Source organism: Salidesulfovibrio brasiliensis JCM 12178 (assembly GCF_001311825.1).
GTDB lineage: Bacteria > Desulfobacterota > Desulfovibrionia > Desulfovibrionales > Desulfovibrionaceae > Pseudodesulfovibrio > Pseudodesulfovibrio brasiliensis.
Map to the genome: position 1 here is coordinate 112,346 of NZ_BBCB01000002.1, position 57,211 is coordinate 169,556.

Annotated in this window: 50 protein-coding genes, 7 pseudogenes and 1 riboswitch (2 of these 58 cut by a window edge); of the genes and pseudogenes, 41 read left to right on the plus strand and 16 right to left on the minus strand. The window is 58.4% G+C overall.

Annotation, left to right across the window (positions count from 1 at the left end; genetic code table 11):
- The 7 genes and pseudogenes from fusA to JCM12178_RS01750 form a co-directional block, all read left to right on the plus strand.
- A protein-coding gene (fusA, locus tag JCM12178_RS01730) for an elongation factor G (protein ID WP_054648241.1) crosses the window boundary here: on the plus strand, nt 1–349 show its final stretch. It extends 1,700 nt beyond the left edge of the window; only the last 349 of its 2,049 coding nucleotides appear in the window; its start codon lies off the left edge, out of view; the stop codon is at nt 347–349.
- A 9-nt stretch (nt 350–358) separates the two neighbouring features.
- The gene (locus JCM12178_RS01735; protein ID WP_054648242.1) at nt 359–880 is read left to right on the plus strand and encodes a DUF2062 domain-containing protein; all 522 of its coding nucleotides are present in this window, start codon (nt 359–361) and stop codon (nt 878–880) included.
- A gap of 545 nt (nt 881–1,425) precedes the next feature.
- A pseudogene (locus JCM12178_RS21195) lies at nt 1,426–1,719 on the plus strand (PAS domain-containing protein); the annotation flags it as partial.
- Nucleotides 1,720–1,773: 54 nt separating this feature from the next.
- Nucleotides 1,774–2,457, plus strand: a pseudogene (locus tag JCM12178_RS21200) (methyl-accepting chemotaxis protein); the annotation flags it as partial.
- 216 nt (nt 2,458–2,673) lie between these two features.
- Nucleotides 2,674–3,177: pseudogene (locus JCM12178_RS21205) on the plus strand (heme NO-binding domain-containing protein); the annotation flags it as partial.
- Nucleotides 3,178–3,269: 92 nt separating this feature from the next.
- On the plus strand, nt 3,270–5,522 hold the full coding sequence (locus tag JCM12178_RS01745; protein WP_054648243.1) for a chemotaxis protein CheA: 2,253 nt from the start codon (nt 3,270–3,272) through the stop codon (nt 5,520–5,522).
- A 15-nt stretch (nt 5,523–5,537) separates the two neighbouring features.
- Complete coding sequence (locus JCM12178_RS01750) at nt 5,538–6,611, plus strand: protein-glutamate methylesterase/protein-glutamine glutaminase (RefSeq protein ID WP_054648244.1); 1,074 nt, start codon at nt 5,538–5,540, stop codon at nt 6,609–6,611.
- Here the strand turns inward: JCM12178_RS01750 and JCM12178_RS01755 are convergent.
- Nucleotides 6,608–6,946 (minus strand): DUF190 domain-containing protein, encoded by a 339-nt coding sequence (locus tag JCM12178_RS01755; RefSeq protein WP_054648245.1) that lies wholly within the window; start codon nt 6,944–6,946, stop codon nt 6,608–6,610. The two genes, JCM12178_RS01750 and JCM12178_RS01755, sit on opposite strands and share 4 nt — an antisense overlap.
- A 45-nt stretch (nt 6,947–6,991) precedes the next feature.
- Nucleotides 6,992–7,366, minus strand: coding sequence for a fluoride efflux transporter CrcB (crcB, locus tag JCM12178_RS01760; protein WP_054648334.1), 375 nt, complete (start codon nt 7,364–7,366; stop codon nt 6,992–6,994).
- Between the two features lie 39 nt (nt 7,367–7,405).
- On the opposite strand from crcB, the gene JCM12178_RS20175 reads away from it, so the two are divergent.
- The 6 genes from JCM12178_RS20175 (at nt 7,406) to aat (ending at nt 11,758) form a co-directional block, all read left to right on the plus strand.
- A complete protein-coding gene (locus JCM12178_RS20175; RefSeq protein WP_250635927.1) occupies nt 7,406–7,639 on the plus strand; it encodes a CYTH domain-containing protein in 234 nt (77 codons plus the stop codon).
- Nucleotides 7,624–8,001 carry a class IV adenylate cyclase gene (locus JCM12178_RS01765; protein WP_250635928.1) on the plus strand — a complete coding sequence of 126 codons (378 nt, stop codon included), beginning with the start codon at nt 7,624–7,626 and terminating at the stop codon, nt 7,999–8,001. Before JCM12178_RS20175 ends, JCM12178_RS01765 begins: the two co-directional genes overlap by 16 nt.
- Before the next feature lie 70 nt (nt 8,002–8,071).
- Nucleotides 8,072–8,386, plus strand: coding sequence for an ATP-dependent Clp protease adapter ClpS (gene clpS / locus JCM12178_RS01770; protein WP_054648246.1), 315 nt, complete (start codon nt 8,072–8,074; stop codon nt 8,384–8,386).
- An 8-nt stretch (nt 8,387–8,394) separates the two neighbouring features.
- The gene (clpA, locus tag JCM12178_RS01775; protein ID WP_083465684.1) at nt 8,395–10,647 is read left to right on the plus strand and encodes an ATP-dependent Clp protease ATP-binding subunit ClpA; all 2,253 of its coding nucleotides are present in this window, start codon (nt 8,395–8,397) and stop codon (nt 10,645–10,647) included.
- Between the two features lie 9 nt (nt 10,648–10,656).
- Nucleotides 10,657–11,043 carry an acyl-CoA thioesterase gene (locus JCM12178_RS01780; RefSeq protein WP_054648248.1) on the plus strand — a complete coding sequence of 129 codons (387 nt, stop codon included), beginning with the start codon at nt 10,657–10,659 and terminating at the stop codon, nt 11,041–11,043.
- A 1-nt stretch (nt 11,044) separates the two neighbouring features.
- Nucleotides 11,045–11,758: a leucyl/phenylalanyl-tRNA--protein transferase gene (gene aat, locus JCM12178_RS01785; RefSeq protein WP_054648249.1), complete on the plus strand. Its 714-nt coding sequence runs from the start codon at nt 11,045–11,047 to the stop codon at nt 11,756–11,758.
- 60 nt (nt 11,759–11,818) lie between these two features.
- On the opposite strand, the pseudogene proX reads toward aat, so the two are convergent.
- The 4 genes and pseudogenes from proX to JCM12178_RS01805 form a co-directional block, all read right to left on the minus strand.
- Nucleotides 11,819–12,846, minus strand: a pseudogene (proX, locus tag JCM12178_RS20575) (glycine betaine/L-proline ABC transporter substrate-binding protein ProX).
- A gap of 14 nt (nt 12,847–12,860) precedes the next feature.
- A complete protein-coding gene (locus JCM12178_RS01795) occupies nt 12,861–13,694 on the minus strand; it encodes an ABC transporter permease (RefSeq protein WP_054648250.1) in 834 nt (277 codons plus the stop codon).
- A 23-nt stretch (nt 13,695–13,717) separates the two neighbouring features.
- Entirely contained in the window at nt 13,718–14,920 is a 1,203-nt protein-coding gene (gene proV, locus JCM12178_RS01800; RefSeq protein WP_054648251.1) for a glycine betaine/L-proline ABC transporter ATP-binding protein ProV, read from the minus strand.
- Between the two features lie 685 nt (nt 14,921–15,605).
- Entirely contained in the window at nt 15,606–17,570 is a 1,965-nt protein-coding gene (locus JCM12178_RS01805; RefSeq protein WP_083465679.1) for a molybdopterin-dependent oxidoreductase, read from the minus strand.
- A 117-nt stretch (nt 17,571–17,687) separates the two neighbouring features.
- On the opposite strand from JCM12178_RS01805, the gene JCM12178_RS01810 reads away from it, so the two are divergent.
- Entirely contained in the window at nt 17,688–18,299 is a 612-nt protein-coding gene (locus JCM12178_RS01810) for a hypothetical protein (protein WP_054648252.1), read from the plus strand.
- Nucleotides 18,300–18,304: 5 nt separating this feature from the next.
- Here JCM12178_RS01810 and JCM12178_RS01815 read toward each other — a convergent pair whose 3' ends face one another.
- The 3 genes from JCM12178_RS01815 to JCM12178_RS01825 all read right to left on the minus strand — a co-directional run bounded on the left by JCM12178_RS01815 (nt 18,305) and on the right by JCM12178_RS01825 (nt 22,500).
- Nucleotides 18,305–19,042 carry a metallophosphoesterase family protein gene (locus JCM12178_RS01815; protein WP_054648253.1) on the minus strand — a complete coding sequence of 246 codons (738 nt, stop codon included), beginning with the start codon at nt 19,040–19,042 and terminating at the stop codon, nt 18,305–18,307.
- 47 nt (nt 19,043–19,089) lie between these two features.
- Nucleotides 19,090–21,360, minus strand: a complete 2,271-nt coding sequence (gene metE, locus JCM12178_RS01820) for a 5-methyltetrahydropteroyltriglutamate--homocysteine S-methyltransferase (protein WP_054648254.1) — start codon at nt 21,358–21,360, stop codon at nt 19,090–19,092.
- Between the two features lie 94 nt (nt 21,361–21,454).
- Nucleotides 21,455–21,636: riboswitch (cobalamin riboswitch) on the minus strand.
- Nucleotides 21,634–22,500, minus strand: a complete 867-nt coding sequence (locus tag JCM12178_RS01825) for a methylenetetrahydrofolate reductase (protein WP_054648255.1) — start codon at nt 22,498–22,500, stop codon at nt 21,634–21,636. It overlaps the preceding riboswitch by 3 nt.
- A gap of 177 nt (nt 22,501–22,677) precedes the next feature.
- Here JCM12178_RS01825 and JCM12178_RS01830 point away from each other — a divergent pair, with 177 nt between their 5' ends.
- On the plus strand, nt 22,678–23,547 hold the full coding sequence (locus tag JCM12178_RS01830) for a LytR/AlgR family response regulator transcription factor (protein WP_054648256.1): 870 nt from the start codon (nt 22,678–22,680) through the stop codon (nt 23,545–23,547).
- Nucleotides 23,548–23,658: 111 nt separating this feature from the next.
- Nucleotides 23,659–25,576, plus strand: a pseudogene (acs, locus tag JCM12178_RS01835) (acetate--CoA ligase).
- Between the two features lie 236 nt (nt 25,577–25,812).
- Here acs and JCM12178_RS01840 read toward each other — a convergent pair.
- Nucleotides 25,813–27,150 carry a UDP-glucose dehydrogenase family protein gene (locus JCM12178_RS01840; RefSeq protein WP_054648257.1) on the minus strand — a complete coding sequence of 446 codons (1,338 nt, stop codon included), beginning with the start codon at nt 27,148–27,150 and terminating at the stop codon, nt 25,813–25,815.
- Between the two features lie 165 nt (nt 27,151–27,315).
- On the opposite strand from JCM12178_RS01840, the gene JCM12178_RS01845 reads away from it, so the two are divergent.
- The 10 genes from JCM12178_RS01845 (at nt 27,316) to JCM12178_RS01890 (ending at nt 37,235) form a co-directional block, all read left to right on the plus strand.
- Complete coding sequence (locus JCM12178_RS01845) at nt 27,316–28,041, plus strand: pyridoxine 5'-phosphate synthase (protein ID WP_054648258.1); 726 nt, start codon at nt 27,316–27,318, stop codon at nt 28,039–28,041.
- A 3-nt stretch (nt 28,042–28,044) separates the two neighbouring features.
- Nucleotides 28,045–28,416: a holo-[acyl-carrier-protein] synthase gene (locus tag JCM12178_RS01850; RefSeq protein ID WP_054648259.1), complete on the plus strand. Its 372-nt coding sequence runs from the start codon at nt 28,045–28,047 to the stop codon at nt 28,414–28,416.
- Nucleotides 28,417–28,486: 70 nt separating this feature from the next.
- Nucleotides 28,487–30,025, plus strand: a complete 1,539-nt coding sequence (locus JCM12178_RS01855) for a bifunctional ADP-dependent NAD(P)H-hydrate dehydratase/NAD(P)H-hydrate epimerase (protein WP_054648260.1) — start codon at nt 28,487–28,489, stop codon at nt 30,023–30,025.
- Complete coding sequence (locus JCM12178_RS01860) at nt 30,019–30,471, plus strand: CBS domain-containing protein (protein WP_054648261.1); 453 nt, start codon at nt 30,019–30,021, stop codon at nt 30,469–30,471. Before JCM12178_RS01855 ends, JCM12178_RS01860 begins: the two co-directional genes overlap by 7 nt.
- Before the next feature lie 9 nt (nt 30,472–30,480).
- The gene (tsaE, locus tag JCM12178_RS01865; protein WP_054648262.1) at nt 30,481–30,987 is read left to right on the plus strand and encodes a tRNA (adenosine(37)-N6)-threonylcarbamoyltransferase complex ATPase subunit type 1 TsaE; all 507 of its coding nucleotides are present in this window, start codon (nt 30,481–30,483) and stop codon (nt 30,985–30,987) included.
- Nucleotides 30,984–32,228 (plus strand): aspartate kinase, encoded by a 1,245-nt coding sequence (locus JCM12178_RS01870; RefSeq protein WP_054648263.1) that lies wholly within the window; start codon nt 30,984–30,986, stop codon nt 32,226–32,228. Before tsaE ends, JCM12178_RS01870 begins: the two co-directional genes overlap by 4 nt.
- Nucleotides 32,216–33,817, plus strand: a complete 1,602-nt coding sequence (gene cimA, locus JCM12178_RS01875; RefSeq protein ID WP_054648264.1) for a citramalate synthase — start codon at nt 32,216–32,218, stop codon at nt 33,815–33,817. The genes JCM12178_RS01870 and cimA overlap by 13 nt, the downstream gene beginning before the upstream one ends.
- Nucleotide 33,818: 1 nt before the next feature.
- Nucleotides 33,819–34,619, plus strand: coding sequence for an MBL fold metallo-hydrolase (locus tag JCM12178_RS01880; RefSeq protein WP_054648265.1), 801 nt, complete (start codon nt 33,819–33,821; stop codon nt 34,617–34,619).
- Between the two features lie 152 nt (nt 34,620–34,771).
- Nucleotides 34,772–36,451, plus strand: coding sequence for an energy-dependent translational throttle protein EttA (gene ettA, locus JCM12178_RS01885; protein WP_054648266.1), 1,680 nt, complete (start codon nt 34,772–34,774; stop codon nt 36,449–36,451).
- A gap of 103 nt (nt 36,452–36,554) precedes the next feature.
- On the plus strand, nt 36,555–37,235 hold the full coding sequence (locus JCM12178_RS01890; protein ID WP_439646684.1) for a DUF6901 family protein: 681 nt from the start codon (nt 36,555–36,557) through the stop codon (nt 37,233–37,235).
- A 55-nt stretch (nt 37,236–37,290) separates the two neighbouring features.
- On the opposite strand, the gene JCM12178_RS18555 is transcribed toward JCM12178_RS01890, so the two are convergent.
- The 3 genes from JCM12178_RS18555 to JCM12178_RS01900 form a co-directional block, all read right to left on the minus strand.
- The gene (locus JCM12178_RS18555; protein WP_172677055.1) at nt 37,291–37,446 is read right to left on the minus strand and encodes a hypothetical protein; all 156 of its coding nucleotides are present in this window, start codon (nt 37,444–37,446) and stop codon (nt 37,291–37,293) included.
- Nucleotides 37,447–37,557: 111 nt separating this feature from the next.
- Nucleotides 37,558–37,821: an RNA recognition motif domain-containing protein gene (locus JCM12178_RS01895; protein ID WP_054648268.1), complete on the minus strand. Its 264-nt coding sequence runs from the start codon at nt 37,819–37,821 to the stop codon at nt 37,558–37,560.
- Nucleotides 37,822–38,083: 262 nt separating this feature from the next.
- The gene (locus JCM12178_RS01900) at nt 38,084–38,299 is read right to left on the minus strand and encodes a hypothetical protein (RefSeq protein ID WP_054648269.1); all 216 of its coding nucleotides are present in this window, start codon (nt 38,297–38,299) and stop codon (nt 38,084–38,086) included.
- 243 nt (nt 38,300–38,542) lie between these two features.
- On the opposite strand from JCM12178_RS01900, the gene JCM12178_RS01905 reads away from it, so the two are divergent.
- From JCM12178_RS01905 to rpsT, 9 genes and pseudogenes are all read left to right on the plus strand, one after another.
- Complete coding sequence (locus JCM12178_RS01905; RefSeq protein WP_439646682.1) at nt 38,543–39,028, plus strand: chemotaxis protein CheW; 486 nt, start codon at nt 38,543–38,545, stop codon at nt 39,026–39,028.
- A gap of 90 nt (nt 39,029–39,118) precedes the next feature.
- Nucleotides 39,119–42,576: pseudogene (mfd, locus tag JCM12178_RS01910) on the plus strand (transcription-repair coupling factor).
- A gap of 18 nt (nt 42,577–42,594) precedes the next feature.
- Nucleotides 42,595–43,554, plus strand: a complete 960-nt coding sequence (locus JCM12178_RS01915) for a SurA N-terminal domain-containing protein (RefSeq protein ID WP_054648270.1) — start codon at nt 42,595–42,597, stop codon at nt 43,552–43,554.
- Between the two features lie 90 nt (nt 43,555–43,644).
- Nucleotides 43,645–44,580 carry a SurA N-terminal domain-containing protein gene (locus JCM12178_RS01920; protein ID WP_054648271.1) on the plus strand — a complete coding sequence of 312 codons (936 nt, stop codon included), beginning with the start codon at nt 43,645–43,647 and terminating at the stop codon, nt 44,578–44,580.
- A 20-nt stretch (nt 44,581–44,600) separates the two neighbouring features.
- Entirely contained in the window at nt 44,601–45,632 is a 1,032-nt protein-coding gene (locus JCM12178_RS01925) for a helix-turn-helix domain-containing protein (protein ID WP_054648272.1), read from the plus strand.
- A 12-nt stretch (nt 45,633–45,644) separates the two neighbouring features.
- Nucleotides 45,645–46,403 (plus strand): DNA repair protein RecO, encoded by a 759-nt coding sequence (gene recO, locus JCM12178_RS01930; protein ID WP_054648273.1) that lies wholly within the window; start codon nt 45,645–45,647, stop codon nt 46,401–46,403.
- A gap of 15 nt (nt 46,404–46,418) precedes the next feature.
- Nucleotides 46,419–47,288 (plus strand): glycine--tRNA ligase subunit alpha, encoded by an 870-nt coding sequence (gene glyQ, locus JCM12178_RS01935; RefSeq protein ID WP_054648274.1) that lies wholly within the window; start codon nt 46,419–46,421, stop codon nt 47,286–47,288.
- 35 nt (nt 47,289–47,323) lie between these two features.
- Nucleotides 47,324–49,435, plus strand: a complete 2,112-nt coding sequence (gene glyS / locus JCM12178_RS01940) for a glycine--tRNA ligase subunit beta (protein WP_054648275.1) — start codon at nt 47,324–47,326, stop codon at nt 49,433–49,435.
- Nucleotides 49,436–49,546: 111 nt separating this feature from the next.
- Nucleotides 49,547–49,810 carry a 30S ribosomal protein S20 gene (gene rpsT / locus JCM12178_RS01945; RefSeq protein WP_054648276.1) on the plus strand — a complete coding sequence of 88 codons (264 nt, stop codon included), beginning with the start codon at nt 49,547–49,549 and terminating at the stop codon, nt 49,808–49,810.
- Nucleotides 49,811–49,893: 83 nt separating this feature from the next.
- On the opposite strand, the gene JCM12178_RS20580 is transcribed toward rpsT, so the two are convergent.
- Complete coding sequence (locus JCM12178_RS20580; RefSeq protein WP_369404443.1) at nt 49,894–50,229, minus strand: Crp/Fnr family transcriptional regulator; 336 nt, start codon at nt 50,227–50,229, stop codon at nt 49,894–49,896.
- A gap of 45 nt (nt 50,230–50,274) precedes the next feature.
- A pseudogene (locus JCM12178_RS20585) lies at nt 50,275–50,601 on the minus strand (hypothetical protein); the annotation flags it as partial.
- 60 nt (nt 50,602–50,661) lie between these two features.
- Between JCM12178_RS20585 and JCM12178_RS01955 the strand changes: the two are divergent.
- The 6 genes from JCM12178_RS01955 (at nt 50,662) to JCM12178_RS01980 (ending at nt 55,085) form a co-directional block, all read left to right on the plus strand.
- Nucleotides 50,662–51,975, plus strand: coding sequence for a 4Fe-4S binding protein (locus tag JCM12178_RS01955; RefSeq protein WP_054648277.1), 1,314 nt, complete (start codon nt 50,662–50,664; stop codon nt 51,973–51,975).
- Between the two features lie 30 nt (nt 51,976–52,005).
- Nucleotides 52,006–52,776, plus strand: a complete 771-nt coding sequence (locus JCM12178_RS01960) for an ATP-binding protein (protein WP_054648278.1) — start codon at nt 52,006–52,008, stop codon at nt 52,774–52,776.
- A 15-nt stretch (nt 52,777–52,791) separates the two neighbouring features.
- Nucleotides 52,792–53,109: a cupin domain-containing protein gene (locus tag JCM12178_RS01965; RefSeq protein WP_054648279.1), complete on the plus strand. Its 318-nt coding sequence runs from the start codon at nt 52,792–52,794 to the stop codon at nt 53,107–53,109.
- A gap of 2 nt (nt 53,110–53,111) precedes the next feature.
- Nucleotides 53,112–53,774, plus strand: coding sequence for a ferredoxin-like domain-containing protein (locus tag JCM12178_RS01970; RefSeq protein ID WP_054648280.1), 663 nt, complete (start codon nt 53,112–53,114; stop codon nt 53,772–53,774).
- 11 nt (nt 53,775–53,785) lie between these two features.
- Nucleotides 53,786–54,442 (plus strand): ferredoxin-like domain-containing protein, encoded by a 657-nt coding sequence (locus JCM12178_RS01975; protein WP_054648281.1) that lies wholly within the window; start codon nt 53,786–53,788, stop codon nt 54,440–54,442.
- 190 nt (nt 54,443–54,632) lie between these two features.
- Complete coding sequence (locus JCM12178_RS01980; protein WP_054648282.1) at nt 54,633–55,085, plus strand: Hsp20/alpha crystallin family protein; 453 nt, start codon at nt 54,633–54,635, stop codon at nt 55,083–55,085.
- A 76-nt stretch (nt 55,086–55,161) separates the two neighbouring features.
- Here the strand turns inward: JCM12178_RS01980 and JCM12178_RS01985 are convergent, their stop codons facing one another.
- Nucleotides 55,162–57,211, minus strand: the 3' portion of a protein-coding gene (locus JCM12178_RS01985; RefSeq protein WP_054648283.1) for a M16 family metallopeptidase. Its footprint extends 614 nt past the window's final position; the window shows 2,050 of its 2,664 coding nt (coding positions 615–2,664); its start codon lies beyond the right edge, outside the window — the gene reads right to left on this strand; its stop codon occupies nt 55,162–55,164.

Genomic DNA, 57,211 nt, shown 5'->3' on the forward strand with positions numbered 1-57,211 from the left:
TCGCGTGCTGGATATGCTGCGAAGGGAAGGGGAGTCTTCCCCGGCAGGATACCGCATGGCTGCGGCCATGGCTCTTCGGAGTGCTCTTTCGGACGCTTCTCCCAAGTTGCTGGAACCCATCATGGCCGTTGAAATCACTGTGCCGGAAGAGTTCGTGGGCGATGTGGTAGGCCTCATGGGCGCCAAGGGGGCGCGCGTTGGCAACATGATCGACCGGGGCGACCGAAAGCTCGTTACCGGCAACGCACCGCTGGCTTCGCTCTTCGGTTTTTCCACCGATCTTCGCTCGGCGACTCAGGGTCGTGCGGCCTTCATCATGAAGTTCGACCGGTTCGACATACTGGATTAATGGCGGAAAATGCGTAACAATTCCGGTTATGAATCAGGAAGATTCGCACGGTTTTGGAATAACCTGAAACGTGCGACCCGTTATTGGTACCTGCGCGTCATGCGCCAGAAGTCGTCCCCGCGAAATCTTGCTGGGGCCATGGCGCTTGGCGTGTTGGTGGGCGCTCTTCCGATCATGCCGTTTCAGAGTGTGGCCGTCATCGCCGTGGCCTTTCTTTTTCGGGTCAACAAGCTCGTAGCATGGCTTGCCACCTGTTACTCCAACATCTTCACCATGGTCCCGTTTTATTACTTCCTTTTTCATGTCGGGAAGACCTTGCTGCCGTTTGAAAACGTGACCTTCGATCCAAACCGGCTGGAAATGGAGCAGCTCCTTGAAGCCGGATGGGGCATGTTCAGCGTGATGCTCAGTGGCGGGCTCATCGTCGGTATCCCGGCAGCACTTCTCACGTATTTCCTCACTTTGTACTTCGTCCGCGCGTACCGTCGTCGCAGGGCGCTCTACCTGCTCAAAAAACGTACTCGTCCATAGCCAACCGTTATCGAACGGTTTTTTCGGCCTCTCGATTTTTGTTGTTGACGCATCCGCGTGTCAACGCGTTATTTTCCTCTATTTTTTCACCTTCCTGCGTTGCAATTCACAAGGAATGGACGTACAAAATTGAATAATTGCCCCGTTTGTTGAGGGTGTTCATGTTCAGTCGACTTGTGTTTGCTTTTCTGGAGGAGTGGTACATGGCGTTGAATGTCAAAAGCGTGTTCTGCGGTCGAATTGCCCTGATTCTGATAGTGCTCTCTCTGGCCGTCGCGGCCTTCGGGGTATTCACGGGGTCTGCCCTTGTTGCATACATAGCGGTGGCCGTTGGGGGGGCGCTTTCCCTTTCCGCTCTGCTGTGCGGCGGCTCTTCGTCGGCTGCGCTGCTTTCCATTCTGTCGGAGATGAAGAAGACCGACGATTATGGGAGGCTCGTAGAAACCGCCAAGGACACCGATCTTGGAGAGCTCGTTGCCCGTCTCGCCGAAAAGCGCGATGAACTGATCGAAGAGCAACATTTCTATTTCACCGCTCTGAACGTGATGGGCAATCCTGTGCTGGTCTGCGATGAAAAGGGCCGTATTACTGTCGCCACCAAGTCACTGTATGAAATTCTTGAGAAACCCAGGACTCAGGTTATCGGGTTCACTGTCGGCAAAGCCTTTTACAACAAAGAGGGTCAGTCTCTCACCGACAAGGTTTTGAACTCAGGAAAACCCCTCGAGACGGTCTCCGACATTACACTTTGGAACGGGAAACAGTATTCACTCAAGGTCTTTGCCGAGCCTATCAAAAATCGAAACGGCGATGTGACCGGTGCAGTAGTCTCTTTCGTGGATTTGAAGGAGATCGTGGAAGGGCAGAAGCAGATGGAAGAGCAGCAGCAACGCATGCTGACCATCGGCAAGGATGTTCGCGGTCTCGCGGAGCGGGTGGCCTCGGCGTCCGAGGAACTCAGCGCATCTGCGGACGAACAGGCACGCGGTGCCCAAAAGCAGAGCGGGCAGACCGATACCGTGGCCACGGCCATGGAAGAGATGACCGCAACGGTTCTGGAGGTGGCCCAGAATGCCTCGGCGACCTCGCAGGCTGCCGAGGAGGCTCGTGTTGCGGCCGGGGACGGGGTCTCCATGGTCAATCAGGCCGTCAGCTCCATCAACAACGTTGCTGAATCGTCCGGGAGGCTCTCTCAGGTTATAGGGCAGCTCGACTCGCAGGCTGAGGAGATCGGACGTATTATCAGCGTCATCAACGATATTGCCGACCAGACCAACCTGCTTGCGCTCAACGCGGCAATCGAGGCCGCCAGAGCGGGCGAGGCAGGCCGGGGTTTCGCAGTTGTCGCCGACGAGGTCCGCAAACTCGCTGAAAAGACCATGACAGCCACCAAGGAAGTGGAAGAGGCCATCGGGACTATTCAGGAACGCTCTGCCCATGCCATGACCAGCATGACCCAGACCGAGAAGGAAGTGGAAGAGAGCACCGAGCTTTCCAACAAGGCGGGCGAATCCCTGCAGCAGATCATGTCTCGCATTGAAGACATGGTCGGCCGGGTTTCCCAGATCGCTACGGCTGCCGAAGAGCAGTCTGCGGCGGCAGAGGAGATTAGCCAGAGCATCGAGGACATCGCCCTTGTTGCCCGCGAGGCCGACGAAGGAGCGGGGCAGGCTGCCGCAGCCACGCGCGATCTCGCCGAACTCGCACAGGAGCTGTTGACCGTGTCCATGGACTTCAGCGGTGCGGGCGAAAGCAAGCTGCGCGCTTCAGATGGTCAGATGAAAGGGGTGCTGCCCAAGTTGACGCAGAAGTTTGTTCAGGAACAGTTTGGCAATGAAGTGTACCGACACATGCAGGAAGAAATGGGCGATCCCACGTTCCTGCCCACGCAAAGCTATCCTGACAGCGTGTTGCACCAGATGGCCGAACTCGTTTCCGACAAGGCACGCATTTCTCAGCGCGATTTCTTTCTGAAACTCGGCAGATTCACCGTTGGCGAGTTCCACAGGTTGTACAAGCGTCACTTCAAGAAAGAGTCGCTCAAGGAATTCTACATGCGCATGAACGACCTGCACGCCCAGCTTACCAAGGATCTGCCCGGCATCAAGCCGCCGAGCTTCACCTACGAGGACAAGGGTGACCGGCTGTTCATGAATTATCGTTCCAAGCGCGGGTTGTTCGATTACTTTGAAGGCATCCTGCTTGGAGCGGCTGACTTCAAGGGTGAAAAGATCAAGGTCAACATCACGCCGTTCGACAAGGAAACTGCCCGTGCGGAGATTCATTTCCTCAAATAAAGTTATAACGTGCTGGCGACATCCCATACAACGCCGTAAAGAAATATAGAGCGGCATAAATCCGCGCCTGAACACTTCAAGGAGCCTTTTTGATGTCCGACGATCTGAATCGGCAGATATTCAAGGAAGAAGCCTACGACCTACTCGGTGAGCTGGAAGGCGCCCTGCTTGAACTGGATGAGACGCCTGAAGACATGGATTTGGTTAACAGGGTCTTTCGCGCCCTGCACACCATCAAGGGGTCCGGGTCCATGTTCGGCTTCGAGGACATCGCCGAGTTCACCCACGAGGTGGAAACGGTGCTTGACCTTGTGCGTGGCGAGGAAATGGCCGTCAGCAAGGATTTGGTCAATCTGGTTTTCCGTGCGCGGGACCAGATTCAGAAGATGCTCGACAATGCGGATGCCGGTGAGATTGTCGATCCGCAGGAAATGGAGTCCATCCTTTCCGGGCTTCAGGCGCTTGTTGCCGGAGAGCCGGTTCCCGGTGCTGAATCAGAGCCTGCCGAACCTGATGCCTCCGGTGAGATGGCTGCCGTCGAGGATGCCGCTTCCGAATCATCTGTAGAGGAAACCGTTCCGGTTGAAGCAGAGGGAGCAGAGCAGGAACCCAATCATTTTCTCATTCAGGTTGGTTGCCGCGATCCCGAGGCGTGTGATGAAGAGGCGCTGGGTGCGGTGTATGAAGAGTTGGCCAAGCTCGGTGAAATGGTCATTCAGACCCGTCCGGGCGATGTCCCGGGTGTACACGGCTGGGAAATCCGGCTGGACACGGACAAGGGCGAAGACCACATTCAGGACATTTTTCTTTTTGCCGACTCTGAGATCGACCTACAAGTAACCCGTTACGATACAGTCGACGACATGCCGTCCGGCCCTGCCCCCGCAACTGGCCTTTCTGCCGAAGAAGAGCCGGAAGATGCGGTGCAGAAAGAGGCCGCTCAGGAAGATGCGGATGACGACGATGGAGAAGAATACGAAGATGCTCCCAAGCTAGGGGAGATTCTTGTGGGCGAGGGTGCCGTGAAAGCCGAAGACGTGGAACAGGCTCTTGCCAGCCAGAAGCCGCTCGGTGCATTGCTGAAGGAGGCCGGAAAGGTCTCTGACGAGCAGGTTAGCAAGGCAGTCAAGCGTCAGGAAAAGGTCCGGGAGAGCGCAGCTACCAAGAAGCGTCAGGAGGCGCTTTCCAGTATTCGCGTCACTGCGGAGAAGCTAGATTATCTGGTAGACCTTGTGGGTGAACTGGTCATCGTGCAGGCGCAGATAGCGCAGGTGGTCAGCGAACGGTCCGACACCCAGCTTCAGACGCTTTCCGAGGAATTGGAGCGGCTTTCCGACGAACTCAGGGACTCCACGCTCGGCATCAGGATGCTGCCCATAGGGACAACTTTCAGCAAGTTCCGCAGACTGGTCCGGGACCTGTCCAGCGAACTCGGCAAGGAGATCACCCTGTCCACCAACGGGGCCGAGACCGAGCTGGACAAGACGGTCATCGAGCGGCTCAACGATCCGCTCGTCCACCTGCTGAGAAACAGCATCGACCACGGAATCGAGCAGCCGAGCGATCGCGAAGCCGTAGGCAAGCCCAAGGGCGGCATGATCCTCCTCTCTGCCGAACACTCCGGTGGCGAGGTCCTTATTCGCATCACGGACGATGGCCGGGGCATGGACCCCGACACGATCAAGGCCAAGGCCGTGGAAAAGGAACTCATCACGGCCGATGCCGACCTCACGCGCAAGGAAATATTCAAGCTCATTTTCGAGCCCGGCTTTTCAACGGCCAAGCAGGTTACCAACGTCTCCGGGCGCGGTGTGGGCATGGATGTGGTCAAACGGGCCATCGACAGCCTGCGCGGAACCATCGACATCGACAGCCAGAAGGGCAAGGGCACGACCATCACCATCCGTCTGCCACTGACGCTCGCCATCATTGACGGCCTGCAGGTCAGGGTAGAGGACGAGTACTACGTCATTCCGCTTTCGCTGGTCGAAGAATGTGTGGAGCTTTCCAATGTGGACCGGGACGATGACGAATCCGGCCAACGCATCATGCATCTTCGTGGCGAGATCGTCCCGTATGTTTACCTGCGTGACTTTTTCGAGGTCGAGGGCACCAATCCGCCCATTGAGCAGATCGTCATCACAGGCGTGGAAGGGAGCCGTATAGGCATCGTGGTGGATACGGTCATCGGCGAGCACCAAACCGTCATCAAAAGCCTCAGTCGCGTATACAAGGATGTTGAAGGTATTTCCGGGGCCACCATCAAGGGTGACGGCTCCATCGCATTGATTCTCGATATTCCCAGGCTTGTGCGCCGCATCGTCGCGGACACCAGCCTCAACTAGCCCGGTGGACACATTATGAACAAGAAGATTCGCGTTCTTATTGTTGATGATTCAGCGGTAGTGCGTCAGACCCTCCAGAACATTCTCGAATCCGACCCGGCCATCGAGGTCATGGGTACGGCCGTGGACCCATTTGTGGCGGCCGAGAAAATCCGCAAGCAGGTCCCGGACGTCATCACGCTGGATATTGAGATGCCGCGCATGGACGGGCTGACCTTCCTGCGAAAGATCATGAGTCAGCATCCCATTCCGGTGGTCATCTGTTCGTCCATGGCCACTGCGGGCGGCGAGAACGCGCTCAAGGCGCTTGAATACGGGGCTGTGGAGATCATTTCCAAGCCCAAGGTGGGCACGAAGAAATTTCTTGAGGAATCCCGTATCCGCTTTGTGGACGCCGTCAAGGCCGCAGCCCTGACCAAGGGCAAGAAGGTCAAGCCGCCCGCACCGCCGCTTAAGCCCCAGCCCAAGCTTGGCGCAGACGCGGTCATTCCGATGGGCAAGCCTGCAACATCTTTACAGACTACTGAAAAAATAGCGCTTATCGGCGCATCGACCGGTGGCACGGAAGCTCTCAAGATTTTTCTGGAAGCGCTCCCCGTCAACTGCCCGCCTGTGGCGATCGTTCAGCACATGCCTGAGCACTTCACCGCTGCGTTTGCCAACAGGTTGAACGGGCTTTGCGCCATCACCGTCAAGGAAGCCGAAGACGGCGACAGCATGCTCCGGGGGCAGGCGCTCATTGCTCCGGGCAACAGGCACATGCTGCTGAAGCGCAGTGGCGCCAAGTATTACGTGGAAGTCAAGGAAGGGCCGTTGGTCTCACGCCACCGTCCTTCCGTTGACGTGCTCTTCAGGTCCGGTGCCAGATATGCCGGAAAGAACGTTGTAGCCGCCATCATGACAGGCATGGGTGATGACGGGGCCAAAGGCATTAAGGAGCTTTTTGAGAGTGGAGCCTACACCATCGCACAGGACGAGGCCTCCTGCGTGGTTTTCGGGATGCCGCAGGAAGCAATCAAGACAGGCGGCGTGCATACCATCCTGCCGCTGAACAAGATTGCCGGAGAAGTGGTCAAACGCTGCGTCTAGCCGCCTGAATGGCGGTAGAAGATGACTTGAACGGGCTCTCTCGTCACCAATCCTTCGGTGATGAGAGAGTCGATTATTTTGAGGAACGAGTCGATTTTATCCGTGGAGTCCACGATCTCGATGACCAGCGGCATGTCTTCCGAAAGCCTGAGAATCTTGCTGGTATGCACGCGGCTGTTTGCGCCGTACCCCATTATGCCTCGATAGGCGGTGGCTCCTGCCAGTCCTTCGCTTCGTGCCTTTTCCACCAGTACTTCCGAGAGTAGGCGACCTTCATGGCGGTCACTTTCGCCGATGAATATTCTGATGCGTTCGGCTTCGTTGGGAAGTTGCATCGTATCCTCCTGTGCCGTGCGGCTTGAGCGCTGCGCGAGAATTATCTACAAGAGACGGCCAAGGGCCATCCCGCCAAGTACGAGGACAAGTCCGGCAGCGACCTGACCGCCCGCGTTCAGCGCGGCCATGACGATCTGGCCGCCCTTGACCAATTGGGCCGTCTCGAACATGTAGGTGGAAAAGGTGGTGAAGGCTCCCATGAACCCGGTGAGGAGCAACAGCCGCAACTCGCCGCCAAGGCCGATGCGGTTTTCGAAGAATCCCCAGACCGCCCCGAACAGCAGGCAGCCCAGCATGTTCACTGCAAAGGTCCCGGCCGGAAAACCGGCTCCCGCAAGACGCTGGGCAAACCCGGAAACATAGTAGCGGCAGAGCGTCCCGGCCGCGCCCCCGAGGGCGATGAGCAGAATTTTCTTCACCATGCGGGCGTTTGTATCACCCTAGAGGGAGAAAGCAAAGTGGCACTGGAAGTGGAAGTGAAATATACAGGCGCGGACCACGATGCGGTACGTAAGGCTCTCTCGGCCTGCGGTGCCGAAATGGTCGGGGTCTGGTTTGAGTCCAACGCGGTCTTCGATAATCCCGACAGGTCGCTGAAGGGTGCCGGAAAGCTCTTGCGTCTGCGCCGCCGTGCCGATGCAAGCGTTTTGACCGTGAAGGTCCCGCCCGAAGGGAGGTGCCGGAAGGGCTGAAAGTCTTTGACGAGCATGAAACGCTCGTGGCCGATCATGACGCCATGGCCGATTGCCTGAAGGCTTTGGGGTACGCCGTGGTCTTCGCCTATGAAAAAGTTAGGGAAAAATGGCGGTTGAATGACTGCGCCGTGTGCCTCGACACGCTGCCGTTCGGCATGTATGTCGAGATCGAAGGGACACGGGACGGCATCGCTGCCTGTGTGAAAGAGCTCGGACTGGCTGAAGAAAACGCCTGCACCGAGACGTATCACTCTCTCAATCTGTGTTATAGGACAGAGCGCGGCCTGCCCGAGGACGAGAACTTCGTTTTTGAGGAAGCCGAGAGGGAGCGCATCCTGAAAGAATTGCAATCGTGTTGAATATGCCTCTCGACATGTGGGGCGGCCGTATTTATATTGAAACTGAAAAAGTCTTTATGGAGCGTTGATCATGGGCAAACCGTTCACCGGAGATGAATTTGAATCCGATGTGCTTGAACGGCACGAGGTCAAGGAACCCTCCCGGTACAAGGTGCTCCTGCACAACGATGATTACACCACGATGGAATTTGTCGTGGAAATTCTGATGAAGGTGTTTCACAGAAGCGAGGCCGAGGCCACACGGATCATGCTGGCCGTGCACCATGAAGGTGTGGGAGTCTGTGGCGTGTTTTCCGCTGAAGTGGCCGAGACCAAGGTGGACCTTGTCCACCGGCTCGCCCGTGGTGCGGGTTTCCCGCTAAAATGCACCATGGAGAAGGAATAACGATGACCATGCTGAGCAAGGCGCTAGAAAACGCACTGACGAAAGCCGTCAACGAAGTCAAGGAGCGGAATCACGAGTTCCTCACCCTTGAGCATCTGCTGTACGCCATTACCGGTGAAGAAAAGGGCGTGGAAATACTCGTGTCCTGCGGTGCCGAGGTCTCGGAGCTTCAGGAGCAGCTCGGGCGATTCTTTGAACAGAACATGGAGCCGCTGCCCACGGACGTCGAGACCGAGGTCATCCAGACCCTCGGTGTGCGGCGCGTGCTGCAGCGTGCCGTCTGGCAGAAGAAGGCCGCAGGGAAGGACGTGGTCGATGTAGGCGACGTGCTGGCAGCCATGTTCGACGAAGAGGACTCATACGCTGTCTATTTCCTGCGGACGCAGGACATCTCCCGTCTCGACGTGCTGGACTACATTTCCCACGGTGTGGACGAGGACGTGCAGCCGTGGTTCCCGGAGCGTGTCGGTGAAAACCGGCCTGATCCCGGTCCCGGCGAAGCCGAGGACAAGAAGGGCGCGCTGGAAGAGTTTGCCGTCAATCTCACCGAGCGCGCGGCAAGCGGACGCATCGATCCGCTGATCGGCCGAACCGCCGAGCTCGAACGTACTGTTCAGGTACTCTCCCGTCGACGCAAGAACAACCCGATTTACGTGGGCGACCCCGGCGTGGGCAAGACCGCCATGGCCGAAGGGCTGGCTCTGCACGTTGTGGAAGGGAACGTGCCCAAGGAGTTCATCAACGCCGAAATCTGGGCGCTGGACCTCGGGGCTCTGCTGGCCGGGACCAAGTATCGCGGCGACTTCGAGAAGCGCCTCAAGGCCGTGCTCGCAGAGCTCAAGCCGAGGGAGGACGCCATACTCTTCGTGGACGAAATTCATACTATCGTCGGGGCCGGTTCGGTCAGTGGCGGCAGCATGGATGCGTCCAACATCCTCAAGCCATTCCTGGCATCCGGAGAAATCCGCTGCATCGGCTCCACCACCTATGAGGAGTACAAGAACCATTTTGAAAAGGACCGTGCCCTTTCGCGCAGGTTCCAGAAGATCGAGCTTGCCGAGCCCACAGTTGAAGAGACCGTGGAAATCCTCAAGGGTCTCAAGTCCCGCTATGAGGAATATCACGGCGTCTCCTACAGCCTGCCATGTCTCAAGGCTGCGGCGGAGCTTTCGGCGCGGCATATTACGGAGCGCCATCTGCCTGACAAGGCTATTGACGTCATGGACGAGGCTGGAGCGCTCTACAAGCTCGGCAAGCGCAAGCGCAAGGCCGACAACATTACGGTTTCAGACATCGAGCGGGTCATTGCCCGCATGGCCCGTATTCCGGAACGCCGCCTGAGCGTCAATGATCGTGCCCGATTGCAGCATCTTGATGAAGAACTCAAGGGTGTGGTGTTTGGTCAGGACAGCGCGGTTGCCCAGCTTTCCAAGTCCATCAAGCGCGCCCGGGCGGGCATGAAGCAGCCCGGCAGGCCCGTAGGCAGCTTTTTGCTTACCGGACCGACAGGTGTGGGCAAGACTGAACTGGCCCGCCAGCTGGCCGAAAAGCTTGATGTGGGCTTCATGCGTTTCGATATGTCGGAGTACATGGAAAAGCACGCTGTGGCCCGGCTCATCGGTGCCCCTCCGGGATACGTCGGCTTCGATCAGGGCGGGCTGCTTACTGAAGGCATCCGCAAGCAGCCGCACTGCGTTGTCCTCTTTGACGAGATAGAAAAAGCGCATCCGGACGTATTCAACATCCTGCTTCAGGTCATGGACTACGCTACCCTCACGGACAACAACGGCCGCAAGGCTGATTTCCGGCATGTCATTCTGCTGATGACCTCCAACGCCGGGGCTCGTGAAATGGCCAAGGGTGCCATCGGCTTCACCCGAAACGATCGCGACGACCGCAAGACCGGGGCGCTCAAGGCCGTGGAAAAGCTCTTTACGCCGGAGTTCCGCAACAGGCTGGACGCCATTGTGCAGTTCGACGCCCTCAGCACCGAGGTCATGGAGCTGATTGTAGACAAGTTCATTGCTGAGCTGAACGGCCAGCTTGCCGAGCGGCGCGTTTCGGTGGAACTGACACCCGCAGCACGGCTTGAACTCGCCAAGCTCGGGCATGATCCCTCCTTTGGCGCGCGTCCCATGGGCCGTACCATCCAGAAGGAGATCAAGGACCCGCTGGCGGACGAGCTGCTCTTCGGCAAGCTCGTCAAGGGCGGCAAGGTTCTCGTGGACCACGGCGACGACGGCTTCAGCTTCGACTTCTAGGGAGGGCTCGTGGACAATTACAGAGTGGTGCGCCCGGAGCACCTCAATCACCACGGGTACCTCTTTGGCGGCATCGTTCTCAAATGGGTGGACGAGTTCGCGTGGCTGTTCTGTTCCCTTGATTATCGGGGCTGCACCATGGTCACCGTTGCCATGGACGAAGTGGAGTTTCGGCAGCGGATAAGCTGCGGCGCGATCCTGCGATTCAACGTGGAACGCGAACGTCAGGGCAGGACATCCGTGACCTACCGTGTGCAAGTCTATGGCGACGAACCCGGCGCAACGCAGGAACGCTTCATTTTCAGTACGAAGGTTGTATTCGTGCGTCTGGACGAGAACGGCAACAAGGCTCCGCTTCCCGATCCCGTGGAGGACGAAAGGAAACTCGGAGGCTAGGGTGGCTATATTCCGCCTGTTCGAAGAGCCGGTCTTCCCCGATCCGGAGCAGGCCGATCCGGACGGTCTGCTTGCCATTGGGGGCGACCTTTCCGTCACCCGGATTCTAACCGCGTATGCCAACGGGATATTCCCGTGGTATGCGGACGATTCGCCTATCCTGTGGTGGTCAACCGATCCAAGGCTCATCCTGCCGCCATCTGAGCTCCATGTTCCGAAAAGCCTTCGGCGCACCTTGAACAGGCAGTGCTTTACCTTCACTTTGGACCGTGATTTCCGGGCCGTCATCAATGCATGTGCTGAATCCCGGCGACCCGATCAGGAGGGCACGTGGCTTGTGCCTGAAATGATAGAGGCGTACACGCTTTTGCATGACATGGGCTATGCCCATTCCGTGGAGGCATGGTGCGACGGGCAGCTCGCAGGCGGGTTGTACGGCATTTCCCTTGGAAGGGCTTTTTTCGGCGAATCAATGTTTTTCCGCGTTTCAGACGCGTCCAAGGCCGCTTTCGTCACGCTGACACGTCAGCTTGCGCGGTGGGATTTTCATTTGGTGGATTGCCAGCAAACCACCGACCATCTCCTGCGGTTCGGAGCCAGAGAGGTTGCACGTTTCCGCTTCCGGGAGATGCTTGAAGTGGCCCTTGAGTACCCCACAAGGGAAGGGCGGTGGCGGTTCGACAAGGACCTCTCCTGCGGTTGTCCAATTACCTGAGAAACGAAAAAGGCCCCGGCATCAAGAATGCCGGGGCCTTTTATCTTGTCGGATTCCGGACTACTTGGCTGCCTTGCGGGCGGCTTCGAGCCAGCTATTCCACTTGTCCTTGTTCTTGGCGATCCATTCATCCACATGCTTGGCGATGTCACGTTCGGACTTTTCGCCCTGATTCATGCGGGTGTTCTGCTCGTTGATGTCAATCAGCGGCAGATTGAATTCTTCCATGAACTTCTTGGCGGCGGGGTTTTCGGCCAGGAACTTCTTGTTGGCAACGATCTGGATGTCGGAGACGACGAAGCCAAGCTTGATCGGGTCGCTCACGGCACCTTCAATGCCGGACATGGTCATGCGGTCCTTACCGGGAGCCTGTGCTTCGGTGGGCATGATTTCCGGGACGTTGATCCACATGACGTCCTTGCCGGGCTTCAGCTTGAAGATGGTCCAGTTGGGAGCCAAGTGTAAAAGAAGACCGGGCCGCCGCTCTTGTAGGTACCGAGCGCGGAAGCCATGCCCGCTTCATAGGAGGCCTTGACCGGGTTGATGTGGTCGGCCAGATCGTAGACCTTCATGTGGTGGGTGATGATGTTCTCACAACCCCAGCCCGGAGGGCATGCGGTCAGGTCGGCCTTGCCGTCGCCGTTGATGTCAAAGGCTTCCTTGACCTCGGGGCGCTTGAAGTCCTCAAGGGACTTGATGTTGTATTTTTCAACTTCCCTTTTGGAGACGAGGTAGCCCTGCAGGCCACCGGCCTTGGCAACATAGCCCACCTTGGCGGCATCTTCATAGAAGCCCGGGGGCGTCTGGCTGTCATGGTTGGGGAACCAGCCGTTGGTCCAGTAGTCCACGTCGCCGAGGGCAACGGACTTGTAGAAGATGGGGTTCTGGAGGTCCTTCGGGGTCTGCACGTCGTAGCCGAGTTCCTCAAGGCCGCGGCGGACAAGGGCTTCCTGGAAGAAGCCGGTGTTCCAGGTGGCGCGGGCCGGTTTGACGGTAACGCCTTCGCCGGGCTTCATGTCCGAAGCCATGGCGGCTGTGGCCATGACGGCCACGCAGGTAACGGCAAGCAGTAAGTGTTTGAGTCGCATGAATCCTCCTTGTTTTACGATTTCTTCTGAGCCATCGACTGCGTGATTCTGTCCAGTACGATGGCCATCAAGACAATTGCGACGCCACCGATCACGGCGCGTCCGATATCCAGTGTATTAAGCCCCAGAATAACCGGGGAGCCGAGTCCGCCTGCGCCGATGAGCGCGGCGATGACAACCATGGAGAGCGCCATCATGATGGTCTGGTTGAGACCAGCCAGAATGGTGGGGAGGGCAAGCGGGATCTGCACCTTGATGAGAACTTGGCTTTTGGTGGCGCCGAACGCCTGTGCCGCTTCCACCAGTTCGGGGTGTACGCCGCGAATGCCGAGGCTGGTAAGCCTGATGAGCGGCGGCAGTGCAAAGATGATGGTCGCGAGGACGCCTGCGACGTTCCCGACCGAGAAGAGCATCACGATGGGAACGAGGTAGACGAACGCGGGTGTGGTCTGCATGGCATCGAGCACCGGGCGTATGCCGGCCTCGAAGCGGTCGCTGCGGCCAGCGGCAATGCCGAGGGGAACGCCCGCCACAGTACAGAACAACACGGACGAGAGCACCATAGCAAGTGTGGTCATAGCCTCGCGCCAAAGGCCGAGCAGGCCGACGAAGACCAGCGTGACGGCGGAAAATACCGCCAGTTTGATGCCGGAAAATCGCCATGCTGCGAGACAGACCAGTGCGATGATGATGAGCGGGTGCAGTGCGTTAAGACCTGCGTCAAAGCCGTTCAGAGTCTGTTCGACCGGCCACTTGATGCTCTGGAAGATATCTCGGTGGTTGTTGACCAGCCAGTCCACAAACTGGGAAACCCAACTGTCCAACGGGATGACTTGTTCTTTAAACATTCTATTGTATCCTTTTCAGTCGGTTAAGCGTCCAGCTTTTCTTCAGTGCGGTGCAGGGTTTTCAGGAATCTGTTTCTGGTGACGACGCCCTTGTAGGTGTTGTCGTCGTCCACAACCGGAACCGGCCATGATTTCGAGGCGAGCATGGGCAGGATTTCCTGCATGGATTCGTTGACGTTCGCGGCTTTGACCTCCGTGAGAAAAGCCTCTCGAATCCCCTTTTTCTGCTCTTCAAGCGCCTCTCTGACCGAGTCGGACGAGACAAGGCCGAGGAAATGTTTACGCGTGTCGAGAATGCAACAGAAATCACGGTCGCTACCGCTGAGGATTTCGTGCGTGGTGCGCAAGCTGCCTTCCTTGGTCATGACGATGGTGGGGAAGGTGTCGCGCGCAATGTCTCCTGCTGAAATGACGTTGGTGGGGTCCACGCCTCGGAAGAAGGAACGGACGTAATCATTGGCCGGGTTCTGGAGGATGTCCTCGGGCGTACCCACCTGCACCACTTGGCCGCCTTCCATGATGGCGATGCGGTCGCCGATGCGCAGGGCTTCGTCGAGGTCGTGCGAGATGAAGACGATGGTGCGCTGGTGTTCTTCCTGAAGCTTGAGCAGTTCATCCTGCATTTCCGTGCGGATGAGTGGGTCGAGTGCAGAGAAGGCCTCGTCCATCAGCAGGATGTCCGGATCCACGGCGAGTCCACGCGCCAGTCCAACTCGCTGCTGCATGCCGCCACTGAGCTGGGCGGGGTAAGATTCCTCCCATCCGGACAGGCCGACCTGTGCGAGTGCTTCGCGGGCGCGTTCACGACGTTTGTTCTTGTCGATCTTGGCCAGCTCCATGCCGAAGGCTGCGTTGTCGAGAACCGTCTGGTGGGGCATGAGCGCAAAGGACTGGAACACCATGCTCATGTTGTGAAGGCGAAACTTGACAAGTTCGTCATCACCCATGGCGGTGACGTCCTGCCCGTCCACGATGACTGTTCCCGCGGTAGGTTCAATGAGCCGGTTGAGCATGCGCACGATGGTAGATTTGCCCGAACCGGACAATCCCATGATGACGAAAATCTCGCCTTGTTTGACGCCGAAAGTCGCATTGTCGACGCCGACGGTCATGCCTGTCTGCTCAAGGATTTCATCCTTGGTGAGCCCCTTTTCCAGCAACTTCAGTGCTTTCTTCGGATGGGCCCCGAAGATCTTGGAAAGGTTCTCCACGCGAATTTTGTCCATGACAACTCCTGATCGAAATATAAATGAGTAGTTGTTCGTCGATTGAAAACTAAGCCCTGACCTAACCGAAATTGTTAAAATTGCTTAAAATTCACATCTGCTTGGCCCATGGTTTTCTGCTGATGATAACAAATGTTTCCCTCTAGAAAAGTGTTACAATCGTGTTGCAACTTTTAATTTAACGGATTTCCTGCAATGTAATTTTAAGTAGTAAAGAATTTTGTAATGTAAAAAACTTATTTTTGCTATGCATTAGTAGTACGCTAATGTTTTGCAATGGTTTTATTACAGTCCTTTCAGTGTAAGGTGATATCTGGATCGGATTTAATCGATAGAATCTTATCTGTCGATTTTTCTTGTATAATAAAGAGATTCCTTTTTGTCAAATGCAGTGCGAAATGGTGAAATTACCTGATAGGTGGTCATGTCTGAGTGGTCGCTGCATCTGGTATGTGTTTATGTCAGTAAAAATGCTTCTAATTGTATACAATGACTAGGGTTATTGGCCGACGGGTGAGCATGTGTTCATGTGCAGTCTCCGAGTGATCAAACAGGTTGACCTGCTTGAATATCGAATTGCCGGTATGCGGTGGCGGCAATGATGAGTGCTCGATCAAGAGGAGGGTTTACAGTGTTACATCAATAGCAAAAGCAGCACATAACAGGATATGATTTTTGCAGCTTGTCAGAAAGCGCGAGCGATCGGCCGCCCGCGTTCGGGGCAGGAGGAAGAGAGGGGGTGAGTGGTGGCGTTATTTGAGAGTGAGCAGACTGCAGCGCTGGCTGTAATAGCTGCGCCGCCGCCCATGTCGGTGACGTGCTGTTCGATGACGGCGTTGGGGTTCCGTCCATGTTTCAGCCAGCCGCCCCGACGCATGATGACAGCTTCCGGGTGGATGCCGTCTTCAACTTCCAGCCTGACGACCATCCGGCCAGCGGGCGTGACGAGCAGAGCCCGGTTGCCCGGAGTGAGTGTCTTCAGGACAGAACAGTCCGGCGCAACACGAGCGACGGGGAGTTCCTTTTGGTCCTTTTCGGGAATCTGGGAGTGGATCGCTTCTCTGCGGACAAGTGACATAAGCATAAGAGGCCAGTTGGCGTTCATGTCCTCAGGAGCAGCGAGCTGCTCCGGCAGTCTGTACAGTCCGTCAGGGTGATCGAAACGCATACCTTCGAACGCTACCTGCGGCCAGTTGCCCCGGGCAAAGCCATGCTGTCGCAACTGCTCAATGTCAAAAGGAGCTTCGGCAAAGGCCGTTTTGAAGCAAGTCTCCCGGTCAGGGATAATCACAGGGGCGGAAAGTCGTGCTCCGAGGTCTTTGAGAATGTCGAAGTCCTGCCTGCATGATCCGCGCGGCTCCACCAGTTTGGAGGAGTGGTTGACGTAGTTATGCAGCGCAGAGCCGAGGACGTCTTCATACTCCAGCGTCAGCGTTGGAGGAAGAATCAGGTCGGCGCGCATGGCGGTGTCGGTCATGAAGGCATCCACCACCACGGTGAAGGGAATGCTCTTGATGGCTCTGGCCGCAGCCATGGCATCCGGGACCTGATTGGCGGGGTTGAAACCGTCTACCCAGCAGAACTCAATCGGCGGATCGGCCTGTTCCAGTTCCTGGGCTAGCCGTGGCACAAGAAAGGTTCGCGTTGGTCCGTCATGCGATCCTTTGGCCTGCCATTTTGCGTAGTTGCGACCGGATGATATGTTGTAATATGCGCAGCGGCCCGGTGCTCCCACGTTTTCGCTGAGCATGGAGAGCGCGTTGATAAAGCGCACCGCCTCCCCGCCATGAAGGTGCCGTTGCACGCCCCAGCCGATGATCGCCGAGAGTGGGTCGCCGCTTCCGTACCACTCGGCAAGCAGTTCCACGTCTTCACGGTTTGCGTCACAGGCCGATAGCAGTTCGGCCATGGAAACGCTGTTGAGGACACCCTTGAACGCCTCAGCGTTTTGTGTGCGGTCAAGCGCTTTCCTGTTGATGCTTTTCGACGCGAAAAGCTGTTTTGCCACGGCTGCGGCCAGAAAGCGGTCGGTGCCGGGACGGATGCGGATGACGTGGTCGGAAAGCGAGGATGTTCGGTCGCCGCCGATGGAGATGCTTAACACACTCGCGCCGTTCTTTCGCGCCTTGCGGACGAGGGCGGCCATGTGGATGGAGCTTCTGTGGAAGTCCTTGCCCCAGTTGACGATTCTGCGGGCGTTCAGGATGTCTTCCGGGTCGTTGTGGTTGAGCGAGCCGAAGTCCCTGATGCAGGCCTCGATGCCGGTGTCGTCGCACAGCGCGCCTTCGGTCCGGGTGGCTCCGATGGCCTTGAAAAAGGCGATGCTCGCATGGCCGAGGACGCCGCGATAGCCGAACCCGCGAAGGTGGAGAATGCGCTCCGGTGACGTCTGCAAGGCATTGAGTTTTTCCGCGCACAGGTCAAGGGCTGTATCCCAGTCGATGGGGCGAAAGGTGCTGCCTTCGCGAAGCAGTGGCTCGGTAATCCTGTCTTCGGCGTTCAGCCGCTTGAACATTTTTGCCCCTTTGGGGCAGCAGAAGCCTTTAGTGAACGGGTGTTCAGGGTTGCCGACGATGGACTGTGCGGTCTCGTCCACCAGCCATGAGCAGCTGTCCGGGCAATCGAAGGTGCAGGCGCTGTGTCGTTTCATTGGGTCAAGGTGTTGAATTTTACGGCTCCGGTCAAGTGGCGCTTGGCGGGAAGGCAGATTCGGCACGTCCGTTGCTTGAAGGGGAGGCATATTCACGCTCGAAACTCCGGAGGAATCATGCGTATCATTTTCAACCTGCTGGCTCTGGCGTCTCTGCTCACGATCCTGTGGGGTTGTGTGGGGCTGTACCCGCTCGGGATGTCCGAAGCCGAATGGAACCGGCTTAGTGCTCAGCAACAGTTGGAGGCACGAGAGCGTCAGGCCGAGATCGATGAGCGGCGCAGGCGGGAAAGAATTGCGCAGCAGGAGCGCAAGGAGCGCGAAGAAAAGGAACGGCGTCAGGCCATTCTTGATGATCCGGAACTGCTCGGATTCAGAGAGAATTTCTGCTTTGGCGGCGAGAAGTGCCCGGACGGTAATCGGGAGCGTCGCTCGACTCTGTATCTCGGCGGGCTGTCATTTGTTGATACTGTCGTATTCGAGGCTGACGACAACATCGGCAGCCGCACCGGAGGAAAGGTGAGGGTTTACGCCGATGATGTTGTGGTGGCCGAGGGGGTGGACATTCTTCGTCGGGGATCGCGTATCAAGGTCAGGGTGGGGCGAATGTGCAGGACGATCACGCTGGAAGCAGAAACTGATGATGAGGTGCGGGTGCACTGGATCGCCGTGCGTGGCGACAGGGATGGAACCGGAAATGGCTCCCCGGTGATAATCATTTATAGGTGAGGGTCTTACAGAAGCCGGTCTGCAAAGGCGCGGTTAAAACCGAGCCTGCGTATTTTTTCGGCGGTCTTCAAGTTGTCGTAGGGGATGAAGCGGACTTCGATGGTGGCGGCAACTGTGTCGAAGATGAGATACTTTGCGTCGGGTCCGTTGCCTCTGGGCTGCCCTACGGCCCCGGCATTGATGATATGCCGCTGGCCTGTGTCGAGCCGGAAGGTACCGCCGGTGAGGTGTTCGGCTGTAGCTTTGTTTGTGTTGCCGTGAACATGCCGCAACTCGTGGGTGTGTCCCACGAAGCAGTAGCGCTCGATGAATGCGGCAAAGAGCGGCTCGTAGTTGCCCGCATGTTTCCAGAGGTATTCGGAGACGAGGTCAGGCGGGCAGCCGTGCACGAAGCGGCAGTCGCCGATGGTGAGCGCCTTTGGTCGTGTAATAAGCCACTGGACGGTTTCCTCGTCCAGCATTTCGCGGGTCATGAGCAGCATGTCGCGCGCGGTGGGGTTGAAGCGCGCGAGGTAGATGTTGTTGATGAGCCCCTGTTCATGGTTGCCCATGATCGTTTTGATGCCGCTGGCGCGGACGAGATCGGCACAGGCCTGCGGGTCCGGGCCGTAGCCGATGACGTCGCCGAGGCTGACGGTCATTTCCACGTCACGGGACTCGATGTCGCCGAGCACGGCCCGGAAGGCTTCGAGATTGCCATGAATATCGGAGAGTACCGCTATGCGCGAACAGGTTTCCGTCATGGAGCCACGATAGCCTTTCCGGGCCGTGCGGGCAATAAGGAGGAGCGTTATGTTAGTAGTTCATTGCGAACGATTTTCGCGGCTTTGACGAGGTTTTCCAGCGAGGCAAGTGTTTCCGGCCACGCGCGGGTTTTCAGGCCGCAGTCAGGGTTGGCCCATATTCGTGCTGCCGGTATGTCCCGGGTCGCCTTGCGCAGGTTCTGCGCCATTTCTTCAGCGGAGGGCACACGGGCGCTGTGGATGTCCCATACGCCCGGGCCGATGTCGTTGGGGTATCTGAAGTCGGCAAACGCTTCCAACAGCTCCATTGCGCTCCGACTGGCCTCGATGCTGATGACGTCTGCGTCCATCGCTGCAATGTGTTCAATGACGTCATTGAAATCAGCATAGCACATGTGGGTGTGAATCTGGGTTTCGTCGCGAACGCAGCATGAGGCTATGCGGAAGCTCTCTACGGCATCGGCCAGATACTTTTTCCGTTTTCCTTTCTGCAAGGGAAGACCTTCCCTGAACGCCGGTTCGTCGATCTGGATGACGCCGATTCCCGCAGCTTCGAGGTCAGCCACTTCGTCGCGGATGGCAAGTGCTATCTGGCGGCAGACGTCCATGCGTTCCATGTCGTCGCGCACAAAGCTCCAGCAGAGAATGGTGACTGGGCCGGTAAGCATGCCTTTGAGCGGTTTGTCCGTGAGGGACGCTGCATACGTTGTCCATTCCACGGTCATCGGGGCTGGGCGGGAGATGTCGCCGTAGATGATGGGCGGCTTGACGCAGCGGGAGCCGTAACTCTGCACCCATCCGAAGTCGGTAAAGCAGAAGCCGTCAAGTCGCCTGCCGAAGTATTCCACCATGTCCGTGCGCTCCGGTTCGCCATGAACCAACACGTCGAGGCCAATGGCTTCCTGCTTGCGGACGCAATCCTTGATGTACTCGCGCATGGTATCTTCGTATGCTGCAGCGTCGATCCTTTCGTGCCTGAAGGCCGCACGAGTCTTTCGCACTTCCTCGGTCTGCGGGAATGAACCGATGGTCGTGGTGGGAAGCGCAGGCAGTCCGAGGCGCTCCTGTTGCGTGGCCGAGCGTTGTTCAAAAACCGAGTTCCGGCTGGTCATTTCCTTCGTGATGGCTCTCTTTCGAACTTCTGGATTGGTGATAAGAGGGCTGTTCCGGCGCTGGGCAATGGCGTTTGCATTGTTCTTGAGCGGTTCTACGCAGTTCAGGTCTCGGGCTGCAAAGGCGAGCACACGCAGTTCCGTGCATTTTTGTGCGGCAAACGCCAGCCAGTTCCTGATGTTTCCGTCGAGTTTGCACTCGGCTTCAAGGTCCACAGGAACGTGCAGCATGGAGCAGGACGGGGCAGCCATCACACGGTGTTCCCCAAGTTCCTTTATAGCGGCCTTCAGTGGCTCCACGGCCGTGTTGAGGTCTGTTTTCCAGACGTTTCTTCCGTCCACGACTCCAAGGGACAGCGTCTTGTCTTTCGGATATTCTTGGAGAAACACGTCAAGCTGTTGCGGAGCCCGCACGAGGTCCAGATGGATGCCCGCCACGGGAAGCGAGAGAATGGTCTCTGCGTGGTGGGCTGCTCCCTCAAAGTAGGTGGTCAGCAGGAGCTTGGCGGGACCGGCTGCTTTTGCAAGATTTTCGTAAGCAGGGCTCAGGAGCTCGACGGTTGCTTTGGGCAGATTCTGGACAAGGATCGGCTCATCAATCTGAATCCATTCGCATTTGTTTGCCAGTGAAGAGAGAATCTGTGCATATGCTTCGGTCAGGGCGGGAAGAAGGTCCAGCGTATTCGCGTCTTTTTCTGTCGAACGCGAAAGGAGCAGGAAGGTGAGCGGTCCGGGAAGCACGGGTTTTCCGGACATGCCGAGATCGTTGACTTCCTGCAGCTGTTCAAGCAGGGGGTCCGGGTTGGGGGTGAATGCCTGATCCGGTGCAAGCTCCGGCACAATATAGTGGTAGTTGGTGTCAAACCATTTCGTCATTTCCATGGCCGGGATGTCCTTTTCGGCGTCGCCGCGAGCCATGCAAAAGTATGTGTCGATGCCGCTCTGGCCGTTGCCTTCCCGAAATCGTTCGGGAATGGCGTCGAGCATGAAGGCCGTGTCAAGGATATGGTCGTAAAGGGAGAAATCCCCGACTGGCAATAGTTCTATTCCGCGGTCCCGCTGGATCTCCCAATTCCGTCGTCTTACCTGAAATGCGGTTTCGTTCAATGCGGATTCGTCAATCTCGCCGCGCCAGTATTGTTCCAGCGCCCATTTGAGTTCCCGTTTCGCGCCGATGCGCGGAAAACCAAGGGAATGCGTCAACATCAGTTTACACTCCGGATAGTTGCAGGTTGGCCGGCGACGCGCTTCCGGCAGTGCTTTGTATATTTTACCATTCGGTAGCTGCCCGTTGCACGAGGGCGTGTACCTTCATCCGGGACGTCTTCCGGCTCGCAGGGCGGTGCTTTATGAGCTCTCCGGCTTTCCGGCCGACCTTCCCGATGCGCGTCAGTGGTCGTGCCGTGCCTTTCCCTTGCTTACGGCGGCGTGTCCGCGGCGGCTTTTCACCGCCTTCCGTTTCCCGAATGAAAAAGGTTGTTAGGGTATGAGTCCCGCTTTTTCGGCAAGCTCCAGGCAGAGGTCCGCCTGGTTGAAGGGGTACAGGTGGGTGCCGGGGACGCCGCCATCCACCAACCCCTTCAACTGTTCCACGGCGTATTCGACGCCGAGTTCCCGGACGGCTGCATCTCCGCCCTGGGCGTCTGCCGCTTCGACCTTTGCGAGAAGGTCACCTGGTATGGGCGTGCTGCAAAGCGTCATCAGTCTCCGTATCTGTCCGAGCGACCGGATGGGAAGTATTCCCGGTATGATGGGCTTGTGGCACCCCAGCGCATTCAGTCGATCCACGAGATCGAAGTAGCGCCTGTTGTCGAAAAAGAGCTGGGTCACGGCAAAGCTGGCCGATTTCAGTTTGAATTTGAGTACTTCAAGATCGTGCTGAAACGTTCCGGACTCAGGGTGCGCATCCGGATAGGCTGCGACACCTACTGCCATGTCCGGGGCTTCGTCGAGCATGATTGCCGCGAGGTCACTGGCGTGGCGCAGTCCTTCGGGAGCGGAGTCGATTCCGTCGGGGAAGTCGCCGCGAACGGCCAGCGCGTTGCGGATTCCGGCCTTGCGGAATTCGCGCACCAGTTCCCTTGCGGATTCCGGCGTGTTGTGGACGCAGGTAACGTGAGGCATCACGGTGAAGCCAAGGTCACGCGCAAGCCGACTCGTGGTTTCCAGTGTGCCTGTGGCTCCGCCGCCACCCGCGCCGCAGGTGACTGCCGCAAAAAGAGGGCTCAGTGTTTTAAGCTTTTCCGCGGAACGCAGGAACTTTGGCATGGCTCCGGCACTGCGCGGCGGAAAGAATTCCAAAGAGAGAAATGGGGTGTCATTTTCGCAGGCTTCGTGAATGTACATGCTCGCTCCTTTCAAAATATGATTAAATCCGTATATTGAGATATCTTGATTTACTCATATAGAAGAGGGCGGTCGTCATGTCAAGCGCTGGGTGCTTGCGGTTCCGCGCGTTTCCCGTTAGGAAGAGATGATGGAGGCGGGGCCTAGGATTGTGAATGAAGCTCCGGTGTTGCGGTCATGCCCAAGCTCAAGACGCTGCTGATACATCCCGATCCCCAGGTGCGGGCCGAATTGCGCTCACAACTGGCGGAAGTGCCGTTCCTGCAGGTGCTTGGCGAAGCGGTTGACGCCTTTGAGGCGCTGGAACTGCTTGAGTCCATTCCCTATGGGGCTTTTTTTCTCGGTACTGATCTGCCCGGAAAGGCTGACGGAATCGAGCTGGCCCAGATGCTTGCCGGAAGGAAGGCCCGCCCTGCGCTGGTCTTTATCTCCGAATCCGAACAGCAGGCCTACGCTGCCTTTGAGCTCGGGGCCATCGACTATCTTCTCTGGCCGCCTGCCACCGGGAGGCTTGCCCGAACTATCGACAGGCTTGGCGATTTCAAGACCAAGTATCGGGAAATCCCCGAACCCGAGCAGTGGCAGGACGATCCTGACGAGGAAAACCAGTCCGACGAAAAGACCGTGCAGCTTCCGCTTGAAGAAGACGAGCAGGAGCACTTCCTGAACGCGCTTCGCAATGCGTGGGACCAATCCGCCAACCGCCTTCCGGAACTGGAAAAGCTGGCCGTGAACCAGGACGGCAGCATGATTCTTATTCCTTATTCGCAGGTCATCTTTGTGGAGGCCTACGAGGACTATTCCTACGTCCATACCGCCAATCAGAAATTTCTCACTTCGTACCGGCTCAAGCACCTCGAAGACCGGCTCAAGCCGCACCGTTTCTTCAGGGTCCACCGCAAGTATCTCGTAAACCTCGATATGGTTACGGAGATAGCCAGCATGCCCGGCAGCAATTTCATGCTCAGAACCGCCGGGCGTACCCGCATCGAGTTGCCCATCAGCCGCCGAAGGATAGCCGAGCTCAAGCAGATTCTCGGCCTTTGACCGTTCATCCGGTCCGGCGACCCGCTCACCGAATAGGGCGGGGCTTGCCGCGCCAGTTGTGTTGAAACAGACTCGTGGACCACCTTTACCGGCCGCGCGAGGAGGAGATATATGGATCGTTTCGAAGCCCTTGACAGCCTGCTGCATGAAGAGCGTGTTTTCCGTCCTCTGCCGCAACTGGTGATCGAGGCCAACGTCAACCCGCAGGAACTGGCGACCGCCCGGCGTCAGGCCGAATACGATCCCCTCGGGTACTGGGAGGAGGCCGCGGACCACCTCGACTGGTTCAAGCGCTGGGACAAGGTGCTCGACGACTCCCGAAAGCCTTTCTACCGCTGGTTCCCCGGCGCACGTTGCAACATCGTCTACAACTGTCTGGACCGCCACATCGAGACCGCCAACAAGAACAAACTGGCCCTCATCTGGGAAGGCGAGCCCGGCGATTCCCAGAAATACACCTATTTCGAGCTGTACCGCGAGGTGAACCGTTTCGCCAACGCGCTTCGATCTCTCGGGGTGCGCAAGGGCGACCGCGTTGTCATCTATATGCCCCCGCTTCCCCAGACAGTGGTGGCCATGCTCGCCACCGCCAAGATCGGGGCCATTCACTCTGTTGTCTTTGCCGGGTTCTCGGCCAAGGCCCTGCGCCAGCGCATCAACGACGCGCAGGCCAAGACCGTCATCACTTCTGACGGCTTTTATCGCAACGGGCAAGTGCTTCGCCTCAAAGACACCGTGGACGAGGCACTCGTAGGCGCGTGTGCCGACTGTGTCGAGTCCATGGTCGTGGTCCGGCGCACCAAGGTCGGCGTGGACATGGTGGACGGACGCGACTTCTGGTACGACGACCTCATCCGTCAGGAGCGTAACACCGCGCCCACAGAGGTCATGGAGGCGCATGATCCGCTCTTCCTTATGTACACCTCCGGCACCACCGGAAAGCCCAAAGGCGTCACACACTGCCACGGCGGCTACATGGTCGGCGTGCACCGCACTCTGACCACCGTCTTTGACATCAAGCCCACCGACATTTTCTGGTGCACCGCCGATCCCGGCTGGATTACCGGTCACAGCGCCGTTGTCTATGGTCCCTTGCTCAGCGGCACCACAACGGTCATCTACGAAGGCCATCCCAACTATCCGCAAGCTGACCGCCTCTGGCACATCGTTGCCAAGTACGGGGTGAGCATCTTCTACACCGTGCCCACCGTCATCCGGATGCTCATGCGCTTCGGCGTTCAGCATACCAAACGGCATGACCTCTCCAGCCTGCGCCTCCTCGGTTCCGTCGGCGAACCCATCAGCCCCGAGGCCTGGACGTGGCTCTACAAAAACATCGGCCGCAACGAGTGTCCCGTCATCGACACATGGTGGCAGACCGAGACCGGCATGTTCATGGTCAGTCCGCTGCCCATTTCGCTCCTCAAGCCGGGGTCCGTCACCAAGCCCCTCCCGGGCGTCAAGGCCGACGTTGTGGACAAGGACGGAAACACCGTCGAAGCGGGCAAGGGCGGTCTGCTGGTGGTTCGCGACCCGTGGCCGTCCATGATGACCGGCCTCTGGAACGACGAGGACCGCTACAAGGAATACTTCGAAAAGATTCCCGGCTGCTATTACGCCGGGGATGTGGCCCGCAGGACGAGGACGGTTACATCTGGATTCAGGGCCGGGCCGACGACGTCATCAACATCGCCGGTCATCGCGTAGGATCTGCCGAGATGGAAGCCGCCTTCGGCGCGCACCGCGACGTAACCGAAGCCGCGGTCATCGGCGTGCCCGACACCATCAAGGGCGAAGCTGCCAAGCGTTCGTTGTCACCAAATCCGGCACCGAAGAGGATGACGAGCTCATCAAGGACCTCAAGCGTCACATCAGAAACGAGCTCGGTCCCGTTGCGGTCATCAAGTCCATAGAATTTAGGAAACGGCTGCCCAAGACACGCTCCGGCAAGATCATGCGCCGCGTCCTCAAGGCCGAGGAAACCGGCGGCGAGATCGGTGATCTGACCGGGTTGGAAGATGACTCTTAAGACTGGTTGATGCCTTCGGCGACTCTCCGAGGGCGCCTTCAGCGGGACCAAAGGGGATAATCCCCTTTGGAATCCTTGGTTGCCCGACAAAGCCCGGTCCCGGCAAGCTGCGCTCCGCGACAGCCTGCCGGTACCGGGCTTTGTCGGGCGGCGGACTGGGGAATGTTGGATGCGTACATTAAAATGCCCCCGGCAACTGGTGTTGTCGGGGGCTTAGTTTTTTGTGTCCAGGCGGGTTATTTTACAGCCGAGCGACCGATGCTGAAGTAGGCGAAGCCTTCCTCGCCCATGCGGCGCGGGCTGTAGAGGTTGCGGCCGTCGAAGAGGATCGGCGCCTTGAGCAGCTCCTGAATCCGTTCGAAGTCGGGGTCGCGGAACTGGTTCCAGTCCGTGACAACGGCGAGGCAGTCCGCGTCTTTGCAGGCGTCGTACTGGTCCCGGACGATCTCCACGTTGGGATTGTCCGCGAATTCTTCCGCGCCGCGCTCCCATGCAACCGGATCAAACGCGCGGACCTTCATGCCCGCGTCGGTGAGCGCCTTGACGAGGTAGAGCGCCGGGGCTTCGCGGATGTCGTCGGTGTTGGCCTTGAAGGCGATGCCCCACAGGGCCAGTGTGCGGCCTTCGACGCCACCTTGTTCCGCGAAGTAGTTCATGATCTTGTCGGAAATGACCAGCTTCTGGGCGTTGTTCACTTCATCCACGGAGCGGATGAGGCGGGCGTCATATTCGGCCTCGCGGGCGGTGTTGATGAGCGCCTTGACGTCTTTGGGGAAGCAGGAGCCGCCATAGCCCACGCCGGGGTAGATGAAGCTGTACCCGATGCGGGAGTCGGAGCCGATGCCGGCACGGACTTCGGTGACGTTGGCACCGACGCGCTCGCAGATGTTGGCGATTTCGTTGATGAAGGAAATCTTGGTGGCCAGCATGCAGTTGGCGGCGTACTTGGTCATCTCCGCGCTGCGGGTGCCCATGACGATGAGCTTTTCGCGGCTTCTGGCAAAGGGGGCGTAGAGGTCGCGCAGCACCTTGGCTGAGTCTTCGGACTCGGTGCCCACGATGACCCGGTCGGGTTTCATGAAGTCGCTGACCGCGTCGCCTTCCTTGAGAAATTCGGGGTTGGAGACCACGTCGAAGTCGATGGACGCGCCGCGCTTTTCCAACTCTCCGGCAATGATGCCGCGCACGCGATCGGCGGTGCCGACGGGCACGGTGGACTTGTCCACGACGACCTTGGGCTCCTGCATGTGTTGGCCGATGTCGCGGGCAACGGCGTCCACGTATTTCAGGTCGCAGCGTCCGTCTTCGCCGCTCGGGGTGCCCACGGTGATGAATGCCACACGTGCGCCGTCGAGCCCTTCGGCGATGTCGGTGGTGAAGAAGAGGCGGCCTTCGTCGTAGTTGCGCTTGACCAGTTCTTCAAGGCCGGGTTCATAAATATGGACGCTTCCCTGACGGAGTTTCTTGACCACTTCGGGGTTCACGTCCACGCAGCGGACGGTGTTGCCCATTTCGGCAAGGCAGGCGGCGGAGACGAGTCCTACGTATCCGGTTCCGACGATGCAAACTTTCATGTATATTCTCCAGTGATATGATGTCGTATGGGTTCAGAGGGTTGGTATATTCTGTCGGCAGGGGTGTCAATACTGTCAAACGGGTGTTGCACGGTTGCCATCTACGCGCGTAAGGCGTAATCACAGACCCTCGAAATATTCATCATCCGCACAAGGAGTATCCATATGCCCGTACTTTGCGTGAATGTCGATCACGTCGCCACCCTGCGTCAGGCCCGCATGGGGATCGAGCCGGAACCCGTCACCGCCGCATACATGGCCGAGATGGCCGGGGCCGTGGGCATCATCATGCATCTGCGTGAGGACCGCCGCCACGTGCAGGACCGGGACATCGAGCTGGTCCGCAAGACCTGCAACACCCGCCTGCATTTCGAGATGGCCGCCACTGACGAGATGCAGCGGATCGCCCTTGACGTTGATCCCGAGACGGTTTGCCTCGTGCCGGAAAAACGCGAGGAATTGACCACCGAAGGCGGTCTGAACTGCGTTGGCCGTGAGCAGGAACTGGCCGATTTTCTTGCGCCGCTGCATGAAAAGGGCGTTCGTTCCAGCCTGTTCATCGACGCGGACAAGGCCCAGATTGAGGCTGCGAAAAACATCGGAGCCGAGTTCATTGAAATTCACACCGGCCACTATGCCGACGCCAAGGAGTTCGGTGAACGTCAGGTCGAGTTGAAGAAGATCGTTGAAGGGGTGGCCTACGCCCGCGAACTCGGCCTCAAGGTCAACCTCGGTCACGGGCTGAACTATCGCAACATCCTTGCTTTCAGGAACGTTCCCGGCATCAGCGAATATTCCATCGGTCACAGCATCATCGCCCGCAGCATATACGTGGGGCTGGACCGCGCCGTTCGGGACATGGCCGATCTCATTCGGACCTTTGTGGATTAAGCCATGATTGTCGGTATCGGACTCGATCTCATTGAACTGGACCGCATTGAAAAGACGTGGGAGCGTCAGGGAATGCGTTTTGCCGACAAGGTGCTTACCGACGCGGAGATCGCGCAGCTTCCCAAGTCGCCGGTGTCGCGGCTGGCCGCGCTCTTTGCCGCCAAGGAGGCCGCAGTCAAGGCGCTGGGCACCGGGTTTGCGGATGGCGTGACCTTTCAGGGCGTGGAAATAATCCATACCGCTTCCGGTAAACCTGAGGTATCCTTTAGCGGCGAAGCGCAGAAGGTCATGGAGAAGCTCGGTGGAAAGCGGGCGCACGTGACCATCACCCACTCACGGGACAATGCCGCAGCGGTCGTGATAATCGAAAGCTAGGAGCCGGATCATCGAAAGAGCAACATCCAAGGCGGAAAAGGCCGTTTGTAATATGCGACATGGAGGAGACATGCTCAATCCGCTGCCCACACCGGGCGAAATGGCGGCATGGGATGCCGAGGCCATAGGTGAGTTCGGCATTCCCGGTTCCGTGCTTATGGAAAACGCGGCCCGCGAGGCCATGCGTGTACTTGAATGTCAGGCCGGTCCTTTAAGCGACAAGACAGTCTATCTTTTCGCAGGGTCCGGCAACAACGGCGGCGACGCCTTTGCCATGGCCCGTTACCTCATGGACCGCGCCGCAACGGTGGCCGTTTTTCATACCCGCCCCAAGAAGCAGTATCGTGGAGAGACGAGAGCCAACCTCGTTTTGGCCCGCAAGCTGGGCGTGCCGCTTTTTCATATCGCCACGGCAAATCTTGGCTCCCTGCCACAGCCGGATATTCTCGTGGACGGGCTGCTTGGTACCGGATTCAAGGGGACGCTTCGCAAGGACACCCTCAGGCTGGTTCGTCACGTGAACCGTCTGGGCGAGCGGGCATATGTCCTTTCCATTGATGTCCCTTCGGGGTTGAACGGCCATACCGGACGTCCCGGACCGGAAGCGGTTCGCGCAGATGCCACGGTGACCTTTCAAGCCGCCAAGACAGGGCTGGTCATGCCCGGTGCGGAGCAGTGGACAGGAGAGCTTTTCGTCAGGGACATCGGCATTCCCCGAGCTGTTCAGGACGCCAAACCCGTTCGCCGTTTCGTGGTAGGTCCTCAGATCATGCGGACCATCCCCGAGCCGGAGGCCGACGCGCACAAGGGTAGCGCCGGACATGTTCTCGTTATCGGCGGTTCGCCGGGGCTGACAGGTGCGCCGCACCTTGCCGCTCTGGGAGCCTTGCGCGCCGGAGCAGGGCTGGTGACGGTGGCCTGCCATGAATCTTTATGTGCCGAGGTAAAGGGCGGTCGGCCCGAGATTATGACCATGCCGTTGGTTGATTCGTCACAATGGGATGAGAAAACTGCGAAAAACGTTGTTTCCGAGCTCTCTCGTTTCGATGCGGTCACTCTTGGCCCCGGGCTGGGAACTGGCGGGAAAACGGTTGATTTCCTGCGGGAAATTATTGCAAGGTGTCCGGTGCCCTTGGTTCTGGACGCTGACGCTCTGAATGCCATGTCCCAGGCCCCGGAACTCTACGGCGAGCTGTCCCCCAGAACTGTGCTGACCCCGCATCCGGGAGAGATGGGCCGTCTTACGGGCAGCTCCTCGGCGGAGGTGCAGCGGGACCGCCTCTCCGCAGCAGAGGGTTTTATTGAAAAAACGCAGGCCGTTTTGGTGCTCAAAGGCGCAGGAACCATCATCGCCGATAGAAAACAGACGCGTCTTTGTCCGCTTAGTGCGCCGTGTCTGGCCGTCGGCGGGGCCGGGGACGTGCTTTCCGGAGCCATTGCCGCGCTTGCCGCTTCCGGCATGAAGGCCATGGACGCCGCCACGCTCGGCGTTTACTGGCACGCAGCGGCCGGGACCATGCTTGAAAACGAATACCCACGGCGGGGCAACCTTGCCGGTGAAATAGCCCATATGCTGCCACGCGCGGCAAAGGAGTACACGACATGCTGAAAGCCATGGACATCATGACTACCGAACCCATCACGCTCGCACCTGACGAAGACATTCCCTCCGCAGTGAAGACCATGCTGGAAAAGCGGATCAACGGTGCGCCGGTGGTCGAGAACGGCAAGGTCGTGGGTGTGCTGACGCAGGGTGACCTCGTGGCTCAGCAGAAGAAGCTGTCGCTTCCTTCCTTTTTCACCCTGTTGGACGGCATCTTCCCGCTGTCCTCCATGGCTGATCTGGATCAGGAGATGCAAAAGATCACGGCGCTGTCGGTCAAGGACGCCATGACGTCCCCGGCGCTCACCGTGGGGCCGGAAACGGGCATCGACGAGCTTGCCGCCATCATGAGCAACAAGAAGATGTACACCCTGCCCGTTGTCGATGACGGCGAGTTGGTCGGCGTTGTCGGCAAGGAAGACGTGCTGCGCACGCTCATGGGCGAACAGTAGCGAGCCCCAATGCCGTTGACGTTTTTCCTGAAGGATGCGGAGGAGACCCTCGCGCTCGGACGCGCTCTTGCGGCGTTTCTGCGCGAGACCGAAGCGCCTCCGGCCATTCTGCTTCAGGGCGGGCTGGGCTCCGGCAAGACCACGCTGGTACGCGGCCTTGTGGAGTCGCTGCCGGGTGCGGATGAGGCCGAGGTCTCAAGCCCGAGCTTTAATATTTTCAACCTGTACCCCACCGAACCCGTGGTGGCGCATTTCGACCTGTACCGGCTCGAAGGCATGCCGCCGGGGGATGAAGTCCTTGATCAACTGGCCGGGGAGTCGTCCGTGGCCGTGGTGGAGTGGGTGGAGTATCTGCCCCGGAGCGAGTGGCCCGAAGAGGCGCTGCATCTCGTCTGGGAACCGGAAAGGACTGGACGAGTCCTCGTCTTGCATGCAATGGGAAATCGAGCCGGAGACTTTCTCGACAGTCTTGGGAAACGTCTCGGCCAATACATAAAGAATACGGAATCCAAATGAATATCGTCGTACAGAAATTCGGCGGCACTTCGGTCGCAAGTCTGGAGACCCAGCGCGAGGTCATGAAGAAGGTCATGCGCCCTCTGCGCGAAGGCAACAAGGTCGTGGTTGTGCTGTCCGCCATGGCCGGAGAAACCAACCGCCTGCTGGTTCTTGCCAACGAGTGGTCGTCCAATCCCGATCCTGCGGAAGTGGATTCGCTCGTTTCCACTGGCGAGCAGGTGAGCTGTGCGCTTTTTTCCATGCTGCTCAAACAGCAGGGCATCCGAACCCGTTCCGTGCTGGGCTTTCAGGCCCCCATCCTGACGGACTGCAGCTTCGGAAAGGCCCGCATCGTGGACATTGAAGCCACCAAGCTCAAGGAAATGCTGGATGACCACGATGTGCTGGTGGTTGCCGGGTTTCAGGGATGTGACTGTGATCGTCGTATCACAACGCTCGGTCGTGGGGGGTCTGACACCTCGGCCGTGGCCATGGCCGCGGCGCTTGATGCGGAAGTCTGTGAAATCTATACGGACGTGCCGGGGGTCTTTACCACGGACCCCAATATCTGCAGCGACGCCACCAAGATCGACAAGATCGCCTACGACGAGATGCTGGAAATGGCCAGCATGGGAGCCAAAGTGCTCCAGATTCGTTCCGTTGAATTTGCCAAAAAATATAATGTAACCGTGCATGTCCGCTCGACCTTCTCCGACGAGCAGGGCACCTTGGTCAGTCAGGAGGATGACGACATGGAAGCTGTTCTCGTATCTGGAATCGCCTATGACAAGGATCAGGCCCGTATCACGCTGGTCCACGTTCAGGACCGCCCCGGCGTTTCCGCCGCAATCTTCGGCCCCCTTGCGGAAAAGAAGATTCTCGTGGACATGATCGTTCAGAATCCGAGCAAGGACGGCAAGACGGACATGACCTTCACGGTACCCAAGGCCGATCTCGGCGCGACCATCAAGACCCTTGAGGCGCTACGCTACGAAATCGGCTACGAAGACTTGCTATCAGCGAGTGACGTGTCGAAAGTATCGATTATCGGCGTCGGCATGCGCAACCACTCCGGAGTCGCCTCCCGTGCGTTCCGGGCGCTTGCCGACGACAACATCAATATCCAGATGATCAGTACCTCGGAGATCAAGGTTTCGTTCCTGATCGACGAAAAATACACGGAACTCGCAGTGAGAACGCTGCATAAGGAATTCGCTCTCGACGAGGGCGGTATAAAAGCGGAATCATGTACAGGATAGCAATATACGATACGACGCTCAGGGACGGCACCCAAGCCGAAGAACTCAATCTCACCACCGAAGACAAGGTGCGCATCGCCCACAAGCTCGACGAGCTTGGTGTGCACTACATCGAAGGCGGCTGGCCCGGCTCCAATCCCACGGACCGCCACTTCTTCGATGAAATTGCAAGTCATCAATTCAGGAATTCGTCCATCGCGGCCTTCGGGAGCACCTACAATCCGAAGGCCACGCCGGAAACCGACCCCATTTTTCAGTCCCTCCTGGACTGCGGAGCCGACGTGCTGACCATCTTCGGCAAGACGTGGGACCTTCACGCGGAACTCGCTCTCGGCATCGATAACGACCGCAACGTGGAACTTATTCGCGAGTCCGTGGCGTATCTGCGCCCGAATGTCCGTGAACTCTTCTTCGACGCCGAACACTTCTTCGACGGCTTCCGAAACAATCCCGAGTTTGCGCTGGACTGTGTTCAGGCAGCGCATGAAGCCGGGGCAGACGTGCTTGTTCTCTGCGATACCAACGGCGGCTCGCTGCCGCATCAGATCGCTGAAGCTGTGAAGGCCGTGACCCAGAGGTTGCCTGAGGCCAAACTTGGCATTCACGCCCACAATGACGGCGAGTTGGCGGTTGCAAATTCGCTGGAGGCGATCCGTCACGGTGCCGTACAGGTGCAGGGGACCATGAACGGCTACGGAGAACGTTGCGGCAACGCCAACCTCTGTTCCATCATCCCGAACCTCGAACTGAAGCTCGGTTACGAGAGCCTCGGCCCGGACAACATGGCCCGTTTGACGGAAGTCTCGCATTACATCAGCGAGATCGCGAACCTGCGGCCGTTCATGCGCCAGCCGTTCGTGGGTGCGTCCGCATTCGCGCATAAGGGCGGGGTGCATGTCAGTGCGGTGCGCAAGGATTCCCGAACCTACGAGCACATCAGGCCTGAGGCCGTGGGTAACGTACAGCGTGTCCTGCTTTCGGATCTCGCCGGGCGCAGCAATCTTCTGCACAAGGCCGAGCAGTTCGGCCACCCGCTGGAAAAGGGCGACCCGAGGCTGGATCAGCTCATCAAGGAGCTCAAGCAGCGCGAGAGCATGGGTTTCGAATACTCCGTGGCCGAAGCCTCATTCGAGCTGATGTTTCACAAGATCGTATCGGGACGCCACTTCAATTACTTCAAGTTCCGGAACTTCTTCGTGGTGGATGCCAAGCGCGAAGAGGACTCCGAGCCGTTCTCCGAAGCAACGGTCATGGTCCATGTGGGCGACAAGGAAGAGCACACCGCGGCCACGGGCATGGGCCCGGTCAATGCGCTCGACCGCGCGCTCCGTAAAGGGCTGGAGCGGTTTTATCCCTGCCTTGAGGACGTGCGCCTGCTTGACTTCAAGGTGCGTGTGCTTTCCGGCGCGGTTCGCGATACCGGCGGCACAGCCTCTTTCGTCCGGGTTCTGGTGGAATCCGGCGACAGCATTGAGCGCTGGACAACGGTGGGAGTCTCACACAACATCATCGAGGCAAGCTGGCAGGCTGTAGTCGACTCATACAACTACAAGCTGTTCCGCGAGGACATGCGTAAGATAGGACACTGACGTGCCCGTGAACATTACCGTTTTGATGGATAACGAGGCCGGTGACGGCCTCGCCAGCGAGTGGGGGCTGTCCTGTGCTGTCTCTTTGGGAGACAGGCTGCTACTCTGGGATTGCGGCCAGAGTTCGGCATTTTTGGATAATGCCCGAGAACTCGGTATTGACGTAGCCAAGGCCGAGTTGCTTGCGCTTTCTCATGGTCATTATGACCACGCGGGCGGTTTGCCCGGTCTGCTCAAGGCCGGGTTTGGCGGCACGATTTACGCGCATCCGGGATCAACCCGGGAGCGATTCAGCGTCCGGCACGATCCTCCCGAAAGCATCGGCGTTCTGCAGGGCATGCCACCATTCGAGCCTGTTGAGGGTTCCGTGGAGATCGCGCCGTCAGTGATCATGGTGACGGATATCCCGCGGCTTCCCGGCAATTACGAGGCCATCAAGGGATTTGCCTTTGACCGTGAGGGGCGTGAGGCTGACCATGTTGTGGACGATGCCTTTTTACTTATCGAAACCCGGCAAGGCCCGGTTGTTCTGCTGGGCTGCTGTCATTCCGGCATCGCCAACAGCCTTGCCGTGCTGAAAGACCGTCACGGGATCAAGCAGGTTCATGCGGTTATTGGCGGTCTGCATCTCTATAATTCAGACAGGGATCAGATGGAGCAGGCGCTCAATGCTTTGCGTGGGTGCGGGGCGTCGCTCATCGTGCCCGGGCATTGCACCGGGGAAGAGGCCACCAGAGTCCTTATGCGTAAGCTGGATGCCATTGTCCGGCCCATGCATTCCGGGATGCGGCTGAAATTCTGATTCGTTTGCATCGCGCCGGGTTTTGACCGGCTTTCATTTCGCAGAGCGCTAATGGGCGCATCGCGCGGCAAGCTTGTGCTGGACAAAACGTCCCGGGTTTGCCAAGGAGTCGCTACGACATGAAGAAAATCAAGAACCGAGAGGGATTTTAAATGAGTGATTCTGAAAAGATCATATATTCCATGTATAAAGTGTCCAAGAAGCACAACACCAAGGAAGTGCTCAAGGACATCTCGCTTTCCTATTTTTACGGGGCGAAGATCGGTGTGCTGGGCCTGAACGGCTCGGGGAAAAGTTCGCTGCTGAACATACTCGCCGGTGTGGATCAGGATTTCGAGGGAGAGACACACGTTTCTCCCGGCTACACCATCGGCTATCTTGAGCAGGAACCGCTTCAAAACGAGACCAGAACAGTTCGTGAAGTGGTGGAAGAGGGTGTGGGCGAGGTCATGCAGCTCGTCAACGAGTTCAACGAAATCAACGCCAAGTTCGCCGAGCCCATGGAAGCAGACGAAATGGACGCGCTCATCACCCGGCAGGCCGAAGTGCAGGAGCTCATGGATTCCAAAGGGGCGTGGGACATCGACTCCCGGCTCGAAATGGCCATGGACGCGCTGCGTTGCCCCCCCGGTGATACTCCGGTCCCCAACATTTCCGGCGGTGAAAAACGCCGCGTCGCGCTGGTTCGCCTGCTGCTGCAGAATCCCGACATTCTGCTGCTTGACGAACCTACCAACCACCTCGATGCCGAATCCGTGGGCTGGCTGGAAAAGTATCTCAGCACCTTCCCCGGAACCGTCATCGCGGTCACTCACGATCGTTACTTCCTCGATAACGTGGCGGGATGGATTCTGGAACTCGACCGCGGCCGGGGCATCCCGTGGAAAGGCAATTACTCCTCCTGGCTCGATCAGAAGCAAAAGCGCCTCGCGCAGGAGCAGAAGTCCGAATCCGAGCGCCAGCGCACTCTTCAGCGCGAACTTGAGTGGATCAAGATGAGTCCCAAGGGCCGTCGCAAGAAGTCCAAGGCGCGCATCAATGCCTATGAATCCATGCTTTCTCACGAGTCCGTGGATCGCGGCAAGGAACTGGAAATCTACATCCCGCCGGGGAACCGCCTCGGCAAGCAGGTCATCACGGCCGAGCATGTGAGCAAAGCCATGGGCGACCGCTTGCTGGTCGAGGACATGGATTTCATTATTCCGCCCAACGCCATCGTGGGTATCATCGGTCCCAACGGTGCGGGTAAAACCACGCTTTTCAAGATGATTACCGGCAAGGAGCAGCCGGACTCCGGAACCATGACCCTCGGCGACACTGTCGAGCTGGCTTATGTGGATCAGGACCGCGCCTCCCTTGACCCGGAAAAGACGGTCTACGAAACCCTCAGCGGAGGGCGCGAGACAATTCTGCTCGGTGGCCGTGAGGTCAACGCCCGCGCATATTGCGGACGATTCAATTTCATGGGGGCGGACCAGCAGAAAAAGGTCGGCGTGCTGTCCGGCGGCGAGCGAAACCGTCTGCACCTCGGCACCATGCTCAAGTCCGGTGCCAACGTCATCCTCCTTGACGAACCGACCAACGACCTTGACGTGAACACCATGCGGGCGCTGGAAGAAGGGATTGAGAACTTCGCCGGCTGCGTGCTGGTCATCAGCCATGACCGTTGGTTCCTCGACCGTATCGCCACGCACATTCTGGCTTTTGAAGGCGACTCCAAAGTCGAGTTCTTTGAGGGCAACTACAGCGAATATGAAGCGGATCGCAAGAAGCGACTCGGTGAAGAGGCCAGCAGGCCGCACCGGATCAAGTTCCGCAAGCTGACCAGATAAAACGAGGACGCCCCGGCCACCACCGGGGCGTTTTTTTTTTGACCATGTCGTTTCGTTAAACGCTACGCTTGTCCACACTCAATGGAGAGTGTATGTGATAGACATGGAAGTGACTTATACGTTCCAGCTCGAAGGCGGTCATGTGGAACGGTTCGAACTTCGCTTTGATCCGGAAACCATGGACTACCTTGGCCCTGTGCCTGCCTCGCCGCCCGATTGGGCTGGCATGGAGGTCGAGCGGTGCTCGCACTGCACGATCGATGTGGACTATTGTCCGCTCGCATTGAGGCTTATAAAGGTTATAGAGCGCTTCCATGAGCGTGTTTCGCATGAAAAGGCGAATGTCGTTGTCGAGATGGAATATCGAACCATCAGCGCAGACACCACCGTGCAGCGCGGCTTGAGCTCGATGCTCGGTTTGATAATCCCTACAAGCGGTTGTCCCCATACGTATTGGTTCCGCCCCATGGCCCGGTTCCATCTGCCGTTTTCCGGCGAGGATGAAACCATCTATCGTTCCACATCCATGTATATGCTCGCGCAGTATTTCAGGCAGCGGCAGGGCATGGACTTCGACGAGGATATGAGCGGATTGACGAGGATTTACCGTGATATGGAGGAGGTGAATCTTTCTCTGGCCCGAAGGCTACGCCTTGCATCGAAAGCCGACTCGAGCGTCAACGCAGTTATATTGCTGGATTTCTTTGCCAAGACGGTTCCTCTGGTTATCGAGGAAAAGCTGGAGGAAGTAAAAGGGCCGTTTGCGCGTTATCTCAAGCGCTGAGTGCAAAAAAAGGGTTCATCCTGCTGGAGATGAGCCCTTTGTTGTCATTGAGTCCCTATTCGGCAATCTCGTCGGTATCGTCGTTCGATTCCTGTTCATTTTCAAGGTTCTCTTGCTTGCGCATGAGTTTTTTCTGTTTCTTTTCTTCTTTCTTTTTCTTTTTGGCCAGTTCCTTTTGTCTCTTTTCAAATCCGTAGTTTCTCTTCTGCAAGAAAACCTCCCTGTTGGGTGAGCGGCATCATAGTCGCCGAAAAAAAAGGCGCCCGCCTCCCGAGGAAGACGGGCGCTGCCGAAAGGCAGAATTATGTGGCCGGCAAAAGCCTTACCAGCGGGGGCGTTCCACGCGGGGCTTGGCTTCGTTGACCTTCAGCGGGCGACCGCCGAAGTCTTTGCCGTCCATGTTTTCAATGGCTTCGAGGGCACCTTCGCTGTTCATTTCCACGAAACCGAAACCACGGGGGCGGCCGGTTTCGCGGTCCTCGATCAGATTGACGGAAGTGACTTCGCCGTAAGCCTGAAAGGCTGCGCGAACTTCGTCTTCAGTAGAGGACCAGGGCAGGTTGCCGACGTAAAGCTTCTTGGACATTCAAAACTCCTAAAGTAAGTGATACTGCAATTGGCGCCCGTGCACCAAAAAAAAAGGGGCAGCGCACAAAGATGCACACTGCTCCTCGATAATCCTGTTTCCATTCAAACCAGCGCTGGTCAACATTGAGACCGCGCCTCCACGGGTGCCGCTGGTGTCTGAGCCGTCACATTGGACGAAAGCTCACAATAAGTCAAGCGTTCATTTGCTGCTCGGGGTAATAAAGAAAAAACCTCCGTTTCCGGAGGTTTTTTGTGAACGATTACAGTGCGTATCTTCTGCAGTTTCTGAACTGCAACTCCCTGAGGATGACGCGTTCGTACTCCGGATTGAGTTCCGAATCCGACTGGCCGAAGTTCTCAACGTGTCTTGCCAGTTCCTGCGTTTCCATCCAGAAATCCAAAAGCTCTTCATCTTCCAGACATTTTACTTGTTCTTCCAGCGTGACCGCGTCCTCGGATTTGGCATAATATCCCATGCAGGTGACGTCCTTTGGGGTAAAAAGCTAATGAAAATAGCTACTTAAATGTTTTGAATACCCATACGTTAGACCCATTCCGAGCCTGCGTCAACCCGTTATAAATCCACCCGAACTGAGGGGGAAAATCGACTGTCAGCCGCGTATTGACAAATCCTGTTCCCCTTGCCATTTTTCCTTGGTATACAAACGCATGGCGAAGGACTGCCACGACAACCACACCACATGCGAGGATCCGGTATTATGGAAATGGAAGAGAACGAAGTTCAACAGCAGGATGCTGAGCTTATCCAGCTGGTTACCTTTACCATCGGCCTTGAGGAATTTGCCGTGGACATCCTTCGGGTGCAGGAAATCATCCGGACGATGGACATCACCAACGTGCCCCGCGCCCCGGATTTTGTCGAGGGCGTCATCAACCTGCGCGGCAAAGTCATCCCCATTGTCGATCTCCGCCGACGGTTCGGCCTTGAGTCGCGCCCGCATGATAAGCATACGCGGATTATCGTCATCGAAATCGACGTGATGATCGTCGGGTTCGTGGTGGACTCGGTCTCCGAGGTTCTGCGAATCCCGGCCGGCACCATTGAGCCGCCGCCGCCGGTTGTGTCGGGCATCGAGTCCGAATACATCAACGGCATCGGCCAGCTCGAAGAGCGGCTTCTGGTTCTTCTCGATCTCGATCAGCTTCTGAGTAACGAGGAAAAGGAAGCCTTGAACAAGGTTTAACCTTTTGACCCGATATCGACGAAGGCCGCCTTTCGCTGAAAGCGCAAGGCGGTTTTTCGTGTTCCGCCCGTCTCGGGCGGGGAGAATAGAGTGTACCCCACAGAGTTGACGGAATTCCTGCGCGGCAAGACTGATAGTCTGCGCATCTTCAAGAGCGGTCCCGGAACGAGGGCCCTGCTGGCTCGCGATCTCGTTGATCGAGGACAGAACGTGGTCATGGTTGTTCCGGGCGGTCGCGAACTCAAGGAGTCGCAGGCTATCCTGAGCATGCTTCTTGATATTGGCGGCGACCCTCATGCCCCTGTTTGGGAGAAGGGATTCACGGTCCTGCCGCCGTATCCGGCACGGCACCCCCGACCAGAGGAGTGGGCCGATCGTTGGGCCGCGCTTTACTCGCTGATGTATGGCAAGCGCCTTTCTGCCTGCTTATGACCGCCGACAACGCGGCCGTGCGCTGGCCAGCGCCGTCCGTTCTGGAAAACAGCTGGCTCACCCTTTCACGTGGTGACGACCTCTCACCGGATATTATTCTGGAGCAGGCGGTGGAGTGGGGCTATGCTCGCACCAGAATGGTTTCAGGTCCCGGTGAGGCGGCTCTGCGCGGTGATATCCTCGACATTCACGCTCCCGGTTATCCCATGCCGTTGCGGTTTGAGTTCTTTGGGGACACGCTGGAGGATATCCGTCTTTTCGAGGGGCCGTCCCAGCGCTCCAAGGCGGACCTTGCCGAAGCGATTCTGCTTCCGGTGTCGCCGGGAATCGCCGCAGACCCGCACGCGACCGCCGCGCGTGAGCTCTGGCAGGGCCACCGCTCACGCGGAGAAATGACCGCCGACGACGAGAAGCATCTTCTTGAGCGGCTGGACCAGTCCGACGCGCACGTTTGGCCCGGCCTGTTTTATCCTGATGCAACTGGTATCGAAGAGCATCTGCCGCCCAAGAGCACTTTCATCCTCGCCGGTGGTGGCGCGCTTCGTGAGCGCATCGAAGACACCGAGCGGTCGTGGCGCAGTTTTCTCGAGGCCGAGGAGCGTGACCATGGCCGCCGCTGGCCGCTCAGTGCCATTTGCCGAACCTCCGAAGGAGCCCGCGGCCTGTGGCGGGGCAAGAGGCAGCTCGTTTTTGAGGAACTGGTCATAGGCACTGAAAAAAATGGCATTGACCTGCCCGAGCGTCCCATAGGCGAATTCGCGGACCTTTTCTGGCAGCCCGACCACCAGCGACGTCCGTGGCAGGCTCTCATGGAGGGTATCAAGGAGTGGAACAGGGCCGGAACTGGCACGGTTCTCGGTTTTCGCACCGAGCGGTCCCGCAATCGGTTTCTGAGCCTCGCCGAACCTGAGCGAATCCCGTTTCAGCTTGACGTGGAGATTGGCCGAAAAGGTGTGTCCACAGTTGTAGCCCCGCTCAAGCATGGGGTCGAAATCGAGTGGGCGGGGATGCGTCTTTTGGGTGAAGGCGTACTCCAGCCTGAGGCCCCCAAGGCCCACCGCGCCCGCGACAAGGCTTTCAAGGGGCTGACCGCCTACGAAGACCTCGCGGAAAACGATCTTCTGGTGCACCGTGATTACGGCCTCTGTCGATATGACGGCCTGCATCACATCAAGCTTGGTGATGTGGCCAACGACTATCTCCTTCTTGATTTTGCGGGCGACGATAAGCTCTATCTGCCGGTGGACCGTCTCAAGCTCGTCCAGCGTTTCAAAGGGCCCGAAGGGGCCAGCCCGGCTTTGGACAAGCTCGGCGGCACCCGTTGGAAGAACACCACGGCGCGCGTTCGAAAGGCCATTGAAAAGATCGCCCACGAACTGGTGGAGATGTATGCTTACCGCCGCGTGGCCAAAGGGTTCAGCTACGGCCCGCTGGACGAGATGTATCGTGACTTCGAGGTCGGCTTCGGTTTCGAGGCGACCCCGGATCAGGAAAAGGCCATTCAGGATGTCTTTGACGACATGGAAAAGCCGGAACCCATGGACCGCCTTGTCTGTGGCGACGTGGGCTTCGGCAAGACCGAGGTGGCACTGCGCGCCGCCTTCCGTGCCGCACTGGAAGGGCGGCAGACCGCGCTTCTCTGTCCCACCACCGTGCTGGCCGAGCAACATTACCAGACATTTTTGCGCCGCATGGAGGGTTTTCCGGTCCGAATCGGAATGCTCAGCCGTTTCGTGGACCGCAAGCGGCAGAAGATCACACTTGAGGCAGCGGCCCGGGGCGAGATCGACATACTCATCGGCACGCACAGGCTGCTTTCCAAGGACGTGGAGCTACCCAACCTCGGCCTGCTGATTCTCGACGAGGAGCAGCGTTTCGGCGTGCGTCACAAGGAGCGGCTCAAGCAGTTCCGAAACACTATTGACGTGCTGACGCTCTCGGCAACGCCCATCCCGAGGACACTCCAGCTTTCCATGTCAGGGTTGCGCGGCCTCTCGGTTATCGAGACGCCGCCCGAAGACCGCAAGCCGGTGGAAACCGGCATCCTGATGCGGGACAAGCTGGAGCTCAAGGCCATTTTGGAGCGAGAGTTGGCCCGTGGCGGTCAGGTCTTCTGGGTCTACAACCGTGTGGAAGGACTCGAACGAGTGGCCGAATTCGTCCGTGAACTGGTGCCGGATGCTCGCGTGGGCATGGCTCACGGCCGCATGAGCGAGAAAGGGCTGGAGGAGACCATGCACGGTTTTTGGCATAATGAGCTGGATGTGCTGGTCTGTACCGCCATTGTCGAGTCCGGGCTTGATTTTCCTAACGCAAACACGCTCATCGTGGATCAGGCGCAGATGTTCGGCCTCGGACAGCTCTACCAGTTGCGCGGTAGAGTGGGACGAAGCGAGCGGCAGGCATATGCCTATTTCGTTGTGCCGTCGCTGGACGATCTTCAGGAACGGGTGCGGAAGCGCTTGCGTATCATTCTCGACTTGGATTATCTCGGTGCAGGGTTCAAGATCGCCATGGAGGATCTGCGTCTCAGGGGCGCGGGCAACATCCTCGGCGAATCCCAGTCGGGCCAGATCGCCCGCGTGGGGCTGGACCTGTTCCTTGAAATGTTGGAAGAGGAAGTGCGCCGTGTCCGGGGAGAAACCGAGACAAGAGCCTCCGAGCCGGAGCTGAACTTCGTATTCGAGGCGCACATTCCAAATGAATACGTGCCGGATCCCAAAGAGCGGCTTCGGTATTACAAGGCGCTCTCGGGTGCCGGTGAAGAGACCGAGCTGCGCGAGCTTGAAGCCGAACTGCGTGACCGTTTCGGCGCGCTGCCGGAGCAGGTGGATACCTTTATCGGCGTGCTGACGCTCAAACAGGTTCTTTCGAGGTTGCAGGCGGCAAAGGCCGAGCTGTATCCCGGCAGGGCGGTCATCACCTGGGACGAGACCGCCGATGTCATCAGTCCGGAGGCGCTGGTGGCCTGGGTTGCCGAACGACAGGAGCGTTCCCGGCTGCTCCCGCCCGGACGTGTGGAGCTTCGCTATGCCGAGGCCGATACGGTTCGCGAGGCGCTTGAAGCCGCGGCAACCGAACTGGCTGGCCTTGTTTCCGGCGGGACGGACACTTAGAACTCAAATGGTGAATGAATGAAACGTTTTCTTACGGTTGTCGCGCTTCTGGCGCTTGTCGCTTCCACGTTTGCGGGGTGCGCCCGCGAAGACTCGGAGGTGGGCGTCGTGGCCCGCGTCAACGGCGAGCCCATCATGCTCGACACGCTGGAATATATTCATGATATGCAGTCGCTTGCCAATGAAGGCGACGGCATCCCCAGCGTCGAGGTGCTGCGCAGTGAGTACAGGGACATCCTCAGTGGCCTGATAGTCTCGGAGTTGGTCCGGCAGGAGCTTGTCAATCTCGGGTTGGAAGTGACCGAGGAAGAGCTTCGCCAACAGGAAGAGACCATTCGCGCCGACTATCCCGAAGGCGAATTCGAGATGATGCTCAGGGAGCAGTATGTCGACCTCGACCACTGGCGAATCCAGATGAAGGACCAGCTTGCAACCCGGAAGTTCATGCAGCAGGTGCTGCGGCCCAAGATCAAAATCGACTACAAGGAAGCCGAGCAGTACTACAAGGCCCATATTGCGGATTTCGTCATGCCTGCATCCATGCGACTGCTCGTTATTCGCGGCCCGAATCAGCAGATTGTTGAAGGCGCGGTGGCAAAATTCCGGGATGAAAAGGATATTCAGGGACTCAGCGAGGCCTTTACGGAACTCGAGGTGCGTGAGCTTGTGATGAACGAAAAGCGTCTTCCTGCCATTTGGAAGGCGTCACTGCGCGGCCTCAAGGTCGGTCAGAGCAGCGGTGTCATCAAGGAGAAGTTTGGCTACGAGGCGCTGGTGGTGCTTGAACGCACGCCGGAAAAGGTTCTCAGCCCCACACAGGTGTATCCTTTGGTGGAGGAAGTGCTGCTGGAACGCAAGATGGAGCAGGCTTTTGATGAATGGCTGGATCAGGCCGTGTCCGGCGCACGCATTGAGATCAGCGAGCATCTGCTGGAATCCGCGCCTGAAGATGCGCAGGATAATGCGACAACCGACTAGAGTTGTTGCCGGAATGTTGCAGACAGGCGACAAAGGGTCTACTGTACCGCACAAAAAGCCCCGGCCTGTCCGGGTGTCCGGAGTTGAATAATGCGAAAGCATGTTGTTTTGGCCCTGATGATTCTTCTCGTGACCGCCTCTCTGGCGCGCGCGGAAGAGTATGTCTTCGACAGGATTCTCGTGAAGGTCAATGACGGGATCATTCTTGAGTCCGACCTTGCCGTGAAGATGAAGGATGTGGAAAAGCGCTACAAGGAGCAAGGACAGGAGATTACTCAGGAGATGCGCCAGACCATCCGTGGCAAGCTGCTGGAGAAGATGGTCGAGGAGTTGCTCCTTGAGCTTGAGGCCCAGCGCTACGGCATCACCGTCGAAGATCAGGACGTTGACGAGGAAATCGCCCGCATCAAGGCCGAGCGGAACCTCACCGACGAACAACTGGCGGAAATCCTCGCCAACGACGGCTTCACGCTGGCTCAATTCCGGGAAAGGATTCGCGAAAGCATCAAGAAGCAGCGCATTGTCGGCCACATGGTGCACGACAAGGTGCTCGTGACCGATACGGAACTCAAGGAAGAGTACGAAAAGAACATGGACAAGTACTCTACCGGCGAGACGCTTGATATTTCCGTCATCGTGCTACCGCCCGACGTGGCGAGCAAGGAAGTTGTCAAACGCATCGATGACGAGGAAATGACCTTTGCCGAAGCTGCGGACAAATATTCCGTGGGGCCGGGTGCCGGTGATGGCGGCAAGGTCAACGGAGTCATGCGCCGTGCACTGGCCGACGAGTGGCAGAAAGCCCTTGAAGGACTGGAGCCCGGCGAGATGACCGACCCCATGCTCATTGGCGGCAAGGAGACGATAATCCTTCTGCGATCGGTGAACCAGGGCGACGTCACTCCTTTTGAGGAAGTTAAGGACGACATCATGAAACGGTTGATGGCCGAACGACGCAAGCAGGTATTCGATGAATACTTCCAGAAGCTGCACGACAAGGCCGTGATTGAGTACATGGATCAATAGCAAGGTAAGGTTTATACGACATGAATTTCCAGGAAATGGGTCTGGAACTGAAACGGGCGCGCGAGAGCCGCGGCCTGTCTCTTGATGAGGTGATGGAGACCACAAAGATCAGCCGCCGCAACATTGTGGCGCTTGAAGAAGGGAACTGCGACCATCTGCCGCATCCCGTTTATGCCAAAGGCTTTATTCGCAGCTATGCGCGCCTTCTCGGTCTGGACGGTGAGGAACTGGCCATGGTGGTGGATCAGGAGATGACGGAACAGGAGTGCCCGGATCCGGAAGGATATGAGGTCACCCCTGCGGCGGACAAGGCTTTCACCGTTTCAGAAGGTCCCGCAGCGTCCGGCAAGAGCCGCTGGCCGTCCATTTTGCTTCTGGTTCTCCTGCTGGCCCTGCTGGTCGGACTCATTTTCTACTTTGGCAAGATGGGTGGTGCCCTGTTGCCCAAGAGTGATGAAGCCGCAGTTGAACAGCCTGCGGAACAGGCGCAGGCTCCTGCCGTTGCGGAGTTGCAGCCTGAGCCTGCAGCGCAATCCGAAATGGAAAGCGTTGCGCAGCCGGAGGCCGCTTCGCAGGAGGTGGCTGAGGCTGCGGACGAAGTTGCCGAGGAACCCGGGGCGCAAGCCCCGGAGGAAGCCGTACAATCAGACGGCTCCTCCATGGCTCAGGCCGCTGGGGAGAATGAAGAAAAGCCTGTCGAAGCGCAACGGGCCGCGGCGGAAGTCGCAACCGCGCAGCAGCCTCCGGCAGAGCAGGAGACCGTCGGGGAGACGGAAGAGCAGGAGTCCGACCGTCAGCTCTACGCGCATCTTCTGGTTATCCGGGCCGTCTCTGACAAGGGATGTTGGGTTGGTGTCTGGAAGGGCGACGAAAAGAAGATGTATCGTGACTTTTTCCTGCGAAACGGCGAGCCGTTGACGCTTAAGTTCAACAGCAAACGCCGCATTCGCATCGGCAACGTGGCGGGTGTCACGGTCAGGCACAACGGCAAGCCCTATGAACTGGACGACTCCAAGGGCAACGCCCAGACCATAGTATTCGACGTCCCGTAGGCGGCCTGTATCGTGCGTTCCTCGGAAAAAGCGCTGGTCCTCAAGGTCGGCCGTTTCCGCGAGGTCGACGCATGGGTTCGCCTGCTCACTCCCACGCAGGGCGTATTCAACGCCTTTGCTTTTGGCGGATTTCGCAGCCGACGCCGTTTCGTAGGCTGCCTTGATCCTCTCAATCTCGTCCTTTTTTCCTTTTCCGCCAACAAGACCGGCACCTATCAGAGTCTGGAAGAGGGCTCCCTGATAAACGGATTCTTCGAAATCAAGAAGAATACCGCCGTGCTCGGGCAGGCCGTGAACTGTCTTGAGTTCGTGCGGCTCATGGACCCATCCCCGCAGGATGCCCGCATAGTCTTTGACCTGCTTCTTGAAACGCTTGAACTGCTTGAGGAAACCCTGCCGCAGGGGGACATGATCCCGTTTCTGTTTCGCGCCAAGGCTGCGTTCGAGCTTGGCTATCGTCCGGCGTTCGAGGAGTGCGCGTCGTGCGGCACGGCTGCCGAGGGCATGAAATCCCCGCTGGTCAGCGTCGAGTCGGGGCAGGTCGTATGCGCTGCTTGTCAATCGGGCCGGAAAGCGGTAGACGGAGTGGTTCGTCGAGTGTCGCCGGGTGTGCTCCGTTCGCTTGAATGGATTCGCACCACCCGCCCGGCCGACTGGGCACGCCTGTCCATGCCTGCCGACGTCGCCCGACAGAGCCGCCGCCTCATCGAGGCTTTTGTTGCCTATCATCTCGGTCTCCAGTGGGAGAACGGGTATTTCAAAAAGGTTTGATTCGGAGTTTTTTGCATGAACTTTCAGGATGTTATTCTGACCCTGCAGGATTTCTGGTCCAAGAACGGCTGCGTTATCGTGCAGCCGGTGGACATCGAGGTCGGGGCGGGCACCTTCAACCCCTCCACCTTCTTCCGCGTTATCGGCCCCGAGCCGTGGAACGTGGCCTACGTCGAACCGTCCCGCCGTCCCACCGACGGTCGTTACGGAGAAAACCCCAACCGCCTGCAGCACTATTTTCAGTTTCAGGTGATCCTCAAGCCCTCGCCGGACAATGTGCAGGAGCTGTATCTCGAAAGCCTCGCCGCTCTCGGAATCAACGCTTCCGAGCACGACATCCGTTTTGTCGAGGACGACTGGGAATCCCCGACTCTCGGCGCGTGGGGCCTTGGCTGGGAAGTCTGGCTCAACGGCATGGAAGTGACCCAGTTCACCTATTTCCAGCAGGTCGGCGGTATCGACCTCAAGCCCGTCAGTGTGGAACTGACCTACGGCCTTGAGCGTATCTGCATGTATTTGCAGGAGAAGGAATCCGTGTACGATCTCAAGTGGAACGACGAGGTCAGGTACGGTCAGGTCTACCATCAGAACGAAGTGGAGATGTCCAAGTACAACTTTGAAATCTCCAATCAGGACATGCTCTTCGACCTTTTCGACAAGTTCGAGGCCGAGTGCCTGACACTGTGCGAGGAAGGTTTGCCGTGGCCCGCCTACGACTACTGCCTGAAGTGCTCGCACTCCTTCAACCTGCTGGACGCGCGCGGCGCCATCTCCATTACGGAGCGCGCCGCCTACATTGGCCGGGTCCGCAATCTGGCTTCGAAGATCGCCCACCTTTACGCTGCACAGCGTGAAGAGATGGACTATCCCATGTTGTCGAAATAACGGCGCGAAACGCCATCAAATAGACGAGACTTACCATGGCCGAATTCGTTTTCGAGATCGGAACCGAGGAAATGCCGGCCCGCTTCGTGCCGAAGCTGGCTTCGGAACTGGAAGAACTCTTCCGCGCGTCCCTTGAGGGAGCCATGATCGGCTTCGAGGACGTGAAGACCTACGCCACCCCGCGCCGCATCACCGCGCATGTCGTGGGCGTGGCCGAAACCCAGCGCAGTGAAGAGGAGACCGTCACCGGTCCTCCGGTGCGCATCGCCTACGACGATGAGGGCAACCTCACCAAGGCGGGGCAGGGATTCGCCAAGACGCAGGGCGTGAGCGAGGACCAGCTCTACAAGCTTGAGACCGGCAAGGGCGAATACCTTGCGGCCACCAAAAGCGTGGGCGGCGGGCAATCGTTCGACATTTTGCCGGGCATCTGTTCGCACGTGCTCGACAAGCTCACGTTCCCCAAGCGCATGAGCTGGGGTGATCACGACCTGCTGTTCGGCCGCCCGGTGCGCTGGCTGCTGGCGCTTCTTGACAACAAGGTCGTCGAGTTCACGCTGGAGAACCTGACCTCGGGCCGCACCACCCGCGGCCACCGCGTCATGGGGCCCGGTCCCTTTGAAGTCCCGTCCGCACAAGACTACTTCCGCATCGTGGAAGAGGACTGCAAGGTGATCATCGATCCCGAGAAGCGCAAGGCGCTGATTGTGGAGGAAGGCGACCGTCTGGCCAAGGCTGCTGGGGGCAGCATTGTCTGGAAGGACTCGCTGCTGGATGAAGTGGCCAACCTCGTGGAATACCCGGTGCCCATTCTCGGTGACATTTCCGAACTGTATCTGGAATTGCCGCCCGAAGTGCTGCTCACCAGCATGCAGTCGCACCAGAAGAGCTTCGGTGTGCAGAAGGAAGACGGCTCGCTGCTGCCGCACTTCCTGACCACCCTGAACATTGAGCCCAAGGATCGCGCACTGGTCAAGAAGGGCTGGGAGCGCGTGCTCAAGGCCCGACTTGAAGACGCCCGTTTCTTCTGGGAAGCGGATATCAAGACCGATTTCGACCACTGGCTCGGCAAGCTGGACAAGGTCGTTTTTCTCGGCCCGCTCGGCAGCATGGGCGACAAGACCCGGCGTCTGGAAAAAGTCTGTGCATGGGTTGCCGACGAGCTTGGCGATTCCAAGGAAATCCTTCCCGCCGACATTGAGCGCTTCGGAGCCGCAGGTCGCCTCTCCAAGGCTGATCTTGTTTCGGAGATGGTCAACGAGTTTGACTCGCTTCAGGGAATCATGGGCGGCATTTACGCCCGCCGCGCAGGCAAGGGCGACGTTGTTGCCGACGCCATCGCGGAGCAGTATCTTCCGGCCGGGCCGGAGACTCCGGTACCGTCCTCGCTTTCCGGCGCGGTGCTGTCCATGGCCGACAAGGCCGACACCCTCGCGGGCTGTTTCGGCATCAAGAAGATTCCCACCGGGGCCAACGACCCGTATGCGCTTCGCCGCTGTGCGCTGGGCATCTGCCGCATCATCATGGAGCACGGGCTGGACCTCGACCTCGAAAGCCTTCTCAAGCATGCACAGGCCGCGTATTCCGAGGATGTGAAATGGAAGGTCGGTCGCAAGGAATCCCTGACCATGCTGCTGGACTTCTTCGCCCAGCGGCTCCGGGCCATGTTCACCGGTCAGGGCTACGCCACCCGCGTGGTGGACGCGGCCATCGGTGCCGGTTTTGCCGACATCCACACCCTCAAGGCCCGTCTCGGCGCGCTGGACGAGTTCAGCCGGAGCGAAGGCTTTGAGCAGGCCGTGCTGACCTTCAAGCGTGCAGCCAACATCATCCGCAAGCAGGGTGAGGAGGCCGGTCAGGAACTCAGCGGCGGCTTTGAGACCGACATGCTTGAGGACGATGCCGAAAAGGCGCTGGCCGCCAAGCTGGAAGAGACCGATCCGCGTTTCGAGGCTCTGTGGAGCAAGGGCGACTTCGCCGGGCTGTTCGGGCTGCTTGCTGAACTGCGCCCGTCCGTGGACGCGTTTTTCGACAACGTGATGGTCATGTGCGACGATACGGCGCTTCGCACAAACCGCCTGAATCTGCTCAAGGCGCTGGTCGACAAGCTCGGTCGTTTGGCCGATTTCAACGCCTTGCAGGTCTAGAAAATGCTTGACAAACGATGGCAGAACCATATAAGTAACGCTGCCTTCGTTAAGAAATAGACGTTTTTCAACGCATAAGAATAAGAAAAAAAGTACCGAGGAGAAAGACAGTTGGCTAACCACAAGTCCGCCATCAAAAGGCACCGCCAGAGCCTGGTTCGCAACCTGCGTAACCGCATGACCAAGACCCGCATCAAGAATTCCGTGAAAGCGGTCAACACCGCTATCGAAGAGAACGACGCCGCCAAGGCGCAGGCCGCCATGAAGGACGTCACCTCCATCATGGACAAGGCCGCTCGCAAGAACGTCATTCACTGGCGTCAGGCTCAGCGTCGCGTCTCCCGTCTGCAGCAGGCCATCAACAAGCTGGCCTAGCCCGCACGACAACGCACGATTGTAATAGCCCGCTCTGCTTTAAGCAGGGCGGGCTTTCGTGCGTGTATTGAAAGTGCGCCGCGTCAGCGGCCTTCGTCGGCTACTTCCTGTAGCCCGTCTGGGTCCAGTACCGTGATTTCCTTACCGTTCATTTCAATGAGCCCGTCCTCTATGAAGCGCTTCAGGATGCGCGAGAGCGTCTCCTGAATGGTACCGAGGTAGAAGGCGATCTGCCCTTTCGGCAGTTCCAGCCTGAAGGTCGGGGCATCGTGCGACGAGCGCAGCAGGAGCAGATAGGACGCCACTCTCGCCGGTGCTTCCTTGAGGCTCAATTCCTCGATCTTGTTCACCAGTATCCGCAGCCTGCCCGCCAGCAGGGCCATCATCTTCATGGCCAGATCCGGGTCTTTGCTGATCATTTTTTCAAATTCCATTCTCGGTATAAAGATGAGCTCCGAGGCTTCCAGTGTCTGGGCATGCACCGGAAATGTCGATCCCTCGAACACCGGCACTTCGGCAAAGGATTCGCCGGGGCCGAAGACGTGGAGTATCTGCTCTTTCCCCGAAGGGACATCCTGTAGATTTTCACCTTGCCGGAAAGGGTCGCGTAAAAGCCGTTTGCCGGGGTGTCGGATTCGAAGATGAGTTCGTTCTTGCGATAGCGCTTGCAGACCGTGATTTCGGCAAGCCTGTCCAACTGTTCTTCCGGAAGCCCCTTGAAGAGCGAGACATTCCGGACCGCTTGGTTCGTTTCCATGAGTTCTCCAAAAAAGTGGATTATTCCGTGTGATTTGACTTGAATCATGTCACGCAGGTGGGGAATTGTCCATTGTGGGGCCGTGGAGCGAAGCATGAACATACTCACAAGCGCAACAATCTGCCTGAGCCTCCTGTTGCTCGGGGCACATCACCTTCGTTTCGGCGACATGGGGCTTGCCGCAGCGCATGTCCTGCTCGTGACGCTGGTCTTTTCCCGCAAGCAGTGGGTCAGAATGCCCGCTGTTGCCGCACTGGCATGGGGCGCATGGGTCTGGGCTGACAGCACTGTCGGCTTTATCCGCGTCCGGCAGATGCTCGGCGCTGACTGGGAGCGGCTTGCCTTGATTATGGGAGCAGTGATCGCCGTGACTTTTGCGGCCTTTATGCTCTCTCTCGGCCCGACCGGGACCAGATGGTTCAACCGACAAAGCCGGGGAGCCTCCATTAGGGGCTTGGTATTCCTTCTCGTCTGTCTAGGCCTGTCGGTGGCGCAGGCAAAGGTGCCGTTTCCGGTTCTGCTTCTGGATCGGTTCGCTCCGGGCTGGGGCTGGCTGGAAATCATCCTGCTCGGTCTGTATGGGCAGTGGATCGCCTCGTTAATGCTTGAACCGAGCAGACAGCCGCAGGTCAGAAGGTACATTTGGGCCGGATTTTCGTTTGTATTCTTTCTTCAACTCGCTCTCGGCCTTTCCGGGTTGCGTGATATGCTCATGACCGGCAACCTGCATCTTCCCGTGCCTGCACTCATTCTGGGCGGGCCGGTGTACCGTGGCGGCGGATTTTTTATGCTCATCCTGTTCTCCGTGACCCTGCTGCTTGTCGGTCCGGCGTGGTGCAGCCATCTCTGCTACATCGGCGCGTGGGATGACGCAGCCTCCCGTCTGGGTGCCCGGAAGCCTGCCACGCTCTCCCGCAGAGTCACGATTCTGTCCCGTCTGGCAACACTCGTTCTTGTTGTTGGTGCAGCGTACGGTCTAAGAATTTCGGGCGCTTCGTGGGTTCTGGCTGTCGTCGGAGGTGCCGTGTTCGGTGCGGCAGGCGTAATTATAATGCTCACCATTTCACGCAGGAATGGCACCATGGTACATTGCACGGCGTATTGCCCCATCGGTGTGGTTGCGAACCTGCTCGGCAAGGTGTCGCCGTGGCGTATACGCATCGGTGCAGACTGCACGCGTTGCAATGCCTGCATTGCCAGGTGCCGCTATTCGGCTCTGGATGACCGGGCTTTGGAAGAGGGCAGTCCCGCCCTGAGCTGCACACTGTGCGGCGACTGCGTGGGCGCATGCAGGCATGGCCAGATCGGCTACGTATTTCCCGGCATGACCGCCGAGAGGGCCAGAGCGGCCTTCATCACGCTGGTGGTCAGCCTTCACGCCGTGTTTCTCGGCGTGGCGAGAATATAGACAATATCCTGAAAAACAGGAGGAAAACTCATGATTACCAATCGCAAGATTATCCGCATAGACGAAGAAAAGTGTGACGGTTGCGGCCTTTGTGTTCCCGGCTGTGATGAAGGCGCGCTGCAAATCGTGGACGGCAAGGCCAAGCTGGTGAAGGAAATCTTTTGCGACGGGCTCGGCGCGTGCATCGGCGAGTGCCCGCAGGGTGCCCTGACCATCGAGGAGCGTCCGGCAGAGGACTTCAACCCTGACGCAGTTCGCGACCACCTGGAGTCGCAGGGCCTTCCGGTCCCCGACCACATGCCGAGTGCCGAGGAGGTTCGCGGCGCACCCGTAAAGCGCGGCGGCTGCCCCGGTGCGCAGCTCAAGCAGATGACGCCTTGCGGTCAGGCCAATGTACCGAGAAAGCAGGCGGAATCGGAAGGCTCCAACCTTTCGCACTGGCCGGTCCAGCTGCGTCTGGTGCCGCCGAGCGCGCCGTTTCTGCAAAATGCTGACGTGCTTCTGACAGCGGACTGCGTTCCGGTTGCCTTGCCGGGCTATCACGCGGACTACGTGGCAGGGAAGGTCGTGCTCATGGGCTGCCCCAAGTTCGACAACCAGATGGAATACATCAACAAGCTGGCGGAGATGGTTGTCACGGCCAACCTCAATTCCATCACCGTGATGGAAATGGAAGTGCCGTGTTGCTCCAGCATGAGCGTTATTCTGGACAAGGCATTTGAAAAGGCGGGCAGGCGCGTTCCTGTGGAGCGGATCATCGTCTCCCTGAACGGTCAGGTACTGCGCCGCGAAACTGCATAAATAAAGGAGATCATCATGCGCAAGGCAGATCTTACGTTTGAAAACGGCTTCAAGAAAAAGGGCCTCAGCAACCTGCTGGTTCACGACTGCGAATTCATGAAGGTGCTCAACTTCAACTTTGAGCCCGGGCAGGAGCTTCCGGTGCATAACCATGACATCGAAGGCGAACTGACCATCTGCGTGCTGGAAGGCGAGGGAGAGTTCCTCGGCGCTGACGGTGCGGTCATTCCTGCCAAGTTCGGCGACGTGCTCATCAGCGAAATTGCCGAGCCGCATGGATTCCGGGCCACTACGCGGGTCCGGCTGCTGGTGCACATCGCCCCTCCGATCTAGCCATGAAGACCATTCACGATACCTTTGGCGGCATCTCCAGCCGGGCGGACGGCCTGTGCGCCCTTCGCCCGGCCATGCCGCAGGGGTTCATGGACGCGACCATGCTTGCGCGCGTGGCCGAGGTCGTGCGTGACTTTGGCTTGCCCGGCATCCGCGCCACCGGTGCCCAGCGCGTTGAGCTGTACGGCATTGCGCCGGAAGTGGTGGATGCGGTTGCGCGGCGCATAGGCGACTTGGACGGGGCGTGCCCGTTCATGCTCACCCTGTGTCTTGGCAGAGTGCAGTGTGACAAGGGGCTTCAGGACACCCGTGCCATGGCTGCACGTCTGGAGGCGGTCCTTAAGGAGCGCACGGGGATGGGCGTCAGGCCCAAGTTTGGTGTTTCAGGGTGTCCGCGCGGTTGCGGGCAGAGCTATGTGCGCGATGTCGGGCTGCTGGGAGATGCAAAGGGCTGGACCCTGCTGTTTGGCGGTAGCGCGGGGCGCAAGGCCCGGCCCGGTCAGACGGTCGCCAAGGGGCTGGACGCCGATGCTGTACTCTCCTGCACCGGAAGAATACTTGATTTTTTCTCCGCGAACGTCAAAAAGGGTGAACGCGCAGCGGGCTTTGTGGAAAGGGTCGGCATGGACGCCGTCCGGCACGCTGCGGGAATAGCAACCCCGTAATGGAGAAAGGCATGTCCGACACCCCGAAAGGTGCCATTCTGCAACGTGACAAGAAGACCTACGCCATCGTCCCCCGTACACCTGTGGGACTCGTCACGCCAGAGGTTCTCGAAGCTATCGCCCGTGCGGCGAGGAAATACGACGTTCCCATCATGAAGATCACCTCCGGCCAGCGCATCGCCATGGTCGGGCTGGAAGAAGACAAGGTCGACATGGTTTGGGATGACCTGAAGATGGACGTAGGGCCCGCAGTGGGCCTCTGTGTGCACTACGTGCAGGCCTGTCCCGGTACCGAGGTCTGTTCCCTCGGTGTCCGCGATTCCCTTGGCTTCGGGCTGGAGCTTGAGGAAATGCTGGTGGGGTATGAAATGCCCGCCAAGTTGAAGATCGGTGTCTCCGGCTGCCCCATGTGCTGTGCCGAATCGTTTGTGCGCGATGTGGGACTGATCGGCAAGAAAAAGGGCTGGACCGTGGTGGTGGGCGGCAATGCCTCGGGCAGGCCGCGTATTGCGGATGTGCTCGCCAAGGACCTCGACCGCGAAGAGGCGCGCGGGGTCATCAAGAGATTCGTGGACTATTATCGCGACAACTCCGGAAAGCGGCAGCGTTCCGCCCGCTTTGTGGAGAAGGTCGGCATCGACGCTATCCGGGAAGCGGTTCTCGGATAAATACAGTATGTTGCAAAAGCCCCGCAAGGTACGCCCTGCGGGGCTTTTTGCGTTTCAGGAATGCGCGAACCTCGCGGCATGGTATTTTTCATAGGGCCCCTCTTGACTGTCGGCAAAGATGATTAAAAATACGTGTGAGAGGACAGAGTCGATGTGTTGACAACCACAAACGCAAAGGAGGTTTTGAGCGATGTTGAGAGACCTTATACCGCATCGTGGCCGCAGTCCCGTGGCCAGACGGAACCCCGAGTCGGTTTTCGACATGATGGAGGACTTCTGGCGCAAACCGTTTTCCTCCCTGTCCATGTTCGGAGGCGAGGAGTTCCCGGCCATGGACGTGCGCGAGGATGACAACGAGATCAGGGTGACTGCAGAGCTTCCCGGCATGACCGCCGAGGACATCGACATTAGCATCAGTGGCGGAAGGCTGCTGATCAAGGGCGAAAAGAAGTTCGAGGACGAGGAGAAGAAGGACAACTATCACCGAATCGAGCGCAGCTACGGCAGTTTTCAGCGCTCCGTGTCCCTTCCCACAAACGTGGACGAGGAGAACGTCAAGGCGAGCTACAGGGATGGCGTGCTGACGCTGACCATGCCGAAAAACGAAAAGGACCAGACGCGCAAGATAGCTATTGAACACTAGCGGAACCGAAAGCGGAAACAGGAAGGGCCGGCGTGCATTGCACGCCGGCCCTTTTTTACGTCGTATGTCTGACCTGCTAGGGCACGACCTTCATGAGGTAGGCCTTGTCCACGTCGAGGTACTTGCGTGCGATGTCGCGGATGTCTTCCGGCGTGACCTGCGTGGCGAGGTCAATGAGCTCGCGGTCATAATCGCGCGGCATGCCGCGAACCATCAGCCCGGCTGCCTCGCGGGAGCGGGACAGGAGAGACTGTTTTTCCTGATAGTAGTCGCCCTCGATGATGTTGCGGGCCCGGACGATTTCGTGTTCGGGCAGCACGCTCTTCTTGAGGTCTTCTGCAACCTTGGTGAATCCGGCGTAGGACTGGTCCACCTTGTCCGGCGCCGTGCCGATGTAGAAGGCCAGCAGTCCGGCTTCGTCAGCCTGCCACAGGAAGGCGGTCACGGTGTAGGCCAGACCCTGCTTGTCCCTGAGATCGCGGAAAAGCAGGCCGCTCTGTCCGGAAAGGGCGGATTTCAGCACATTAAGCCGCGCCGTGGCCTGTTTGTCCTCCTTGCCGGGAACCGGGAAGGTCAGCAGCAGGTGGGCCTGATTGCGGTCAGGCAGCGTCAGGGTCTCTTCGCGCTGCTCCTGCCAGACCGGGGCAGGCGGGTCTACGCTCTCGGCCTTGGTGCCGAGCTTTCTGGTGAGTCCTTCCGCAAACTCCTGCATGGCTTCCGCGTCAAAGTCGCCGCATATGGCCATGACGAACGGCCGGTTGGACTGTTCCTTCCAGTAGCCTGTCACTTCGTCGCGGTCGATGGTGCCGAGTCCGTCCACGGTTCCGTCATGCAGGTAGCCGAAGGGGCCGCCCTTGAACAGGAACGGGAAGAGGTGGCGGAACATGAGCCCCATGGGCCGGTCTTCGCGACGCTTGATGCCCGCGATCTGATCCAGCCGCGCCCTGTCCACTTCCGCGGGCCGGAAGGCCGGGGCGGTCAGGGTGTCGCCGATCACCGGAAGCAGTTCTTCAGTGAAGCGGGTGGGGAATTTCGCGTCAAAGGCAAAGACCGTCTTGCCCGACGTTGCGCCCATGCTTGCGGCGCGGTCCGAGAGGAAGTCCTCGAGCTCGTTGTTGCTCAGGGCGACGGTGCCGGAGGTGAGCGCCTTGGCGGTCATGGCGGCAAGGCCCTGCTCGTCGCTATCAATGATGGAGTCACCGCCGCGCCAGTACAGGCTCATGGCGGTATAGGGCAGGGTGTCGTCCGGCAGCAGCACGAGGGTGGAGCCGCCGGGCAGTTCGATAGTGGTTTCCTTGCTGACGGTCTTGGCCTTGGCTTTGGCTTGGGCCATGGCTTTGCCGTTCCAGCGATCGCTCACGGCCGTCTTGAGCACCTCGGCTGTGATGTCGCTCTCTTCGGGCGTGAGGGCGCACACGGAGAGCTTGTCCGGGCGAACGTATTTATTGAACAGCTGGGCCATCTCCTTGCGGTCCACGTGCTCAAGGTCGAACAGGTAGTTCTTCTCCGCCTGCTCACCGCCCTCGAAGAACTGGAAGTAACCGATCTTTCCGGCCATGCCCGAGAGGGTCTCCTTGGCGAGGAACATGGAGTCGCTGATGTTCAGGCGGGCGCGTTCGATTTCCCGCTCCGTAAACACGGCAGGGTCGAAGGTTGCCAGCTCTTCAAGGAGAGCTGGCCAGAACTCGTCAACCTTATTTTCATCAAGTGTTGCCATGACATAGAGCATACCACCGCGCTCCAGCGAGAGCGGGGCCATGGTAATGCCGTCAACAAGGTTCAAGTCGTACTTGAACTTTCTGTAGAGCCGGGAAGTATCGTCTCCGGCCATGAGTTGGCAGAGCATTTCCAGCCCGGCCATCTCGGCGGATTTGAGATTCGGGATGGGGAAGGCCGCGCCGAGGTAGACCTTGTTCCACTTGCCGGGGACCGTCCTGACGGTCGGTCCGGAGCCGGTTTCCGGCATCACGAACGGTTCGGGCGGCGTCACCTCGCGGGTGTTTTCCAGCTTGCCGAAGACCTTTTCGGCTTCGGCCACTGCCTTGTCCGGGTCCACGTTGCCCACCACGCAAAGCAGCATGGACTGCGGTTGATAGAGCCGGTCCACGTATGCATGCATCTCTTCG

Bases quoted from the DNA above. Each gene is read 5' to 3' on its own strand.
- JCM12178_RS01735 (WP_054648242.1), top strand. From the start codon at position 359: ATGCGTAACAATTCCGGTTATGAATCAGGAAGATTCGCACGGTTTTGG.
- JCM12178_RS01745 (WP_054648243.1), top strand. From the start codon at position 3,270: ATGTCCGACGATCTGAATCGGCAGATATTCAAGGAAGAAGCCTACGAC.
- JCM12178_RS01750 (WP_054648244.1), top strand. From the start codon at position 5,538: ATGAACAAGAAGATTCGCGTTCTTATTGTTGATGATTCAGCGGTAGTG.
- JCM12178_RS01755 (WP_054648245.1), bottom strand. From the start codon at position 6,946: ATGCAACTTCCCAACGAAGCCGAACGCATCAGAATATTCATCGGCGAA.
- clpS (WP_054648246.1), top strand. From the start codon at position 8,072: ATGGGCAAACCGTTCACCGGAGATGAATTTGAATCCGATGTGCTTGAA.
- clpA (WP_083465684.1), top strand. From the start codon at position 8,395: ATGCTGAGCAAGGCGCTAGAAAACGCACTGACGAAAGCCGTCAACGAA.
- JCM12178_RS01795 (WP_054648250.1), bottom strand. From the start codon at position 13,694: ATGTTTAAAGAACAAGTCATCCCGTTGGACAGTTGGGTTTCCCAGTTT.
- proV (WP_054648251.1), bottom strand. From the start codon at position 14,920: ATGGACAAAATTCGCGTGGAGAACCTTTCCAAGATCTTCGGGGCCCAT.
- JCM12178_RS01805 (WP_083465679.1), bottom strand. From the start codon at position 17,570: ATGAAACGACACAGCGCCTGCACCTTCGATTGCCCGGACAGCTGCTCA.
- JCM12178_RS01810 (WP_054648252.1), top strand. From the start codon at position 17,688: ATGCGTATCATTTTCAACCTGCTGGCTCTGGCGTCTCTGCTCACGATC.
- JCM12178_RS01815 (WP_054648253.1), bottom strand. From the start codon at position 19,042: ATGACGGAAACCTGTTCGCGCATAGCGGTACTCTCCGATATTCATGGC.
- metE (WP_054648254.1), bottom strand. From the start codon at position 21,360: ATGTTGACGCATTCCCTTGGTTTTCCGCGCATCGGCGCGAAACGGGAA.
- JCM12178_RS01825 (WP_054648255.1), bottom strand. From the start codon at position 22,500: ATGTACATTCACGAAGCCTGCGAAAATGACACCCCATTTCTCTCTTTG.
- JCM12178_RS01830 (WP_054648256.1), top strand. From the start codon at position 22,678: ATGCCCAAGCTCAAGACGCTGCTGATACATCCCGATCCCCAGGTGCGG.
- JCM12178_RS01840 (WP_054648257.1), bottom strand. From the start codon at position 27,150: ATGAAAGTTTGCATCGTCGGAACCGGATACGTAGGACTCGTCTCCGCC.
- JCM12178_RS01845 (WP_054648258.1), top strand. From the start codon at position 27,316: ATGCCCGTACTTTGCGTGAATGTCGATCACGTCGCCACCCTGCGTCAG.
- JCM12178_RS01850 (WP_054648259.1), top strand. From the start codon at position 28,045: ATGATTGTCGGTATCGGACTCGATCTCATTGAACTGGACCGCATTGAA.
- JCM12178_RS01855 (WP_054648260.1), top strand. From the start codon at position 28,487: ATGCTCAATCCGCTGCCCACACCGGGCGAAATGGCGGCATGGGATGCC.
- JCM12178_RS01860 (WP_054648261.1), top strand. From the start codon at position 30,019: ATGCTGAAAGCCATGGACATCATGACTACCGAACCCATCACGCTCGCA.
- tsaE (WP_054648262.1), top strand. From the start codon at position 30,481: ATGCCGTTGACGTTTTTCCTGAAGGATGCGGAGGAGACCCTCGCGCTC.
- JCM12178_RS01870 (WP_054648263.1), top strand. From the start codon at position 30,984: ATGAATATCGTCGTACAGAAATTCGGCGGCACTTCGGTCGCAAGTCTG.
- cimA (WP_054648264.1), top strand. From the start codon at position 32,216: ATGTACAGGATAGCAATATACGATACGACGCTCAGGGACGGCACCCAA.
- ettA (WP_054648266.1), top strand. From the start codon at position 34,772: ATGAGTGATTCTGAAAAGATCATATATTCCATGTATAAAGTGTCCAAG.
- JCM12178_RS01890 (WP_439646684.1), top strand. From the start codon at position 36,555: ATGGAAGTGACTTATACGTTCCAGCTCGAAGGCGGTCATGTGGAACGG.
- JCM12178_RS01895 (WP_054648268.1), bottom strand. From the start codon at position 37,821: ATGTCCAAGAAGCTTTACGTCGGCAACCTGCCCTGGTCCTCTACTGAA.
- JCM12178_RS01900 (WP_054648269.1), bottom strand. From the start codon at position 38,299: ATGGGATATTATGCCAAATCCGAGGACGCGGTCACGCTGGAAGAACAA.
- JCM12178_RS01905 (WP_439646682.1), top strand. From the start codon at position 38,543: ATGGAAATGGAAGAGAACGAAGTTCAACAGCAGGATGCTGAGCTTATC.
- JCM12178_RS01915 (WP_054648270.1), top strand. From the start codon at position 42,595: ATGAAACGTTTTCTTACGGTTGTCGCGCTTCTGGCGCTTGTCGCTTCC.
- JCM12178_RS01920 (WP_054648271.1), top strand. From the start codon at position 43,645: ATGCGAAAGCATGTTGTTTTGGCCCTGATGATTCTTCTCGTGACCGCC.
- JCM12178_RS01925 (WP_054648272.1), top strand. From the start codon at position 44,601: ATGAATTTCCAGGAAATGGGTCTGGAACTGAAACGGGCGCGCGAGAGC.
- glyQ (WP_054648274.1), top strand. From the start codon at position 46,419: ATGAACTTTCAGGATGTTATTCTGACCCTGCAGGATTTCTGGTCCAAG.
- glyS (WP_054648275.1), top strand. From the start codon at position 47,324: ATGGCCGAATTCGTTTTCGAGATCGGAACCGAGGAAATGCCGGCCCGC.
- JCM12178_RS20580 (WP_369404443.1), bottom strand. From the start codon at position 50,229: ATGATCAGCAAAGACCCGGATCTGGCCATGAAGATGATGGCCCTGCTG.
- JCM12178_RS01955 (WP_054648277.1), top strand. From the start codon at position 50,662: ATGAACATACTCACAAGCGCAACAATCTGCCTGAGCCTCCTGTTGCTC.
- JCM12178_RS01960 (WP_054648278.1), top strand. From the start codon at position 52,006: ATGATTACCAATCGCAAGATTATCCGCATAGACGAAGAAAAGTGTGAC.
- JCM12178_RS01965 (WP_054648279.1), top strand. From the start codon at position 52,792: ATGCGCAAGGCAGATCTTACGTTTGAAAACGGCTTCAAGAAAAAGGGC.
- JCM12178_RS01970 (WP_054648280.1), top strand. From the start codon at position 53,112: ATGAAGACCATTCACGATACCTTTGGCGGCATCTCCAGCCGGGCGGAC.
- JCM12178_RS01975 (WP_054648281.1), top strand. From the start codon at position 53,786: ATGTCCGACACCCCGAAAGGTGCCATTCTGCAACGTGACAAGAAGACC.
- JCM12178_RS01980 (WP_054648282.1), top strand. From the start codon at position 54,633: ATGTTGAGAGACCTTATACCGCATCGTGGCCGCAGTCCCGTGGCCAGA.